Raw genomic sequence first — 57,671 nt, forward strand, 5'->3', positions numbered from 1 at the left:
CTCTCTCACCGTCGCGGTCGGCGCCACGGCAGGCGCAGCCGTGCTGCTCGTGGCCGTACCCGGCTCGGCCTTCGCCGCGAGCGGCCAGTTCCGCTACTCCTACACCACGACGGACGGATACGAGGCCGTCGGCTTCCTGAACAACCCCGCCAGTGGCCAGTGCGTCAACCTCGCCACCCCGGCCGCCGAGCCCGGCACCGTCTCGCGAGCCCCCAAAAACCTGACCGACGCAACCGCCATCGTCTTCCTCGGCACCGACTGCGTAGGCGACACCTACTACGTCCTGCCGCCCGGCAAGGGCGCATCCGACCGCCTGCTCGCACGCTCTGTCGTCTTCTCCTGAGAGGCCACCCCCCACGTAGCGGCTTGATCGCCTCCCCGCTCCCGGGTGCCGTGGCCTGCCGGGCATCGCACGCTGGAGAGATGCGGGCGCCCACAGTCATCCGCCGCCCCTCCCCCACCGATGGTCGCCAGCTCACGATCCGTAGCAAGATCGCCGGACTCGACCACGCGGACCAAGAGGTGGTGGAGTTCCTGCGCTGCCTGCACAACGCGGAACGGCGACCCGGGGGTGGGGAATGGCGGGGTAGGCGCACCCACGGACGCGGCGGCGTAGGAAGCGACGCGAAGACCGCGATCCAGGTTCGCTAGCGACACCACCCGTCACAGCCCGCCGCGCGGGCCGAGCCGCCTGGCGCGAGTCTGAGTTCCGCCGCCACAGCACCGCCGCGCTGGAGGTCGCAGGCCGAGCCGTTACCGGCCCCCTGTGCGGTCCTGAGCAGGATCAGGGCCTTGGACCGGCTGCATCGAGCGCGGAAGCAACCACTTCGGCGGAGCCCCGGGCATAGTGCAGAGGTGTACGAACGGCCTCACCCTTCGTTTCCGCATGGAGGTGCTGCTGGAGAGCCACGCCCCCCACTGGATCCGGTAGCCATGGCTAGGTCGCCATGAACGTGCGGTTCGGTCCCGGGAACTGCCGGCGGCAGAGGCATAGCGGAATTGCGGGTCGGTCACATGTTCCGGGCATGTTCCCGCTCAGACGCGGCGGCGCTGCTCGTGCACGGCGCTCATGAGGTCGCCCAGCGCACCCTGTACTTGCTTGGGGTCCCGGCCGTCATCGATCGCCTCGAGGGCGGCAGCTGCTCGCTCGGCGATGCGATGGGGCAGGCCCTCTGTGGCTGTGAGTTGATACGCGAGGTCACGGCGCTTCAGGCGCTCGGCGCGAGACACCCCGCCGGGGCCAGTCATCGGGAACACCGCGGCAGCGTAGGTGTGAAGCCCGACGACCACCATGTCTCCGATGCCGTCCGCGTACCCAAGCTCCATGGCCTTGCCGCGGGTCTCCTCGAGGGTGGCCAAGAACCGGCGGCGCACCACGAAGGCGCCGAGCGCCGTGCCGCCCCCGCCGGCCGCCGCCCACACAGTTGCCGTGAGCGACCCGTCCAGAAGGAAGCCCGAGACTGCGGCCAGGACAGCCACACAGGTGACAAGTGCTGTCGCGATGCGTCGATGCGCGCCCGTAGGGGTGTCCATGAAGGCAAGTCTGTCAAAGGAGCGCAGAGGCCACGAACGTGACCGCGTGGACGAAGGCGTCTCAACAGAATCCGACAATGTACGACCCGTCCCTGCCGAGAGGTCGCAGAACACGACGCGGACGAGCCCAACAAGGCAGAGCCGTACACCACCCGTTCAAGGGTGTGGCCAAAACGCGTTCATACCCGGGCCAGACCCCGGCTCAAGTGCTTACGGGCACCTTGTGGGCCGGGACTACGGGGAGGTCGGGGCGAGGGTCTCCCAGGCGGCCATCTGCTCCCGGAACTTGGTGCAGCCGACGATGTCCTGCTCGTTGCACTGCAGGGCGTGGACCAGGAGCTGGTGGCCGTGGTCGAGGTCGATCATCCGCTGCTGGACCTCGGCGATCTTGGCACGGATCATTGCCTGCCTGCGCGGTTGGTCCTCCTGGAGCTCGCCGATCTCCGCGAGAGTCAGCCCCGACTGCTGGCACTTGCGCAGCACCAGAATCCGCTGTGCTGCCTCCGGCGGGTAGCGCCGCTGCCCGCTCTGGCGCTCGGGCGCGGGCAGCAGGCCGTGGCGTTCCCAGAACCGGATGGCCGACGCCGGTACTCCGGTGATCTCCGCGAGCTGTCCGATGGTTATGCGCACGTAGCCGCTCCTGCCGTTTCCCGCCGTCCGGCCGTCGGACGCTTGACTTGCACCTGAGTTTAAGTTGAAGAGTGGGTCATGCGAGCACGGCGGCGATCGAGAGCCGCCGGCCGAGGACTTCGGAGGTGCCGGATGGCAACTACACAGGCGGCGAACGAGCTGGTCGCGGCGGCACAGGCCCTTTTCACGGCGGGGGTGATGTCCCACTCGGGGCATGCCAACCTCAGCGCCAGGCTGGACGCCGAAAGCTTCCTGCTGACCCCGGGATTCGTTCGCGACCTCGGCCCCGGCGACCTCGCGGTCGTCAGCCTCGACGGGCGGGTCCTGGACGGAGAGCTACGGTCGGTCAGCACCGAGATCATCGCCATGCACAGCGCCGTCTACCGCGCCCGCCCGCACGTGGGCGCCGTCATCCACACCCACTCCCCCTCCGCGACGGCCTTCGCCCTCGCGCACCGGCCGCTGCCGTGCCGCACCGAGCCGATGCTGCGCTTCGGACAGCCCGAGGAGGTTCCGGTAGTGCCGTGGGGGCCACGCGGGTCCGACGTGTCCGTCCGGGGCATCGTCGACGTCCTGGAGCAACGTCCCACGACCTCGGCGGCCCTGCTGGCCAACCACGGCCTGCTCGTGTTCGGTCCGGACTCGACGGCGACCGCTCACCTGGTGGTGGCCATCGAGGAGAGCGCCGGGGCGGAGATCGCGGCGGCGACGATCGGCGGGGCCGTGGATTTCCCCGAGGGCGCCCTGGCCGCCGTACGCTCCTCGATCGCCCGGGTCGCGTCATGACCGACGACGCGACGGCCGATGACGCCGTCGCCCGGCGCACCGAGGCCGTCCGTGCCCGCTACCACTCCACCCTCGGAGACGTTCCAGGTGGTGTGCAGGAAAGGCTGCGCCTGGCGCGGGACTTCGACCGGCTCCCCACCGAAGAAGCACTCGCCGCGCTGCGACACATCGTACTGACAGACAATCCGCTGGGCGCTCGCGTGCAGCAACTCGTCCACTACGGGCAGCTCCTGTCCCTCGGCCGGGAACACGCCGCCAGAATTCACGCCCGGGGCGCGCTCCACGCGGGCGCCACCGTCGCCGACCTCGTCGGCGTCGCCGAGACCGCCCTCATCACTTCGGGCGTCCCGGCGTACGCCCTGGGAACGGAGATCGTCATCGACCTCCTGGCGTCCACCACAGCCCCCTGACATCCCTCGTGTCGGCGTGGCTGCTCAGCGAGGGTCACAGATACCGAGGGAGGAGGGTCCAGTTGCCGCCGCGGCTCCCGCTCTTGATCGCGAGCTCGGTTCAGCCCGTGCAGGTGACGCGTTCCGATCGTCGTCCCCTGCCCGGGCCGGGGCGCGCGTCCGTCCGGGCCTGCTGGCGCGCGTACCCGCTGTCGGCTTTCTGGCAGCCTGGTGGCATGGACGACTTCACCGAGCAAAGGCTTCGCGACGCGATCGCCGCAGCGGAATCGCCGGCCTGGTCTGTAAGGGCTGCTGCGGGGCGGTAGCTGGCGGCAGCCCCGCAGATTGAGAGTGTCGCCAGTGTCCTGCACCGTCTGCTGCTGGACGCTCAGGACACCGGGGTGACCTCGGATACGGCGGTGGCTCTCTTGGCTCGAAGAGATCTGGCCGACCTGCGTGCAGTGCTCGCTGCCCGTGCAGTGGCCTCTGACCAGGGAACCGCCGATCAGCTCGCTGCGGAACTGGACGGTGACCCACGCTGGGCGACCAGACAGGACGGCGCCGAGATGGTCGCGCAACTGCGGACGCTGGCAGCAGACAGGGACCCCGATGTCCGCAACGAAGCTCGGTTGCGACTTGCGCGCCTGCGCTGATCGGAGGGCGGTGGCCGATCCTGGGTGAGATCAGCAGGCCTTCCGTGAGATAGGCCAGTAACGGGTTGCGATGACCCGCCGAAAGCGGGTCACCCTGTCGCGCCCGTCACGCGGAAACGGCTCTGGAGACTGCCGCGCGGAGGCACCTGCGGCGGCCTGAGCACCACGAGCCCGGCCGACCCTGAACTGCGAGCTCCGCTTGTACATGCGGTGTTATCGGCCGCTCGCTCCGGCGGACGCCGATCTTCCACCCCTCTGCGAGCGGCGAGCAGGGACCTGATCCGGTCGGACCACACACCCCCGGCCCCTCAATACATGCAGATGACAAGCATCTGCCCTCGCAGGTTGCACCGAATTTGCGCCGCGTTCAGCCCCCGGCCACCCGCTGACTGATATGCACCTGTCACATGCGCCAGTCCAGCACCTAGCGTCACGTCCTGTCCGAAACAGATGGCCGCAACAGGGCGGCCGAACACGGAACGGGGAACACGATGAGACGCAAGTTGTGGACCGCACTCGCCCTGCCCCTCCTGGCCGCCTCGGCCACCCTCGTCTCCGCTCCGACCGCGGGCGCCGCGGTCGCAGGTGCCGACGCGTGTACGCACCCGGCGTGGTCCAACAAGGACGCCGGCTCCGGCTACATCTCCGGCAGCTCCGCACCGCTGCGCACAGGTCCGAACGAGGGCTGCCCCACGACGGCCACGGTCTACGGCGCGAAGCTGTACTACCACTGCTACGTGGTCAACTCCGCGGGTAACACCTGGACCCACGCACGCATCGACGGTACGCAGATCAACGGCTGGATCTACGACGGCAACCTGAGCGACAACGGGGCGACCACGGCCTGCTGACCCCCGCCCGCGAACCACTCGGGGACGCCCGTGTGGGGACGCCGGACGCACCGTGGGCCCTCGGAATCCCGGGGGCCCACGGTGCGTGGTGTGTGGCAGGGGCACTCACGGCAGGTTGCGGGCCACGACGATGCGCTGGACCTGGTTCATGTCTTCGTAGAACTGGGTGATCTTGGCGTCGCGCATCATGCGCTCGACCGGGTAGTCACGGGTGCAGCCGTAGCCGCCGAGCAGCTGGACCGCGTCCGTGGTGACCTCCATCGCGACGTCGGAGGCGAAGCACTTCGCCGCGGCGCCGAAGAAGGTACGCACCAGCCGCGTTCCGTGCATCGCAGTGGTCGACAACGAAAGCTGGGCACTGCGTCACGTCGAACTGCAAGGCCCCGACCCTCAGCCCGTCGCCGCGGCTGCCCCGAGCAAGGTCCTGGGTATCCGCGACCAGCGTGAACAGCCCGCGATGGCCGTTTGCCAGCACACGTACGGCATCCTCATTGAAGGCGGTCTGGACGGCCGGCAGGACACCCAGTCCGCCACGGAAATCACAGCGGCCGAGTTCGAACGTATCTGGCACTCAGCCCGCGAGGCCCTCGCACCCGAGGGCGGATAGCGGCACCTGCGCACTTGGGCAGCGGGCGTAGGAAAAGCAGGTGCCGAATCACGTGCCGCGCGGGCAGCATGCAGGCATGTCTACCGAAGTCAGCGGGATGATCGAGTGCCGGCCAGGTGCCCGCCTCTGGGGCCCCGACGACGAGGACGCCGTGTGGCACACCGCCATCGACCTCTTCCTGCTCAACAACGGCAACGCCTACGACGCCCTCGCCTGCCTCTTCGGCATCCGGAACCACTTCGGCTTCCGCCCTCTGGCCGAAAGCCGCGGTTTCCCGAGCGATGCATCCGAGAGGCTCCAGACCGAGTACGCCGCGTACGGCGGATCTCCTGACACCTACGGCACGACATGGATCACGTGGGATGAACTCGCCTCGACCGATTGGCAGGAAACAGACAGCTCCGGCACGCGCGGCCGAGAATCGGTCGCCGGAAACGAAACCCACTGGGGGCCGGTCTGGAGCGTGATGCGGACACTCAGCGAACTCCATGGACCAGGGCATGTGCGACTCGTTACCTGGTTCCACTGACCCCGCCTCCGCAGCGAAGTGCTACTTGCCCGATGGGAGACCGGCGTGACCGAACGCAACGTCATACTCAACGAGCTTGCCCAGGGGCTCCGCCCGATGCCACAGGGCATCGCCTGGTTCGACGCACTCGCCCACGAGGAGCAGTCCGAGGTCCTGCGCTTTCTGCGCCACCACTGTGTCCAGGCACGTGCCGTCGCTGAGGACGGACCGGAGGGCATCCGCCCTGCCGGTCTGCGCCCCACGCACACGCCGGCGGTGCTGATCACGCGTGGTCGGATAAACGATCAACTTGGGAAGATCGCCTCCTGACTCCCCGCGACGAACGCCGGAAGGTCTTCCGTGCTGGTCGCCGTACTCACGATCGCCGACGGACGACGTCGGGAACGCTCCCGCTCGAACGGGTGCGGTCACTGGTGGCACAGACTCTCCGCCGCTGGCTGATCTCTCCCTCGGCATTCGCGCGTTCGTAGTCCGACGGACCGGCGGCAGCGTTGAGTCACTGCCCCTGCAGTTCGGCGAGTTCACGTGAGAGTCACGCACATCCCTCCCTCGGCCACGACTTCGAACACCAGGGCGACCGGGTCATATCACTCACCCTTGGCGCCAGGACGCGGGACAGGTACTCGCGTACAGTCGCAGCGTCCCGCCAGACCAAGGTTGCGGGGGCGGTGTACCCGAAGTGGTCGCACAGACAGTCCACGGGCGTCCAAGCAGCCGCCGAAGTAGCCGCCCGGCCCGTCAACAGCCTCGCCGAGTGCCAGGTAGAGGCCCCGTTCGACCGTGATGTGCCGGCCGTCCAGCTCGTAGCGTGTCCGGCCTGCCGGTCCAGATTGACCGGCGGGCAAGTGGCCAGGGAGGTCTGAGTGGGCTCTGGTCCACTTCGTGTGGCCGTGCCCGGCAGGGCTACGGACTACCCTGCCGGGCACCATTCCATGAGAAGGTTGCGCCCTTCCCGCGCCAGGGGGCGGAAGCCGGTTTTCTCCCATGCCCGCACAGCCCGGATGTTGGTCGCCACAGGGTCAACGGTCACGCGCCGCCATCCACGCTCCGAGCACAGATGCGTGACCAGTGCACGAGCCGCGTCAGGTCCCAGACCTCGTCCCTGCGCGTCAGGGGTGAGCACCATGTCGATGCCGCCTTCGGTCGCATCAGCGTGCCAGTACTGGGCGTAGCCCACCGCCGTGCCGTGTGCGAGCACCAGGTAGGACCCCACTCTCGGGCGGCGCCGCCCCACATATTTCTCGGCGACCTGCTGCCGAGACAGTGGTATCCCGCCCCAGTTCTCCACGAAGTCGGGACCGGCGAACCACGAGGCCAGCATCTCGAGGTCGTTCTCTGTGGTCGGGACGAGCCGAGTCAGCACACCGTCAAGAGCAACATCACCGGTCATCGGACAACCCCCGTCAAAGAACGCACCCCGCCCAGGAAGATCCATAATCACTCGGCGTACGCGGCCCCAGCAAGTGGACCAGATCCTCCGCGCGGGAGTCGTTTCGCGAGGAGCGTGGGAGTCACTGGTTGGCCCCCCGCGGTGATTGATCGCGAGGAATCTCGATCGCGCTTTCCCCACTCGTCGATTCCTGCGACCCGGCGGACCTTCCCCACCTGCCGCGGGTCCGCAAAGAACAACTGCGCATGCCCCCCGGTGAGCGTCACCCGGAAAGACGCAGTCTTCTCGCCCGAGAAGTAAGTGCGCTGGGAGATGCCGCGCAACCTGGATGCAGCTGCTGCACCCTGCGCGACGACGGAGCGACGTTGGGCGATCTCGCACAGCTCGACACCTTGGTCACTGTGGGCACCCGCGAGCAGGCCGAGCAGCGCTTGACGGAACTTCGGTCTCGAAGCTGACTGAGCGCATCAAGGTGGCGCGGACCGGGCCTTCGGCCACAAAGCGAACTGACGACAACTTACCCGGCGATCGAGGTGCTGGCCCCGCCATCCGCCCCTGGCCGGTGCGCCCGAGCCGCGGACGCCTCGTCCGCAGCCCCCCGGCCGGCCCGCCCATCGCACAACCGCGCGGCTACGTGCCACCGAGCGCTGCGCGCTCCTGACCGAATTGCCGACCATGTCCCCGACGAGTAGCCCTCTCCGCCTGTGAGACCCAGAACAAGGCGCTACCCGCGCCACCGACTTGCCGAACCCGCGCCGGACGGACCGGCCGTCGGACCGGCCCGGGGACGGGTGCGAACCGATGAACCGGTGGCGCGGAGCCGACGTACTAGCGGATGAACATCCCCCACCTCACGGAGATCACCATGTCCGAGACAGCCGGCGTCCGGGACGTGGGCTGCGGATGGGGCAGCATGGCGATGCACGCCGCCGCGACGTACGGCGTCCACGTCACCGGCGTGACCATCTCCGTGGAGCAGGCGGAGCTGGCCCGCAAACGGGTCGCCGAGGCCGGTCTCGCGGACATGGTCGAGATACGGGTGCAGGACTACCGGGACGTCACCGACGGCCCCTACGACGCGATCTCGTCGATCGGCATGGCCGAGCACGTCGGCGCGGAGGCGTACCGGACGTACGCGGGACGGCTGCACGCTCTGCTGCGGCCGGGCGGCCGGCTTCTGAACCACCAGATCGCGCGTCGCCCGCGTCGCGTGGAGGAGTCGTACCGGCTCAACGGGTTCATCGACCGCTACGTCTTCCCGGACGGGGAACTGTCACCGGTCGGTCCGACCGTGTCGCTGCTGGAGGAGGCCGGGTTCGAGGTCCGTGACGTGGAGGCGCTGCGGGAGCACTACGCGCTGACGCTGCGGGCCTGGGTGACCAATCTGGAGCAGAACTGGGCCGAGGCGGTGCGGCTGGCCGGCGCGGGGCGCGCTCGGGTATGGCGGCTGTACATGGCCGCCTCGGCCGTCGGCTTCGAGCGCAACAACCTGGGCGTCAACCAGGTGCTGGCTGTCCGCACGGCCCCGGACGGGGGTTCGGGGATGCCGCTGGTGGCCCGGGTCCCGACCGCCCCGGAGGCGTGACCCGGGGGTTTTGGCGACCGGGGGTTCCGGCTGGGCCTCCCGTCCCTACGGGCGGCGGCGCGCGGAGCCCGGGAAGGGCACCGACGGGAGGCGGGAGTTGTTGAAGAGGCGGCCGGGGTCATGGTGCGCCTTGAGGGCGATGAGATGGCAGCCCCAGGAGGCTTCCTCACCGGGCGCGCAGGGGCCGACGGCCGGGGCGGCGGCGATCCCCCGAGGCTGTAGTCCACTCCCCCCATCGTCTCGCCGGGTCTGTCAGTCGAACGGCGCTCCCACCGATTACGGCCGGTGCTGTAGAGCTCCTCGGGCGGACAACGGCCTCCAGGCGCGTCGGTCCACATCACCCAGGTTCCAGTCCCGGATGGCTGAACGGCGTCCGTATTCGCCTCTCCCCCGACCAGCGTCAGCGAGGCCCTGACCCCCTGACGCTGGTCGGGAGCCGCTACCAGTTGGTGATGTAGAAGCAGGACCACTGACCGAGGCCGCCGCTGTACTGGAAGGCCCACAGGATGTTCGTCCGCGTTTCTTCGCCGTACCCGCCGTCAGTGCCGATGCGTTCCTCCCTCTGAGCGTGGACAAGAGCGTTCTTGGTGTTGGTGCCGAAGATCCCGTCGGTGCTCAGACTGCGGCCGTAGCATTTGTTCAGCGTGATCTGCAGAGCCTTGACCTCGGGTCCACTGGCTCCCTGGTACATCTGGCAGTCCACGTTGTTGTTGTAGGCAGGAATGCTCGCGTGATAGCCGGAGTTGGAGATCGTCTTGCCGACGGTGTCGTTGCAGTAGCCGGCGTAGGCAGCTGCGGGTGTCGCGGTGACCATCCCGATGCCGGCAGCCGAGAGCGCGACTGCCGCAGCGGAGACGCCGGCCTGGGCGCGGAGTGCGCGGAGCTTCTTCATGCTTCCCCCTGGATTCCGTAGCGTGGACGCTTTTCCCTGAAGTCGTCCGTACGCAAGCTGTTGAAATGAAAGGTCGAGCGGACCCTGAAACCTTTCGGGTTCGTGAGCCCTTGTCGTACGCCTTGAAAGGTCCTTGCAGAGCCCCGCTCGGGGCGGGTGGAACGGCTGCTGCACAGGGACGCGGTTGAAGATCCGCTGCTCTTCCTTGTAGCCCCTACCTTGAACGCCGCCACGAGCTGCCGTCTCCCGTCGTCAAGATCCAAGCGTGGCGGCTTTCGCCTTCACCCTGGCTGCCCCCTGGTCGCCACCGACGTGGTCGACCAGACAGCCTCGTTCGGGGCTCTGCCGAGCGGGACTCGGAAGCCGTCGGAACGAAACATGGACCGTCCAGGCTCGCGACGTTCGCGTCGCGCCTGGTGAAGTCAACTGTTGCTCGTCCGGCCAGCGCCCGGCCACCCCCTTGCGGCTGAAGGCAAAAGCGCAGGCCGAGAGGGAGAACAAGCTGCTCCGCTTCTCTCTACTGCGGGTGCGAGGGGTGTTCTCGGCAGTGCTGCGTGCTATGGCGGCAATGCGCGGGCAAGGATTGCCTTCGCAGGGGAGGGACTTACCGGCCCTTCCCTTCGCCCGGGAAGCCTCCGCCCAATTTTCCCTGACGGGGAGGGGCGCTACGGAGCTCCTCGACGTCGCTGCGGGCCCAGACGCGGAGGCTGTAGACAGTCGTGCCTGGCAGGAGGCAGCCCTGGGTCGCGGAGGCACGGACGGTGCTCGGCGCGACACCGAGCAGGGCGGCGGTTTTCTCTCCGTCGAGGAGGTGGTCGGCCGGTCACGCCCGGGGCTGTGTCCGGTCTGCCACAGGCCGCGGATCCACGCGGTGTCCGGCCGGTGGGGGTGGGCTCAAACTACGCCTTGCTTGCCCGGGCAAACCCGTAACTGAGTGACAAGTCGTTGATGTCACCGTTGCGTCGTACGGAAGGGCCCGTCCCTTCGGCGTAGGTGACGGCGAGCATGGCGCGGCCGATGGCTCGGGTGGTGGTGACATAGCGGGGGGCGACGCGTCGCAGGAGCGGGTAGAGCCCTGCGGTGATGCGGTACACCGTGGGGTACAGCGGAGTGCGGGAGACGGCCCCGCCGACGGGTTGGACGTACCCGGGGCGGAACATGTGCGCGGTGATGCTCAGGACCCAACGGGTGCCTTGATCGGCACGGCGTCTTTGAAGTCGGTGAACGTGATCGTCCCTTCGATGTCGGGGGCGGAGGCAAAGTGGATCTTCTGGCGTACGCGCACGACCCGGCCCTCGTCGTCGATCCATGCCTCCGCGTCGATGGTGGTGGCAGGTCTCAGGTTGCGCCCTACCGCCCTGTCCACCGATTCGATGTCCTCCGGCGTGAGGCGGGCCGACACGCGCACGGGTTCACTGTCCTGGTGCACGGAGGCGCTGTGATCGAGCATGAGCCGCACATACGCCGGGAGCCGGTCCGTGGGTATACCGCCCTTTGCGGCCGACGCAGGGAACTCCTGCCATGGCCCGTGGGTACCGGTGGCGCGCCGGTACACCTTCTGCCGGGTGATCACAACGTCTTCGGTGTACTGCTCGGTCATGTCTGTCGTGCGCCCTGTGAAAGGCGCGTTGAGGTTGACCCGCCCTTCCATGAGCTGGAGCCGTTCGGTCCCTGACTGTGTGACGGCTTTGAGCGCGGCCGAGTACGGGATGTCGCCGGCTGCGGCCAGCCGGTCGCGGACGACCTGCGGGTCGCCATTCGGTGGTGCGGGCAGGCTCGAGGAGCATGCGGAGAGCATCAGCCCCAAGAGCACCAGAGCCAGGGGAGCTGTCCGGCGGTGAGACACAGGTGAATCCTCTGAGATACCGAGCCCGAACAGGAGACAGTCCGGGCCGCAAGTGGATGGTCGACGCATCCTGTCAACCTCGGAGATCAGGCGGGGCGCAGGGGGAGGTGACGTGATCAAGAGTGTGTCTGACGGTTACGGAATCGCTGTCTCGGCCCGCACAACCGGTGCTGGGGCCAGTTGCACGGCGCCGCCGGTGGACGCCCGAGCCTGTGCTGCACGCCGGGTCAGTTCAGCTGCCTTCACCGCGAGATCCGTATCGGTCAGAGCACCGTACGGTCGTGCCGCCCGGTCGTCCCACCTGGGAAACGTCAGGTCACCTGCGACCACAGTCGCAGGGTCTGCCGGGTCGGCACAGGCGCCGGGACTCAACTCTTCTGCTGTCGACGCACCATCTCGGTGATCCAGACGGGCGCGTACGGAGAGGTACAACCCGGCGAGGTCGGATAGTCCTTGAGCACTCCGAGACGCTCACCGATGGCGAGGGCGCGGGCCCGGTGGGCGGGGTGCTCGATCCCGATCTGGGCCAGGCAGTGGTTCATCGCCCACTGCAGGCGGTCCGGGGCGTCGCTCATCTCCGTTTCGATGACATCGAGCAGCCCCTCCAAGTCGAGGCCTTCGGACGTGGTCATCACACGCGCAGTGGTCAGCTCCCAGCCGGCGGCGGCGACGGTGGGGTCCGGATCTGCCGGCCACGTCTGCCGCAGCTCTTCGGCGTGCGGGCTCTTCCTGACGACATAGCTCACGAGCCAGCTGTGCACCTTGGGTGCGCGCGCCTGACGCACCATGGAGTCCAGCTCGTCGCGTGTGAAGGCCTTCGGACGGCAGATCAGGAGCGCGAGAAGCCGCGCCGCGGCGTCACCCGACTCCCAGAGCTGACAGGCGAGGTCCTGGTTCGTCTTGAGCCTCTTCGCGAGCGACCGCAGCGCGCTCAGGTTCACGCCGTGATCGTCGCCGTGCTTCTCGTTGACCGCACGGATCTTCGGGTCCTCGAGCTCGCCGAGCTCGGCCAGCACGCCGGCCACCGTTACCTCGGGCATCTCGCGCCCTCCCGTCCTGTGTAGGCGCACCCCACGGTGCAAGCAGGCCTCCGTCGAGGACACCCGGTTCATGCCCGACTGCTGACCCGTACGGATCGGTGCCCGTTCCCTGGTCATGGCGTGCCTGGTCAACTCCCATCATCGCGTCGAGCCTCGACGGCGGTAGCACAGCGGTTCTCGGTCTGAGGATCCGGCCAACCGGTCACTTTGCGTCATCATCCGGCAACTGCCAGGCGCGACGGTGCGGGTTGCGGATACATAAGGGGGTCGGAACGGGACCGAGGGTGATTCAGGGGCGGGCGGGATGCTGACCATCAACGTAGGAGTGCTGCTCGCCGTGATCGTCCTGCTGCGGCTGCGACGACGCACCGAGGCCCGCAGCCGGAACGACGAGAAGCTGACCGTGATCATCGTGCTCGCTCTCGGCGTCGTCATCGCCCCGACGCCCTTGGGCGAGGGCATCGGCGACTTCCTGGGCCAGCTCGCCTCCGGCATCACCGACTCCTCCCGCTGAAACCGGAGCGCGCCCGATGGCCAACCGCCGCCCCCCGTCCCGACGCCGGCCCGCGGCGCGTGGTCCCTCCCGCCGCAGCGCGCCCCCGCGCCGCCGTCGCTCGCGTCGGCAGCAGCGCCGCGACACCCAGCTGCTCCTGTTCGGGTCCGGTGCCGCCGCAGGACTCGCGCTGATCTATGCCGTGATCTCCTGGCTGCTGGTGAACTGGTGGGCGCTGATCGTGCTGGGGGCCCTCGCAACCGCCGGCGGGACGGCGTGGACCCACCGGTATCGCCGACAGCAGGCCTGGGAACGGGTACGGCGACAGGCACTGCGCTACGGGCTGCCGCAGCTGGACGCCCTGCACCACCGCGACTTCGAGTACGCCATCCGCGACCTGATGCGCCGCGACGGGTGCACCGACGCCCGGCAGATCGGCGGGGCCGGCGACAACGGCGCCGACGTCCTGGCCACCGACCCCCTCGGTCGCACCTGGGTCATCCAGGCCAAGCACCGCAAGGACGGCGACCGCGGCTCAGCCGTCGGCACCCCCGACCTCCAGCGCGTCAACGGCACCGCCCGTCAGCTGTACGGAGCCGACGTCGTCCTGGTCGTCACCAACGGCCGCTTCTCCACCCGATGCGCACCCCTGGCCGAACAGCTGCACATGCACCTCGCCGATCGGCGCACCCTCGCGGCCTGGGCAAGCGGCGCGCGTCCCTTGTGGGAGCTCCTTCCGAAGGTTCCACCACCTCGCAAAGGCCGGTAGCCCGCGTGCCGGAGGACGCAGTGGTGATGACCGTGGCGAAGGCGGTGGAGGCGCGGGCGACGGCGGCACGGTAGCCAGCACCCTTTATTCGGGCGAGCGCGTTGTCGCACATCGGCAGAGGACCGGGTGCTCTCCGATCGCCGTCTGCGGCGCTCTGGCCATGCGCTCTCCTCTCTTCCCCGGTCAGGGCCGGTGGTGGTCGGTGACCGATACGGCGTCGGAGTGTGCCGCGTGCCGCCCGGCACGGCGGGCGAGGAGAGGGCCGAGGTCCGTCGCGCGGGTGATCGCGGTCTCGACGGCGGTGATGCGGTCGGCCAGCAGGCCCAGAGCGGCTACCGCCCGGGCGAGAGGATCGTCCCCGGAGCCGCCGAGCGCCCGGGCGCGCGCATGGGCAGCGGTGATCTCGCTCCAGCGGACGGTCTGTGCCGGGGTGAGGACGCCGCGGAGCCCGGCGAGCTTGAGGAGGGCGGCCTCGGCACCGCCGCTGAGGGTCTGGGCCTCGGCGGTGTAGTGGTCGTCGATGGCAGCGGCGAGTTCGGTGTCGTTCATGGCGGCCGAGATCCGGGCCGTGATCTTGTTCATGGTGCGGTACGAACCCTGGAGCCGGAACGGCGGTTCGGTGCGGGCCTCGTCGGCGGTGGCGGCCGAGGCGATGTATGCCTCGTTGACGGCGAGGACCGTCTCGCGTGCGGTCAGGAGGTGGCGGAGAACGGCGAGGACCTGGTCGAGTTCGGCCGGGGCGTACGGGTGGACGAGCCGGTCGCGGCGGGCCGTCGGGTCGCCGGCCGCCAGCCGGGTCAGAAGCTGCAGGTCGCTGCGCTCGCGGCCGGCGAGCGGAGCGAGGAGGGGGTGGGAGGTGAGGGCGTTCTCGACGAAGCTGAACGCGAAGGTCTCCTCCTTGCCGCTCAGCACGTCGCCGAGATTCCAGATGTCGGCCCGGTTGGCGAGCATGTCCGGTACGCGGAACGCCTGCCCGGACTCGGTGTAGGGGTTCCCCGCCATGCAGACGGCGAAGCGCTTTCCCCGCAGGGTGTGCCCGTTCAGGGTCCGCGTGGCATCGCAGAGCGGGATGAACTTCTGCAGGAACTCCGGCGAGGTGTGCTGGATGTCGTCCACGTACAGCAGGACGTTGCTGCCCGCCGCCAGGGCGAAAGCGATCTTCTCCAGTTCCCGGCGGGCCGTCGCGTCGGGGGCTTCCAGGGGATCGAGAGAGGTCGTCCGGAAGCCGAGGGCGGGTCCGTCGACCTTGACGAGGAGGAGGCCGAGGCGTTCGGCGACGTACTCGATCAGCGTGGTCTTGCCGTAGCCGGGCGGAGAGAGGAGCAGCAGCAGGCCTTGGGAGTCGCTCCGCCTGGCGTCTCCGGCCGCGCCGAGCTGCTTGGCGAGATTGGCCCCGATCAAGGGGAGGTAGACCTCGTCGACCAGCTGGTTGCGGACGAAGGACGCCATGACCCGGGGCCGGTACTCGTCAAGGCGGAGACGAGCGCGCTCGGTGGCGACAAGCCGAGCCCTGTGTTCCTGGTACGCACGGAAGGCCGGCACGTCGGTGGCCGCGAAATCCCGTGTCCTGGTCAGGAACTCGTCGAGCCGCACTTCCAGCGCGCCCCCGTGCAGACGGGGGTGGCTGCCCAGGAGTCCGGCGACCGTCTCCGTGGCGCGGGCGCCGATCTCGTAGCGGTCGAGGTCCGGGCACAGCTCGACCGCGACGGCCTCGGCCACGACGCCCTTGTCGAGTTCCTCCCCGGACGCTGACGCGTAGGAGGTGAGCCATGCCTCGACGAGTTGGCGCCGCGCGCGCGGCCCGGTGAGGGAGGCGAGGGCGTCGTCGTACGCGGAGGTGCCGACGGCGCGGCGGAACGTGTCGAGCAGGGTCCGAGCCGCGTCCGAGGTGGCGAAGCCCGCTGGTTCGGTGGCGAGTTCGTCGACCAGGTACGCGGCGGCGGTCGGGTCGCCGATCTCCTCGGTCAGCTCGTCCCGCAGGCCGTCGACAGCCGACTCCGCGCCGAACAGGTCACGGGCCCGGCTCAGGGCGCCCGCCTGCCGGTGCCACTGGTCACGGGCCTCGGCGGTGGGAGTGTGGGCCCAGAAGATCTGGGCGGCAGCCCTTGCCGGAGCCGGGTACCTGAGCACTCCGATGCGTCGGTGCAGCCGGAGGACGGCCTCGAGGATCGCCGCCGCGTCGTGGTCGTGGACGCCTTGCTCGTACCCCTGGTCGTACGCCGCCTCGGCGGCCCGTCGTGCGAGCGCGGACAGGTCCTCGCCCGCCAGTCCGTCGGCGCCGTGCTCGGTGAGAAGGCGTGCGGCCAAGTATTCGGACCGGTAGACCTCCGGAGATTCGGAGGGCAGGGTCCGGTCCCAGAAGGGGCGGGTCCCGGTGAACGCCGGGTCGGTGACGGGCACACGGTAGTCGGTTCCGGTCAGCGCGAGGGCGAGGGTGCCCTCGTGCGGTACGAGGGTCAGCTCGGGGACCTGCCGGTTCACGGTGAAGCGGTGTCGGCCCAGGCGGATCGTGGCGCCGCCGTCGGCGAACAGCTCGGTTCGGTCCCGCAGCGCGCGGAAAGCTTCCTGACGGGCGGCGCCGAGCCGGCCCTCCAGCTCCTCCGCCCGTGCCTCGTCACCGAGCTCCCGCAGCTCGGCTCCGTTGCGCCGGGCCTTGGCGACCATGGGATCGGAGGCGAAGTACGTGTGCACCTCGTCCGCGTCGGACAGGGTCGCGGCTCGCCGGGCGATCGTCTCCAGGGCGCGGCCGGCCGAGCCCGCGAGGAGTTCCGCGCGGCGGGCGCGAGCGTCCTGGAGGGTCTGCCTGCGCGTGGTGAAGGCGTCGTACATCTCGGCGCGTTTGTCGGCGATCTCGTCGAGGAAGCCGTCGTGTTCGGCGAATCTGGACTCGAGGTTCTCCAGCTGGAGCAGCAGTCTGCCGAGCTGGTCGTCGCAGTGGTCCGGGGTGTCCGCGGCGGCCAAGGCTCCTGTGACGGCCTGGCCGAGCAGGGCGAACTCGGCGGCGAACTCCGCCCGGCCCTCCTGGTCGAGGAGCTCGGCGCGGCGGGCTGCGAGGAGGGCCCGGACGCGGTTCAGCGCGGCCAGGACACTGGCGATCCGTTCCAGGATCGAGGTGCGGACGGTGGCCTCGGCGATGTCGAGGCCGGCGATGATCTCACTGAGGGTCCGCAGGCCGGCGGCGTGCGTGTCGAGCCGGTCGGCGACCGGGCCCGTGCCCGCCACGGTGGTGACGGCTCCGGCCTCGGCCGCGAGCCGCTCCGCGTCGACGTGGTGGGTGGTGAAGGCGTCCTCACGCCGGAGGAAGGCGACGGCCCGCTGGGCCGCGGAGGTGATGTCGGCCTCGACGTCCCCGGCGAGGGCGTCGATGCCGCCCGTGTCGGCGTACCGCATGTCCTTCAGGGTCAGCAGGTGGCCCTGTGCCCGGCGGAGTTCGGTGATCCGGGAAATCCACTCCTCCGCCGTAGCGGGCGCCTCGCCCCGGACGCGCCGTACCAGCGTGCTGACTTGCCGGGTGGATTCAGCGAACGCTTCTGCCGCCTGTCGGGTGAGCGTGGCCACCGTCTCGAACTCGTCGAGGACGTGTGCGGCGGTGGTCTGGAGTTCGGTCAGCGGGGTGCGCAGGTCGCCGGTCTCCGCGTCTCCCAGCCAGTGGTGGACGTCTCCCGCGCGCACGCAGGAGGTGACGAGTGCCTCGTAGACCTCGCCGGCGGGAGTCAGTTCGGTGGCCTGGCGGGCGATCGCCAGGCAGTCCGCGATCCCCCGGACGAGATCCGCGTTGCCGATGCGGGCCAGGGGACCGTCCACCGCGGGTGTCACATGCGTGTCGGAGACGTACGGAGTCCGCCAGATCTGCACGGGGTGGACGCGGCCGGGCTCGCCCGTCTCGTCGCGCAGCACGATCATCGTCCCGTCGTCGAGCAGCGCGTATCCCCGGCAGGCAAGAGGGCGGGTGATCTCCTTGCGGATCAGGTTGTACGACAGGAGGAGGCCGCGCCGCTCGGGCCTGCTGTGGAAGGCGAAAAGGAGGTCCTCGCCGTTGGGTGAGCGGATCAGCCGGTCGAAGAGCAGTCCGGACGTGTCGGTGTCGAAGGTCCTCACCGCGCCGGAGGCGAGGCAGTAGCCACCGGGGAAGACCACCCCCTCGTCCTCGGGCAGCCGCAGACACGACTGACCGATACCGTCGAGCCTGACCACGCTCCCGGTCAAGGCGTTGAAGACGAGGTGGCGGTCGGCCTCCTCCTTGTACGGCCGGACGCGCACCAGGGTCAGCGCCCCCACCGCCGCGTACGCGACCTCGGCGTCCGCCAGTGCCTGGAGCGGCTCGTCGACCGGCTCCGCGTACACGCCCTCGGCCGTCTCGGCGTCGTTCTCCGCCTTGACCGTGAGCTTCCCGCCGGCCGTGGAGACGAAGAGGCGGCCGGCGAGCGAGATGTGCGGGTGCCGGCCCTGTACGTGGTCCTCGCGGGTCGTCTCCACCCACTCGACGTCGTGCGAGGGGGCCATGACGTGGTCGCGTTCTCCCAGGGCGTCGAGGAAGCGCGTCTCGCCGGAGGGGCCGACCGACCAGCGCAGGACGCGGATGTCGTCGGCCTTCTGTCCGATCTGGAAGACGGCGAGGAGCCGGCCCTCCACGCGCCTCAGCCGGAGCAGGCGCGCGTCTCGGAAGTACCGGTGCAGTGCCGAGAACTCCCGTACGAAGCCGGGGTCGTCGAGGAGGCCGGGCACCCCCTCCTCGGGCAGCGGGTTCAGGTCGCGGTCGTGAAGGGTGAAGACGTCGGCGACCGACGGCTCGGCGCTCCCCAGGGAGGCCGGGTGGCAGCCGAACAACAGGATGTCGTCCCCGACAACGGCGATGTCCAGCAGCGCCCCGGCGCCCTCGGTGCGGACGCCTGCGGTGCCGGTGAGAGACAGTCCGCCGGCACCGAAGGCGGCGGTACGGGCGGTGTTGAGCGCCGCGGCACGCCTGGCGAGCTCGGCCGCCTGCGCCGAAAGGCGGTCGCGCAGCACCGCGTACGTGTCCTGGTCGATTCCGGCGCTCATCTGCATCCGTTCCTTGTCCCGTGATGGATGCGGGTCCGGCGCCGGCAGCCCTCGTATGCCGGCACCGGACCCGCTGTGACCGCTGTTCCCGGGGCGGTCAGCTCGTGACCACGCCGTTCAGCGGGGCGGTCTCGGCCGGGGCAGCGGTCGCGTGACCGGGTGCGTGCGCGTCGAGTACGCCGGACTTCATGACCTTCGCGAGCAGTGCCGAGACGCTGAGGTTCTGCACGTCCGCACTGGAGAGCGAGCCGAGAACCCTGGTCAGGTCCTCGGTGAAGGAGCCCTCGCCGTTCAGCCAGGGGCCGGCCAGCGTCTGCGCGGTCCGGGAGTGGTCCATGAAGCCGTCGACGGACTTCCCGAAGGCGATCGACTGCACCAGACGGTCGAGGAAGACGGACTCCCCGCCGACGATGTTGATGTCGGCGTTCTCCAGCCCGGTGGCGAGAACCGTCGCCTGCGCCTCGGCGACCCGCCGCTGCACGTCGAGGCCGGTGAGCCGGATCTCCTTCTCCGCCTCCAGGCGCAGCCGGTACTCCTCGTGGTCACGTGAGGCCTCGTCGAGCGCGGCCATCGCCGCCGCCTTCTCGGTCAGACCTGCCGCTTCGGCCTTCAGCTTCTCGCCGATCGCCGTGGCCTCGGCCAGCGCCTTCTCCCGCGTCCCGACCGCCTCGGCGCGCAGCCGTGCCTCCGTGGCCTCCGCCTCGGCGCGGCCCGTCTTCTGGATCGCGTCCGCCTCTTTCTCCCGGATCTGAACGGCGGCGAGCCCTTCGGCGGCGGCTTCGGCCTGGACGCCTTCGGCGAGCCGGATCTTGGCGCGGGCGTCCATGTCGGCGGTCTTGTTGCGCGCCTCGGCCAGGGTGAGTTCCTCGGCGGCCCGGTGCACCGCCGCCTGCTCGGCCGCCTCGGCCGCCTTGATGTCCTTGACCAGCCGCTCCTGCGCCTCGGCCTCGGCCGCGATGACGACCGCCTGCCGGGTACGCTCGGCCTCCTCGACCATCCGCAACCGTTTGATGGACTCCTCCTGCTCGGCGACCGTACGGTCCACCGCCACCCGCTCCCGGATCACCTCGGCGATGTCCCGGCGCTCCGCCTCGACCTCCTTCTGGGCGGAGATCTGCGTCAGTTCGGTCTCCCGGTCCCGGGCGATGACTTCGAGGAGACGGTCCTTCTCGATCCGCTCGTTCTCGACGGCGATGACGCGCTCGCGGTTCTTCTGCGCGACCGCCACCTCCCGGGCCTGATTCTCCCGCTGGATCCCGAGCTGCTCCTCGGTCCTGAGGAACGCGCTCTGGGCCCGCAGCCGCTCCTCCTCCACCACCCGGGCCGTCTCCGCCTCCTCTCGTGCCCGTACGGTGTCGACCTCCCGCTTCTGCTTGATCTCCGCGTCCGCCTGCCGCCGCTCCAGCTCCAGGATGGCTTCGCGGGCGTCGACGTTCTGTCGGGTGATCTCCTTCTGCTCGTGCTGGCGGAACTCGTTCGTCCGGACGTTCTCCACCGCCGTCAGTTCGGTGATCTTGCGGATGCCCTGGGCGTCGAGGATGTTGCCGGGGTCGAGCTGGGACAGCGGCGTCTGCTCCAGGTAGTCGATGGCCGCGTCCTCCAGGCTGTAGCCGTTGAGGTCGATGCCGATGATCTCGATGATCCGGAACCGCAGCTCCTCGCGCTTGGTGTAGAGGTCGGTGAAGTCGAGCTGCTTGCCGACGGTCTTGAGCGCCTCGGAGAACTTGGCGTTGAACAGCTCCTGCAAGGTCTCCTTGTCGCTCGCCCGGGCCGTGCCGATCGCCTGGGCCACCTTGATGACGTCCTCGACCGTCTTGTTGACCCGGACGAAGAACGAGATCCGGATGTCCGCGCGGATGTTGTCCTGGCAGATCAGCCCGTCCCGGCCGGTCCGGGAGATCTCGATGGTCTTCACCGAGATGTCCATGACCTCGGCCTTGTGCAGGACGGGCAGGACGACCTGCCCGGTGAAGGTGACATCGACCTTCCGCATCTTCGAGACGATCAGGGCCTTGCCCTGCTCCACCTTGCGGAACAGCCGGCTGACCACGAACAGCAGCGTGAGAACGATGAGCAGGACAGCGGCGACGAGCACGCCGATGCCCACGGTGATGGCATCCATGAGAGAACCCCGTGTCGATGGAGAAGGCGGGAGCCACTGGCTCGGGCGGCGGACTGGAGGACGAGCAACGGACGGCAGATGCTGCCCGGGGAACGACTACTTGCGTCGGGCCGACGCAGGGGGGCGGCGGCGCCCGCCGGCGGCAGTCCGGTCTCGTTCGCGAGACTTCGCCGGGTTGGCGAAGTCCTGCCGCAGTGGGCCGGGTTCGTCCGGAGAGGACGTTGCCGGCGGCAGCACGCTGGGTCGGCTCGCGTCGATGTCCACACCGATGCCGAAGCGGTCACGCTCCCTGGCGCGGAACAGCAGCGAGGGGAAGCCGAAACCCGCGTTCAGGAACGGCCTCATCGATCTCCCCCTCTCGTGTCGCGGCTTCCGGCTTCCGGCAGCAGGCCGACCTTCATGCCCGTCCGACGGCCATCCTGAAGCAGGCTCGCGTTCCTTCACACTGCCGTAACCGTGCAGTCTTCGACCTCTTCTCGATGCCGGTGGCGAGCCCTGGCAGGGACCGCAACTCCTTCCGGGCCGGTCACTGTCAGTGGTCCCGCATACGGTTGTCCAATGAATCACGAGCGGTCGTCGCCTCACCAAGAGGACTTCGTCACCGGCAGGGTGCCCAGGCAACACCCTCTCAGCGCGCGCGAGAGAGGTGGGCATGCTCCGTGCGCGTGCGCATTCCGCGGGGTGGACGCACGTGAGTGAAACACCGACGTACGAGACAGGAGACGTACGAGAGGCGTGGGGTCGGGTGACTGCCTGGCTTGGACGCAACGACCCTGAGACTCTTGCTGCCCTCGGCGGGCCGGGAAGTGCTGCGGCCATCAGGGAAGCCGAACTACGCATGGGTCACCACCTGCCGGCGGAGATCAGACAGTGGCTGCTGGCGAATGACATCGATGCCAACAAACGAGCCGATGCCCGGTCGAGTCTGGTGGCGCTGGGGTGCGAGCTGGACATCCCCGGCGGCCATCTTCTTCTCGGGCTGAGGGACATTCAGCGGGTCTACCTCAGCCGGATGGGTCTGGAGGAGAGGGAGCCGTCCGCAGATCCCGACCATCCCTTCTGGCGTCGCGAATGGGTGCCCATCGCCGCGGAGCGCGACGGTCTCTACGGAACGTTCCTGGACACGCTCACCGGAACCATCGGAACCTGGGACGAGGCAAACGGTCCCGAGGAGGGGGCCTACACCTCGTTGTTCGCTTTCTTCCAGGAAACAGCGGACCGGCTGGAAGGGGTCTCCTCGGGCGACGGGAGAGGACCCGGCAAGTCCGCTGGACCCCGCAGACCAGCTCCCCGTCCGGCAGATGAGCCGATACGCCTCTGGGCGCGCGCCAACGGCCATTCAGTGAACGACCATGGGCGCATCCCTTCGTACATCCGCGAGGCATACGACGCATCACAGCGGTGAGGACCGGTTCCGGCTGCGCCGTGGTTTACCCAGGGCCCCATCCGTCGATCCAGCTAGCTTGCGCAACGCAAACGTCTTGCCCCCGGCAGCCGCAATGCCGGGGGGCCACGGCGTTTCGGCAGGGCTCAGGCGGCCCAGCCGATCGAGGAGACGTTGCTGTACGCGTCGTACTCGGAGCCGAGGTCTTGGATGATGTCGTCCCAGATGGCATCGAGTTCGTCCAGGTCGTCATCGATCCAGGCGTCGACGGCCCGGTCCCAGACGCCGCGCACGGTGATGCTGCGGCTGGACAGGTCCCGCTGGTGCCTGCCCTCCACGCGGGACTGGTCCACGGGGTTGATCTCGACACGTGTGCCGCGCCCGTGGTTGTTGAGCCGCTTCTTCAGATCGGCGGCCACGTTGCGGCGGCGCAGGTCCCAGTAGGCAGCATCCAGCCGGGACCGGTTGGCCTTGTTCGGGATGCGTTCCTCGGCGAGCCAGGCCATGAGGGTCCGCGGTGAGACGTGGATGCCGGCGCGGTCCATGGCCTCGTACCCGGCGTCGGTCTTGGTCAGGTAGTTCAGGCGGGCGGCGAGCCCGCGTTCGCTGTCGACGGGTGAGGCGATGCCGGTCACCATGCGCTCGATCGCGACTCCGAGGGCGTCCGCACCGGGCAGGCCGCGGGCGTTGAACGCGCCGAGGTCCATCCAGCGGCCGGCCATCAGCGGGCCACCGTGCCCACGGTGTACTCACCGGAGGCCTTGGCGTCGCCGTGCTTGATCTTCATCTGGGACACGCCCCGGCCCTCGGAGAACACCTGGCGCCAGTCGCCGGTGACGTGGAGTTCGTCGGTGCCCATCATCGCGATGACGTCCAGACCGGCCTGATGAGCCTTGAACGCCTTGCCCCACAGGTTCGCGTACGCCTGGGAGTGGATGATGTGCATCCAGTCCGGGCGGACCATCTCACGGTTGTGGATCGACTCTCCCATGGTGCTGATGAACTTGCTGTACATCGCCTTCACGTACTCCAGCGTCAGCGTGTCCCGGTTCTCGATCGCCTCGTCCCGTGCGGCGGACAGCAGCTTGCGCAGCGCGTCGAGGAAGTTCTCCGTCGCGCCGGACGTCCACGACTCGTGGATGACCGGGGCCTCGGTCAGGGCGTACTTGGGGCCGGAGAGCCGCTGGAGCAGACGCAGCGTGGCGTTGGTGACCCAGAGGGCACCGGGTTCGTCGCGGTCGCCGATCGGGTCGGGCAGATGCGGGTGAGCCCACTCGGCGGGGGTGATCAGGTGCACCCCGGAACGCTTCGGGTCGATGCCATCGGTGCCGGTGCTGTGCTCCAGTTTTCCGATCGGCAGCCAGCACTTGAGCGCCGACAGGTAGGCCGCGTTCACGTCCAGTGCCGTGACCTTGACCTCACCGGGGGCCCGCAGGGAGTAGCCGGGGTGGTGGAACTTGGGGCGGGCCTCCCAGATCTGGTCCGGATCCTTCTTGGACGGCTTCTTCAGGATGTCCGGGAGGGCGGGGTAGGCGGTGTAGTCGTAGCGGGCGGTGGCCCGGGTCTCGTTGAAGAGGTGCATCACATCGGGGATGGCCCTTTTGATCAGGGCTTTGAGTGCGGCCTCTTCGTCGCCTCCCGCCCGCTCGGCCTCCTCCTGGACGGCCCGGCTGATCAGCAGGGTGGTGTCGGCCTGCGCGCGGGCAGCGCTGCGCGCGCGGCGCTCGGGGCGGTTGTACATGGGCGCCGGGGTCGGTGAGACGGCCACCGGTGCCGCCGGGGCTGCGGTCGGTGCGGGTACCCGTCCGGCCGGAGCGGTGGGCACGCTCTGCGGGCCGGCGGGACGGCACATGGCGCCGGAGTGCAGAGGGCGGCCGTCAGTGGACTGGTAGGCCGTCTCGACGCCGCAGCGGATGCACGGGCCCGGGTCACCCTCGATGGCACGCCCGTCCGGGCCGCGCAGCGTCTCGGGAGCCGCGGTGAACGCGGGCGGCACGGGGGCGGGTTCCGGATCCGCGACGGGTTCCGGAACCGTGGTGGGTTCCGGAACCGTGGTGGGTTCCGGCGCGGGCTCCGTGGCGGGGGCCGGGTAGATCTCGGCGAGGCCCTTGAGCAGCTTCAGGTAGGGCAGGCGTCCGGGCGGGGTGGGCTCGGAGTGGCCGGTCTCCCAGTTGGCGACGGTGGTTCGTCCGACGCCGACGGCAGCGGCAACCTGCGCGCGGGACAGGCTCGCGGCCTCCCGCAGCCGTTGGCGCTCGGCCGGGGACGGCATCACGGCGTTCAGTCGCGCCTCTTCGAGGAGGGCTTCCACCCTGTTCTCCTGGCTCATGCCGCGACCCTAGCGCATTTGGACGATTTCCGGCGCCAGATTGGACGTTCGGTGGGCGAGTCTTGTTCGGGTGCGTTACGGTCGTCGTCGTCAGCACGACGGAGCGGCGATGCGGGAAGCAACTGTCACCGGTGTTCCGGGAATCCGTGGGCGTGAGGGAGTGGCGGGTATGCAGGGCGTGATCTCGCTGCGGCCTCACCAGGTCGAGGCCGTGGACTCGATCATCGAAGGTCTCTCCCTCTCCGTGGACGGCTCCGTCCCGGCCTCGGGGCAGCGCGGACAGGTCCACATGTCCACCGGCTCAGGCAAGACCGTCACCGCGGCCGTGGCCGCACTGCGGATGGCCCCCCGGGGCCTGGTCGGCGTTCTGGTCCCGACCCTCGATCTCCTCGCCCAGACCGTCGAATCCTGGCGGGCAATCGGGCACACCGCACCGGCCGTCGCGGTGTGCGGTCTCGGCGCCGATCCACTGCTGGAGGCACTGGACGTCCGGTGCACGACCAACCCCACCCAACTCGCCCTGTGGACCGGTGGCGCGGGTCCGATGCTCGTGTTCGCGACGTACGCCGGCCTGTCCCCACAGGGACTCGTCGACGAACAGGGCGACCAGGAGACCGGCGTGGCGCCGGGAGCACTGGAGCGCGCACTGCGCGGCTCGTACGGACAGAAGATGCGGCCCTTCGACCTGTTGGTGGTCGATGAGGCTCACAGAACTTCGGGTGATCTCGGCAAGGCGTGGGCGGCCGTCCACGACCAGGCACGGATCCCTGCGGAGCGACGGCTGTACATGACGGCCACCCCCCGCCTCTGGGAGGCGGCGCCGGGCAGTGCCGGCTCGGACGAGACGGGCGGGCGCCTGGTGGCGTCGATGGACGACGAGCAGCTGTACGGCCCGGTGCTCTTCGAGTTCGGGTTGATGGAAAGCGTCGAGCGCGGGGTCCTCGCACGCTTCGAAATCGACGTCCTGGAGATCCGCGACCCGCAGGCACCCGGATCGGAAGCGACGCCCGCGGAACGGAAGGGCAGGAGACTCGCCGCACTGCAGGAAGCGCTGCTCAAGCACGCCGACACGACCGGGGTGCGGTCGTTCATGACGTTCCACTCCCGGACCCTGGACGCGATGGCGTTCGCCCGTGCACTGCCGGAAACGGCAGCGGAACTCCACGCGGCTGACCCCGTCACGTATCCGGGGCGGGTCGGTGCGGAGTGGCTGTGCGGCGAACACCCCGTCGCGCACCGCCGGGTCGTGCTCGACCGGTTCGCGGACGGTCTCGACGCCGACGGATGGGTCACCGACCTCGCAGTCCTCTCCAGCTGCCGGGTCCTCGGTGAAGGGGTCGACATCCGGGGCAAGCGCGGAGTGGGCGCCGTCGTGTTCGCCGACACCCGCAGCTCGCCCGTGGAGATCGTCCAGATCATCGGGCGGGGGCTGCGACAGGAGCCGGGCGAGGGCAAGGTGTCCCGGATCATCGTGCCCGTCTTCCTGGAGCCCGGCGAGGACCCGTCCGACATGATGGCGTCCTCCAGCTACCGCAGCCTGGTCTCGGTCCTCCAGGGCCTGCGGGCGCATGACGATCGGGTCATCGAACGACTGGCCCTGCCCACCACCACGGCCCGGGGACAGGCGACCTCCGTCGTCGCGCTCGATCCCGACCACGAGGGTGCCGAGGAGGGCCAGGACCACGACGTGGACGAGGACCAGAAGCAGACCGCCACCGAGCCGGCCGGGACCACCGAGGACGACGCGGACGGGACCACGGAGGACGAGACCGGCACCGCGAACGGCGACGCGGCTGAGGAGGAACATCCGGGCGCCGGGATCCCGTTGCTCCGGTTCTCCCTCCCCCGCGATCCCGGAACCGTCGCCCTGTTCCTCCGGACCCGTGTCCTGCACCCCGACTCCGAGATCTGGCTCACCGGCTACAACGCCCTGCGCCACTGGGTGCGCGAGCACCGCGACGCCCAGGTCCCGCTGGACGCGTCGGTGGAACTCGGCGAAAACCGCATCACCTATGCGCTGGGCGCCTGGGTCAGCGAGCAGCGCCGCGCGTTCCGGCTCGGGACGCTCAAGGCGTGGCGGGCCGATCTCCTGAACGAACTGGGCATGGTGTGGTCGGTGGCGGACGCCGGATTCTGGCGCAACCTCACCGCGGCTCGTACGTACTTCTCGGTCCACGGCACCCTCGCCGCCCCGAAGGATGCCGTGGTCGACGGGGTGGCGATCGGTCAGTGGCTCGCCAACCTCCGCAAGGCCGGCGGGCTCGGCAAGGACCAGGAGCGGGCCGCCGAGCGGCGGGCCGCGCTGGAGGGCATCGACCCCGAGTGGAACCCCGGCTGGTCGGTGGAGTGGCAGCGGCACTACGCCACCGCCCGCACCCTGCTCGCCGAGGAGCACGGACTCACCGAGATCCTGCCTGGCGTGACCGTGCACGGCTGCGATGTCGGCGCATGGGTCCACCGGCAGCTCCAACACACGGTGTGGGAGAACCTGCTCCCCGAGCAGCGCAAGCGTCTGGAGGGCATGGGGCTGACGCCTCTGCCCGCAACACCGGCCAGGAAGACGGCGTCAGCGGCCGGGTCGTTCGAGCGAGGGGTCCTCGCCCTGGAGCAGTACAGGAACCGCACCGGGACCCTGACCGTGCCCCGAGCCCACATCGAAACGGTGGTCATCGACGGCCAGGAACACCTGGTGAAGCTCGGCGTGTTCCTGGCCAACTCCAAATCCCGACGGGCCAAGCTGGCAGCGGACAAGCTGGCCGTGCTCGCCGCCCTCGGTCTGGACTGGGCGGCCTGACAGCACAACGACGACGGCCCGCCCCGGAGACACATCCGGGGCGGGCGCGTTTCCGTGCAGCGAGGCGGCCGGGGTGGTGGCGAAGAACCTGCTCGGCACGAGCCGACGGGGCGGGAGAGGCCGAACGGGGCGCCGGGCAGGGCGCCAGGCCAGAGGGCGCCACCCGGCCATCTCGCCGGGCCATCAGCTCCGTGGCGGACGATGTTGAGCTGGCCGTGTGCCACGTCGTTGGCCCGGATTCGGCAGCCAAGCCGGCGGATTCGGTGCCAGATCGCGTAGTACCTGAGGGCCGCTGTCCATACCCTTGGCTCGGCCCGCTTCTCGTACGCCAACGGCCGATGGACCTGCAGCGCTGCGTCACGGGGCGCGGGTAAGAACCGCGTCACCGATCCTGCTGGCTTACTCCGTGCCCGGTGGGTCTAACGGCTCGTTCGTCAGGGCAGCCGCGGCCGTCTCGGCGTTCCGGTCGCGGGTGGGGTGTGGAAATGTCAATGCAGGCGAGGCCGTGGCCGAAGATGCCCGAGCTGACCGTGCAGGTGGCGCGGACGGTGGCAGCACGGGGCCCGTACCCGTTGGCGATGCGGGTTCGTGACGAGCTGGGCGAGTTGTTCACGGACGCCGAGTTCGCCGAGGCGTTCGGAGCCAGAGGGAGGCCCGGCTGGTCACCGCGCCAGCCGGCGCTGGTGACGGTGTTGCAGTTCGCCGAGAATCTCACCGACCGGGCGGCGGCGCATCGGGGGCGGTACGGCATGGACCTGAAGTACGCGCTGGGCATGGAGCTGGATGATCCCGGGTTCGACGCCCCAGTGCTGTCCGAGTTCCGCACGCGGTTGGTCGAGCACGGGATAGAGGAGAAGGTGCTCGACCTGCTGCTGACCGCGCTCAAGGACCGGGGCTTGGTGAAGGCGGGAGGAAAGCAGCGCACGGACTCAACCCGCGTGCTGGCGGCGGTACGTGATCTGAACAGGCTGGAGCTGGCCGGGAGGACGCTGCGGGCCGCACTGGAGGCGCTGGCCTGCGCGGCCCCGGCCTGGCTGACCCAGGCGGTGCCCGTTCGGGAATGCGCCGAGCGCTACAGCCCGCGGATTCACTCCTGGCATCCGCCGGCTTCCACAGCAAGCGCGAGGAGATGGCCCTGGTCTACGGCCGGGACGGGTTCGCGCTGCTGGAGGATGTGCACGCCCCTGATGCGCCGACCTGGCTGCGCGAACTTCCGGCGGTGCAGGTCCTGCGCACCGTGGGGGTGCAGAACTACCACCGCGCCCTGACCGAGGCCGGGGCGGAGGTGAAGCGGCGGGAGAGCGGCGACCTCCCGCCCGGCAGACTACGGCTGGCCCCGATGCCGGGGGCCTCGCCCGGATGCAGATGGCCGTCGGTGAACGTGTAGGCGTGCCGGAACACCTCGTCGGTAAGACGGGTGTGACCCGAGTACTCCTGGATACCGAAGTTGTGTACGGCGAGGTCGAGGTGGAGGGCAGCCGCCATTCCCACCGGGGAGGTGTCCTCCGGACCGTGCACCGCGCTCTTGATCTGGAACTGCGCGGCGAAGTCGAGGAGCTTGCGCAGCGGCGTGACACCGCCGAAACGGGTGACCGCGGAGCGCACGCAGTCGATCAACTGCTCGCTGATCAGCGTCTGATAGTCGTGGACGGTGTTGAAGACCTCTCCGACGGCCAGCGGCGGCGTCGTGGTGCTGCGGCGCACCAGGCGAAGGGCCTCCTGGTTCTCGGCCGGCGTGCAGTCCTCCAGCCAGAACGGGCGGTACGGTCAAGATCCTTTCCGAGCCGCGCCGCCCGGATCGGGGTGAGCCGGTGGTGGGCGTCGTGGAGTAGCGGGAGTTCGGCGCCGAACCGCGTAACGCCTCGAAGACGGCGGGTGGGTGGCGGAGGTAGGCGTCCCAGTCCTCGACCAGGGGACGGGCCTGCTGGTGCAGTACGGGTGCACCGCCGTCGTCGGTGCCGTGGACACCGTAGACGGCCCTCAGGCCGGGAATGCCCGACGGTTTGCGCGCTGCCTGGTAGCCCTCGCCGAGCCCGGCCCGTACGGAGTCGAGGAGTTCGGGGACGTCGCGGCCGTTCGCGTGCCCGTAGGCACGCACGCGCTCCCGGCTGGCGCCCCCGAGGAGCTGGTAGAGCGGCAGGCCCGCAGCCTTCGCCTCGATGTCCCACAGGGCCACGTCGACGGTGGCTGTCGCAGCCATGGTGACGGGCCCACGCCGCCAGTGGGCCCCTCGGTACAGGTACTGCCAGGTGTCCTCGATCCGGTGCGCGTCGCGGCCGATGAGCAGGGATACCACGTGGTCGGTCAGACAGCTGACGACGGCGAGTTCCCGGCCGTTGAGGGTGGCGTCGCCCAGGCCGGTGATGCCGTCGTCGGTCGTCAGCTTCAGGGTGACGAAGTTGCGGCCCGGGCTGGTGACGACGATGTTCGCGTCGACGATCTTCATACATGTGCTCTTTCCGCGTCTGTTTCCGGACTCGAGAGCTCGCGGTCAAAGGCCGTCTGAGGGGTTGAACGCGGCGTCGAGCAGACGATTGAGGTTCTGATCGAGGCTGCGGGTGAGCGAAGGGTAGGTGTGCTTTCCCAAGTGCCTGTATGCAAACACCCTGCGGAAGTCCTGGGCGAACGCGGGGGCAGCAGCCTGGAAGACACCCGCCTCTCTCTCACCCAGCGTCTGGAGCACGGGAACATCGATGGGCCGGGTCTTCTCGAATATCCCGGCCCGCTCGTGGGCGGGTGAGCGCCACGCGGACATCGCGATGAAGAACCGTACATCACCCAGCCCCACGTCCCGCCCGCGAGCCTGGCAGTGGAGAGCCGCAGAGGCGATCGCAGCGCCTTCACCGAACCCGGCAACGCCCGCAATCGGTCCATGGCTCTCTGCCACCGACTTGAGGTACTGCAGCGACTGGTTCAGAGACGTCTCAGGATCAGCGGTCTCCACGCCGGCCGACGAGCCGTGGTGCTGGTGCCACAGCTCCGGGAAACCCGCTCTCCACTCGCGGTAGGTACCCGCCACGTCGTAGAGGCCTTCCTCGACCAGGGAGTCCAGGCCGCGGATCTCGAGTTGGTCCGCACCGTTGAACGCCGGCATCGGGTAAGGCGCATCGGGAATGACGAACTCGAGGTCTTCGCGCCTGGTCCAACCAGTCTTCTTCAGCATGGCTCGCGCCAGGCGCCCATCAGTCCCCTGCCCCGGCAGGAACAGCACCCGGTGCCGTCGCGGCACGAAGATGCTCACGGAGCCGAAGTCGGCATGCCTGACACGCCGCTCGACGGGGAAGGAGGGATTCCGTCGGTGAAGCAGCGACAGGGTCGGGGACATCACACCCCAGAGCCCTTCGTCCTCCGTTGCCGATGCCCCCATCAGCTCGGCGTACATCTGCCACTCCGCCTCCCGCTCCTTCTGGAAGCGGTCGAACGAGCAGAGCTCCGCGGTCCGTGATGCCACGTTCTTCTTCGCCCGCTCGATGAAGTCCCACAACTCCACCAGCAAACGCTCGGAGGAAGACTTCTCCGTGCTTTCGACAGAGATCCTCTCGAACAACGCCTTCAGCTCGACGGGGTTGTCCCGGAAATGCAGATACGCTTCAGCGAATGCCTGCAGGAAGAAGACATAGCTCGAACAGAGCAGGGATTTCGCCCTCCGGGGGATCTGCGCCCCGTCGTTGTAGGTGAACAGATTGGGGTCCCCGTCGACCCAGAGCCCTTCCACTGTGCTGTCCTTGCCGAAGATCTTCGACAGGATGCTCGGGTCCGTGTGCGATCCCAGGCATTTGAGCAGCACATCGGCCTCCACCTCCTTCCCGTCCTGCGTGACGACCGAGTGAGCCGACACACGGTCGATCTCGCTCTCCAGGACCGTCACCATCCCGAGCGCCTGCGCCAGGAAATACACGTCCGAGGCCGCCGGGACCGTGGACTGGTCCAGCACGAAACTTCCGTCCGCTTCTCGGGAGAGCGAAGGCAGAGCCTCGATGTCCACACCGCAGAGGTCGTAGAACGGCCGCATGATGCCGACCACGTCGTTGAGCGGCGTCGGTCCCTCGCTGGAGTTGATCATCCAGTTGCAGGGGGTCGACACGACCAGGTTCCGTCGCCGACAGATGATCGTCACATGGCGGGCACCGTTCTCCAGGGCGGTCCGCATGTTCTCCAGGGCGAATGCGCCGTGCCCGACGATCACCACGGATGCGTCCTTGAACGTCTCCGGTGGTGTGTCGTCGGCGACCCCGAGCCCGACATGCCCGGCGAAGAGGTGCTCTTCACGGAAGTGATGCCGCACGGGCCGGTGCAGCCCGCCCGTGAGCGCCGCGACACCCGAGACGCGGACGGACTTGGCAACGCCCCCCTGAAGGTATTCGGCCTCGTACTCCTGCTCTCGGACCTTCCTGACGGACACCACTTCGCAGTTGAAGTGCACGGGTTCCTTCAGCTCGGACGACACGGAACTCGACTGCTCGAGGACCTCGTCCCTGCCGGGAAACACTGCTCGCCATCGGTGGTCACCACGCGTCGTGGGCGACGCGCTGTCGAAGCTGTACGCCGGAGAATCGATTTGCACTCGGGAATCCGCGTTGGCGAGCGAGCTCCACACACCGCCGACACAGTCCCGTTTCTCCAGAACGATTGCTGCCACGCCCAGTTTTTCCAGTCGGCGAGCGAAGCTGATACCGCCCAGGCCTGCCCCTACGACGAGGACCGGCAGACGCGAAGAAGCCGGTGTCTGCGAAGCAGCGGGCACCCGGGAGGCCGGCTCCTTCCGCGCGGGGACATCGCCCGGGCCCGCTACCGGTGCCGCGGCTGTCTGCCGGGCGGTGGCAGCGGGGGTGGCGGTGGCGGTGGCGGTGGCGGTGGCGGTGGCGGTGGCGGTGGCGGTGAAATGTGACACGAAACGGTTGGCCGGCGACACTCTGTCCCACTCCACGGGGGAAACGCAGACTGTTCCCCGCTCGGGCCCGCCGAGCAGCCGGTTCAGAGCCGTGGTGCCCAGCGCCTTGCCGAGCACTCCGAAACCCGAGGTCCTCGCGCGCTCGGCGGCCTCGGGACGCGCCGTGGTGCCGGTGTCGGACCACGCGCCCCACTGGATCGAGAGCACGGGTTCACCCCGCAGCGACCACGACTCGGCCAGGGCGTCCAACGTCGCGTTCGCCGCGGCATACGGTGCCCGGCCGACGGCCCCGAAGATCGAAGCAGTCGAGGAGAACAACACCAGGAAGTCCGGCGGGCCGAAGACACTCCGCAGATTCTTCGCGCCGTCGACCTTGGCCCTGTAGGCCTGATTCAGCTGTGACTCCGACTGGTGCGCCCGCCCGCCATCGGTCAGGACGCCCGCAGCATGCACCACTCCGGCCACCGGCGGCATACCGGCCCGTGTCATGGCGTCCTGCGCCCCCCGCACACTGCGCAGATCACTCACATCACACGTCAGGCACTCCACCCGCGCAGACCGACGCATCTCCGCGACCTCAGGCGGCACCGGGGATTCGGCGGGGGGCGACGGAGACAGCAGCGCCAGATGCCGCGCCCCCCGGTCCACCAGGAACTCCGCCGCCACCAGACCCGGATCGCCTGTCCCTCCGCTCACCACGTACGTCGCATCCGGACGAGCGGCGAACCCCGCGTCGCCGAGGGCATGTCGTCGCAGTCTCGGGACTTCGAGGACGCCAGTTCCGGTGAACCGGTACTCCTCCTCCAGTCGGCCGCTCCGGCTCAGCGTCAGCGCTCGGGACAGCTGCTCCGCCGATGCTTCGATGCAGTGGACCGCCAGGCCGGGCCGCTCCAGCCGGGCGGTCCGGCACAGCCCCCACAATCCCGCATCGTCGACCGCGCCCGACACGGGCAGGAAGACGACTCTTCCCGGAGACGAAGGGGCCGCCTCCGAACAGGCCTGAAGAACTCGAAGCCCCCGCAGGACATCGGCCTCCCGCCCGTCGCTCAGCACCGCGACACAGCCCCACGCCCGCTCGCCGAGCACGTCGTCCAGCGCATCCGAGGTGCGCACCACGCGGTTGACCCACCCGCCCGGCAGGTCGGCACCGGCCGCTGTACCGGACAGCAGCAGATGCGGACCGGGCAGCGCAACCCCCGAGGGCCCGTCCGCCTCGACCCATACCGTCGAGTAGAAGCAGTCAGTGGCCGAAGGAGGGGGCACGGCAGCCGTGGAGGCACTCGCTGACCCGCCCTGGGCTCGCGGGACCGGCCTGGGCTGGGGGTTGGTCGCCCCATCGGTCATATCGGTACTCCCTGTTCGCATACGGTCGGCCGAGGTCTCTTGGTGCGCTCTCCGGTACTCTCCGAGGTCAATTCCTGGAGGCCGCGTGGCTGCCGAGATCCCGGAACTTCTTGGTCGCGATGTTCAGGCAGAGAGTCGGCGACAACCTGAAAAGCCACCAGAACAGCTTCCAGACCGCGGGAACCACGATGATTCCCTTGTTCTTGGCAACCGCGTCGAGTGACTTCTTGACGAATTCCTCCGCGGAGATCGGTTTCTGCTCCTCCCACATCTTCCGCGTCATCTCACTGGTCACTCCCTCCACGCTGCGGCCGTACACTCCTCCCTCGATCAGCGGGGTCCGGATGACGCCCGGGCACAGCACGCTCACGCGTATCCCGAGCTGGGCCGCCTCGATGCGCAAGTTGTGCGAGAGTCCGACGACCGCGTGCTTCGTGGTGACGTACGAGGTCGTCCCCGCGCTCGGGACCAGGCCCGCCAGCGAGGCGGTGTTCACGATGTGGCCGAACCCCTGGGCGATCATCAGGTTGTAGGCGGCCTGGACGCCGTTGACGACACCGAGGACATTGACGTCGATCATGCGCCGCCAGTCCTCGATCTGATAATGCCGGGCGCCCGCCCCCATGCCGTGGCTGATTCCGGCGTTGTTGAAGAGGTAGTCGAGGCGCCCGGTGCGCGCGACGGTGTCCTTGACCAGCTGTTCGAAGGTCGCGTGGTCGGTGACGTCCAGCCGGACGGCGGTCGCCTTTCCGCCGGTCCCCCGCAGCGCGGTGGCCAGTTCTTCTGCTTGTTCGAGCTGCAGATCGGCCAGGACGACCTCGCAGCCTCGGGCCACGAGCTCCTCTGCCAGCGCACGGCCGATGCCCGACGCCGCACCGGTGATGATGGCGGTGGCGTCCCGATAGGTCCTGATGGCACTCAAATCCGACATGAACGGATGTCCCTCCTGGAATGCGACGTGCGTCCTCAGCCGCGGGTTGCGGCTGTCTGCGCCTGGAACTCGCGGAGCGAGCTCAGGTCCTGTCCGAATCGATTGATCGTGTGCACCTGCGTGGAGCCGCTGCCCGGCGGCAGGATGTACTTCACGAACGTCGCGAGTGTCGCGCTGGGCCCGAGATCGACGAAGGTCGCGTCACCGTCAGCGGTGATCCTGTCGATGGTCTGTGAGAAGTCCACCGGACGTCTCATCGCTGCCCAGACGCCGTCGGCCGTCAGCTCCACGACCCGGTCCGTCGACGCACACGAGACCATCGGGATCTTCGGCGGGGCGAAGCTCGCGGTGCCGAGGAGCGCGCGCACCTGATCCTCGACGGGGCTGATGAGGGGGGTGTGCACCCCGAAGTTGACCGGGAGGCGCTGGCAGACGACGGACTCCCGCCCCAGGGCTGCTTCGAGTTGCGCCACCGCCTCGACCCGGCCGCTGACCACGAAGTTGCCGTCGAAATTGCGCCCCGTGACCCAGCAGTCGGCGAACAGCCCGGCGTGGCTGGCGAGGATGTCCTCCGAACACAGGACCGCCAGCATGCCGGCCGGCGGGGTCCGCTCGGCCAGCATCCGGGCGAAGTCCACGGCGAAGGAGAGCGCGTCCTCCAGCGGGAGCGCCTCCGCGACCACAGCCGCGGTGATCTCGCCCAGGCTGTAGCCCACCAGGAGGTCGGGCTGGTACCCCATTTCCTGTACGACCCGGGTGAGGCTGTACTCGACGCACAGCAGTGCCGCGTTGGAGTCCGCCAGCGAATCGAACGGATCGCTCTTGCTGCGGTCCGGGTCGAAGAGCGTGTCCACCACCGACGTGCCGAGCACCGGGAAGGCGATGTCGTCGCAGAGATCCAGCCACAGCCGGTAGCGCGGGTGCCGCTCGTAGAGCTCGCGGGACATGTGGAAGTACTGAGAGCCCTGCCCCGAGTACATGAACACGGTCGGTCGCGTCGTCTCCACTGCCTTCGCGGGATCCGCTTCGTGGCTCCGCCCCGCGCTCGCCGTCACCATTGTTCGAGGCAGATCGCCGAGCTGATGCCGCCGAAGCCCATGCTCAGGCTGACAGCCGTGCGGATCGCGTGGTCCTCCGCCTTGTCCCGCACCCAGGGGAAGGCGGCGTCCAGCGGATCGTCCAGATTGCGGGTCGGATGCAGCTTCTGCTCCCGCATCTGGAGGAGTGTGGCCACCACCTCCACGGCACCGGCCGCGGCGAGCCCGTGCCCGGTGATCGACTTGGTCGCGTTGATACGGGCGTGGGTGAGCCCGCAGCGCGCCAGCGCCTGCAGTTCGACCGCGTCCCCGGTGGGCGATCCGGTGCCGTGCGGGTTCACGTAGTCGACGGCGGACGCAGGCATGCCGGCTTCCCGCAGTGCGCCCTCGACGACAGCCACCTCTCCCTCCAGTGACGGGTGCGGATTACGGGTGCCGTCCATCGCCGTGGCTCCGCCGCGGAACTGTGCGTACGGCGTCGGATGCCGGCGCCCGTCCAGCCGCTCCACCACGATCGCGGCGCATGCCTCGCCGAAGACGAAGCCGTCGTGGTTCCGGTCGAAGGGGCGACAGGCCGCGGCCGGATCATCGGCCCAGCGGTGGGATCCCATGGCGCCCATGGCCCGGAACGCCAGACATTCCCAGTACGACAGGTCCATGAGCGCGCCCAGGGCGATGCAGACGTCGACCTGGCCGGACTGCACCGCCCGCACGGCTTGGAGCACCGCGAGCAGACCGCTGGCCGAAGCGCCGCCGAGGGTGTGGGCGAAGCCCCGGATCGGGAACTGCTCGGTGCAGAACCCGCACAGGTCCGAATCCATGAAGCCCATGCCGTACGTCGGGCGCAGGAACTCGGGCCGGTCCGCGTGGCGGGCGTGCAGCAGGGTCAACTCGCGCTGCTGCACGTTGGATCCGCCGACCACCAGGCCGATGCGGGACGGATCGGCAGCGTCCAGCCCGGCCTCGTGCCACGCCTCGTGCAGGGTGGTCAGTGCTGCCTTGGCGGAGAGCGACGCGGTACGCAGGGTGCGCGTCGTCATGCTCCCGGGCAGGACCGGCTCCCCCATCTCGGCGCCCAGGAAGGCCGCGGTGTCGTCGGCTGAACCGGCCGGCACCTGTCGCCCCGGGCGCTGCATGACGCCGAAGGCATGGCGGCCGTCGAGAAGCGCTGCGATGAAGTCGTCCTTGCCCTGCCCCACCGCGGTGGTGACGCCGAGGCCCGTGACGACGACATCGCGGTTGTCAGACCGCGGACTTGTCATGGATGAGATCCGCCAGTTCGCCTATGTTCTTGGCATCCGCCAGCTCGACCAGGGGGATGCGTACCGACAGCGCTTCCAGGGTCATGATGATGATCTCGGCCCGGTCGATGGAATTGGCCCCCAGGTCGCGCAGTGAGTCGGAGGGCTGGAAACGGTGGTCCTCGAGTTCGGGGACCACCTCGCGGACGTGCTCCACGATCAAGTCGAAGACGCGGGATTCCGGCATGTGGTCAGCCTCCTGTGTAGTGGGACGTGATGAGGGCCCGGACCTCGGGCTGGTGGAAGGTCTTCGCATGCATGGCCACCTCGCGCTCGATGTAGTGCGGGAGTTCGGCGCGGAGTTCGGACACGAGATGGCTCTTGAGGGTGACCAGGGAGATCCTGGGTTTCTCGGCGAGGCTCTCGGCCAGTTCGAGGGCGTGGGGCAGAACCTCGGCGCGTGGCAGGACCGGGAAGGGGACGCCCCGCTGCTTCAGTTCGTGCCCGTAGTAGGTCTTCGCCGAGAGCAGCATCTCTCCTGCCAGGCTGGAGCCCAGCTTCCTGGGCAGGACCAGGGTCGCCCCCATGCCGGGGGTGAACCCGTACTTCATGAAGTTCGTGGTGTAGATGCTCTCCTGGCTGAGGATCACGAAGTCGGCGAACATCCCCATGGCGAAGCCCCCGCCGATGCCGTGGCCCTGCATCGCGGCGATGACGGGGACGGGGCAGTCCAGGGCCAGGCCGTAGATGTCGGCATCGGTGAAACTGATGCGCCGCTCCTGGATCAGCAGCAGGCTCTCCTTGGTACCGCCACTGGCGAAGTAGTTGCCGTAGCCGGTCAGCACGACGGCTTTGCACCGGTCGTTCGCCCCCACCTGCGCGAAAGCGTCCTGGAGGCCGGTGATGAGCTGATCGGAGAAGGTGTTCTTGTGGACCGTGTCCTGCATCGTGATCTGGACGACGGAGGGGGTGATCTCCCGGTATTCCACGGGTGGATTCTGCATGTCTACTCTCCCTCCCAGGGGAACTGCCCGGTGGTCACATAGCGCTCGATCTTGCGCAGGTTCTCCTTGTCCGAGAACACCTCCTGGTTGGCCGCGACGGCCTTGTCCCGGGAGGGGATCAGGACGTCGTCGAGCTCGCGCAGGTAATTCTTGTAGCGGGCCACTCCTGTCTTGGGGAGATAGCGCAGCCGCAGGAGATGCCGGCGCAGCAGGTTGTCGCTGTTGTCCGCGCTGGCGTCGACGAGGTGCCAGGCCACGGCCTGTCCGGCGGTGAACGGCTGGGTCATCAGCGTGATGAAGTTCGCCTTGGTCAGGCCGACCTTCCGGATCAGGAAGGGCAGGACACAGGCCGGCATCAGGCCGAAGAGCAGCTCGGACAGGCTGAACGTCACGGTGTCCGCGCACAGCACGATGTCGCACGCGGCCACGAACCCCACGCCTCCGGCGTTGACCTTGCCGCGCACGTGGGCCACGGAGACGAAGGATCCGAAGGCCAGCCCGAGCCACAGGTCGTACAGGTCAGCCGCCGGTGATCGCCCGTCCCCGCCGATGCCGCCCCCGTCCCCTTGCCTGTGGCCGTCCTCTGCTGCGATCTCTCCGAAGTCGGCACCCCAGCAGAACACCTCGGGCAGGCCTTCCAGGACGAGGATCTTGGCGTGTTCCTCGGCGAAGCGCACCACCTCGGTGCACTCCTGGACCAGGCGGGTGCTGATGGTGTTGCCCGCTTCCGGCCGGTGCAGCTGCAGGTAGCAGATCTCGTTCTCGAAGCGGACGTTGACGGTGTCGTACCGCGCCGGGTTCAGGAAACCCACTGGTACTCCCGGTGGAACTCGTCGATCTTCTTCAGGAAGAGCAGTTCCCTGCCGAGCGCGGTGCGGGCGTGCGGGATGACGTCGGTGTTCAGGACGGTGTTGCGGGTACCGAACTTCACCGCGTGGTTGGCCCGCAGCAGCGCGTCGTACTCCGGCATCGTCAACTCGTAGCGGGAATCGAGGTGCTTCTCCATTCCGAGGCCGCGGGTGCGGTCCTGGCTCTCCTGGCGGGACACACCGCTGAAGAACTCGGAGCAGCATCCTGAGCCGTACGAGAAGACACCGATGCGCTGAGGGCTGGAGAAGTCCGCGTTGTCGATGGTGCTGGCCAGCGACAGCATCGTGGTCGCACCCATGACGTTGCCGACGCGCTGGCAGTAGGTCAGGCCGGGGTGCATGCGCCGCTGGAAGTCCTCCTCGATGGCCGCCGGACGCGCCTTGGCTATCTTGCGCATCAGGTTGCGGTGCGCCCCCTTGATCATTCCGCCGAAGGGCGTGTGGAAGGCGAGGTAGCCGAAGGTCGACACGAGGTCCACGTCCCCCACGCGCCGCTGGTACTCGCGGAAGGAGTTCTCGCAGCAGTCAAGATAGGACAGCAGGGACAGGTCCGCGTTACCCGCTTCACTGTCGGGCAGGGGGCGGCAGGTGTCCATCACCTCGTAGCCGTAGTAGCCGCTCGCGCCGACATCGATCTGGAAGACGTGCGGGGTGTCACTGATGATCATCGCCACGGCGCCGGCGCCGCCGCTCGGCTCGGCGAACGACCAGTCCTCGGAGAGCGCGTCGCCGCCGTCCGCGACCATGAAGCGCGTGATGTCGGTGGCGATCACCAGGGCTTTCGCCCCCGGCGAGGTCCCCGACAGGATGAAGTTGGCCGCCGTCTGCAGCGCCGCGACGCCCGAGTAGCACGCGTTCTTGATCTCGAAGAGGCGGCAGTTGCGGTTCAGCCCGAGCAGGTCGTGGAAGTACGTGCTCATCGACTTGCCGAAGTCGAACGCGGACTCGGTCGCGGTGATGACCAGCTCGATGGAATCCCGTTCCTCGGGCGACAGGGCGTCGATGAGGGGCTTGGCCGCGTTGACACCGAACGTCACCGGATCCTCGTAGGGCAGCGCGACGGTCTTCTCCTTCATGAGGAGGTTGGCGAACCTCGCGGTGTCGAGTCCGCGATGGTTCGCCAGCTTCTCCACGTCGAGATAGCAGGTGCCGGCGAAGATGTTGAGTGCTTCGATTCCCACGGTCGTCATCAGGTCTCCTAGGGGGCTTCTGGTCGGTTCGGTCCGGTTCACTGCGCGGCTGGGACCGGCTCCAGCTCTTGGAGGTCGAAATATCCCCGGTAGCCGTGCATGTAGACGGCGGCCCGGTGGCCGAAGAGGACACTTGCCGCAGTGGCGGTCTCCAGGTAGCCGTAATTGCCGGTGGTCGACCGGAAGCGCGAGCCGATCGCATACCGCTCATTCCACTTCCGGACCAGTTCCAGAGGATTCTCGCTCGACGTGCGCGCGGCAGTCGGCGGAGTCCTCTTCTCGGTCGCGAGTTCGCGGCGGATCTTGCTCAGCAATTTCGTGAGCACATTACCGTGACCGATTTCTTCGAATTCCATACCAGAATGCTCGAGCAGGTGCTCCACGGTGTCGGACCACCGCACGGCATTGACCATCTGCTGCGCCAGGGACTCCTTGGCGAGATGGTCCTCGTACACCCTCGCGGTGACATTGGAGACCACCGGTATGCGCGGTTCAGAGAATTTTATTCCGTCCAGGAACGCGGCGAACTCGGCGCGGGCCGGCTCCATGTACCGGGAGTGGAAAGCCCCGCTCGTCCTGAGCGGTACGTACAGGTGGTTTCCGGTCTGGAACAGCGGCCTCGCGGCCACGATGTCCTCGGCTCGGCCGGACAGCACGATCTGCGACGGCGTGTTGAAATTGGCCAGGTCGACGGATCCGAGCCCGTTCTCCGCGAGGATGGTCCGGATCTCGGCCTCCGAGGCGTTCAGCACGGCGGCCATCCCGCCGCCCGACGCGCGGCCCATCAGCTCCCCGCGCTTGCGCACCAGCAGCAGGCCCGTCTCGAAGTCGAAGACCTCGGCCGCCAGCAGCGCGTTGTACTCGCCCAGGCTGTGACCTGCGGCGAAGTCCGGGACCCGTCCGGTCTCACGCAGCTTCTGGTAATAGGAGAGGGCGTTGACGACGTACATCGCGGGCTGGGTGTACTGCGTCTGGTCGAGCAGTTTGTCCGGATCCTCCAGGCAGAGCTCCTTGATGGAGTAGCCCAGGACCGAGTCGGCCGAGCGGGTGAGCTCCTTGAATTCGTCGAACAGGGAGGAACCCATTCCCTTCCGCTGCGCCCCCTGCCCGGGGAAGACGTAGGTCAGCATGGGAAATCCTTTCTCGTCGTCTTACACAGATCTTCGCGACGAACACGACCGTGTCGCCTACACCCTGCCAGAGAACCTACGCCGAAGTCCCTCCGCATTCCAAGAGAATCGAGGAAGCCTCGCGCATCAGCTCCATCGCCATCCGGTCCGGATGCCGATTTCTCCAGCTTTCCAGCGGAGTTCCTCGCGCCCATTGGTTGAAGGCCCCCAGCGCAGGCCCCGTGTGAATCTGCACATTTGCCCGGTCCAGGTCGGTCTCCAGGAACGAGAGGCGGCTCGTGTAGCCGTAGTACCAGCGGAATATAAGCGCCATGTGGCGTTTCGGACTGCGCTCGGCCCGCTCGATCTCCGACTCGCGGCCCGTCTTCCGCAGGTGCTCACAGGTTTCGCGCCAGACCTCGTCGACACTCCTCTTGAAGTAGGTGTCCTGGATCTGCCGGCGCGTGCCCTGCGGGATCTCCTCCCACGAGTCGTAGGTCTTGTACAGCGCGTGCAGCCGGTTCGCGCGGGCGGGGAACAGCACGCCCTTCTTCAGCACCTGGACCAGGGCACCGATCTCGAACATGTCGCCTGCGGGGCAGTAGTCGGTGTCCTGGACGTCGATGGTCTGAAGCCGGTCCTTCACCGCGTCGCTGATGCCCGCCTCGACCGTGCACTGGTTGATGGAACCGGTCATGACGAAGTCGGCACCCATGGCGAAGGCGCCGGCGACCGCGTGCGGCGTCCCGATGCCCCCGGCGAGCCCCATACGGATCTCGTCGGTGTACTCGAACTCCCGGGTCATGCGCTTCCGCAGGCTCTGCAGGGAGGGCAGCAGCACGGTGGAGACCCCGCGGTCGGTGTGGCCCCCGGAATCCGCTTCTACGGTGAGGTCCTGTGCCACCGGGACCCCCCGGGCCAGCTCGGCCTGCTCGCGCGTGACCCGTCCCTCCGCCACCAGTCGCGCGACCATCTCCTGCGGCGCGGGCTGCATGAAGGCGCGGGCCACCTCGGGCCGCGAGACCTTGGCGACGATCCGCGTGTCACGGGCGGTCCCGCCGTCCGGCCGGGACCGCAGCCCCGACAGATGGAACAGGACCAGGGCCGGGGTGACCTTGATGAAGGCCGAGGCCTCGACGACGCGCACTCCGTGGGCGAGGAGCATCTCGACGATGGCCGTCTCCCGTTCCGGGTGCTGGAGGTCGCACAGCAGGTTGACGCCGAAGGGCCGACGGGGCTCCAGGCGGCGGCGGATGTGGGCGATGTCGTCCGTCACCCGGGCGGGGTTCAGGCCGGCGGCGCCCAGAAATCCAAGGCAGCCTGCCCGCCCCATGGCGACCACCAGCTCCTTCGAGGCGATACCGCGGTACATCGAGCCCGACAGATAGGCGTAGTCGACGCCGAAGTCGCGGCGGAAGGACGCACTGCCCAACCGCCCCGCGTCGGTCTCCCCGTGTTCCGCCACCGCGCTCACTTGGCGGCCTGCGCCTTCTGGTGGCGGGTGGCCCACGCCTTCGCCACCGGCAGCCGCCTGTCGCGCCGGGCGGTATAGAACAGCTTGCAGAAGGAACGCACCGTGGTGAGGGCCGCCGGGTCGCCGAGCATCACGAAGTGGTTCGCGGCTTCCACGTCGACCTGGTGGAAGTGGGGCAGGTGCCGCTGCCACTGTTCCCAGTAGACGGTGTGGTCCAGCGCCGCGCCGTCCTCCTGTGTGGAGAACAGCGGCTCCATCTCCCCGTAGAACAGGCCGCTCCGGTTGCGGAAGTAGAAGCAGGTGACCGACTCCGGCCGGGGAAGCGGGACGATGTCGTAGTCCAGCAGGCCGTAGCCCTCCTGGACACGCAGGTTGCGCAGCACCCGGTCGCGCAGCAGTTCCGGATCCCCCTTGAGACCGCGCTGCTCGGCCAGCGTGAGCATCTGGTCGAGCAGACCGTCCTCGTCCTGGTCCCAGTCGACCGCACGGCCGGGTATCAAGGTGGTGGCGAAGTCCTCCGGAGCCGGCTTGGACGCCGCGAAGAGCAGGGCGTTGACCTGCTGCAGCAGCATGTCCGTGCGGGACATGGTCACATCTCCCACGCTGTCGTCGTAGGTGTCCACCATGACGATGCTCTCGACCGTCTCCCCCTGCTCCTGGAGCAGCCGCGTGACCTCGTAGGCCAGTAGGCCGCCGAACGAGTAGCCGCCGAGGTCGTAGGGCCCTTCGGGCTGGACCCTGCGGATGATCTGCGCGTAGTGCGCCGCCAGCGCCGGGATCCCGTGCAGCGGATCGCTGTGCGTCATCCAGCCGCGGGCCTGGACCCCGTAGAAGGGCCGCTCGATGCTGTCGGTGATCGCCGTGTACACCTCCACGCCGCCCAGTCCGCCGTGGAACCAGAAGACCGGGCGCCCCATGTGGACGGCGTTGAGGTGCACGATCTCCGGGATGTGCACCGCGCCGGCCGACGTGGGGCCGGTGGCGCCCGGCAGGGCGGCCCGGGACCCGAAGCGGCGCAGCAGGTCCCGTGTCGACCGGCACTCGGTGAGCGCGCCGAGGTCGGCCGTGGGGTCGACCTCGGCCTGCAGCACCTGGAGCAGCTGAGTGGCGTGGATCGAGCTGAAGCCCAGATCCTCCAGCGGTGTCGTGAGGTCGAGGTCGTCCGTCCGCATGCCCAGCAACTCGGCGACGACGGCCGTGATCCGGGCCGCGGCTGCGGGGGCCGGAGCCTCAGCCACAGCCGGCACGGCGGTGGCCGCCGCCGGAGCGGTGCGGGCGGTCGTGGTCTCCGGTGCCGGGGGCCGGGGTGTCCCTTCCGGGGGCAGGGGCACCCAGTGCCGCTGCCTGTCGAAGGGGTAGGGCGGCAGCGTCCGCAGCATCCGCCGGGGGTGGCCGCCGCGCGGCACCGACCCCCAGGGCACCCTTCCGCCCCGCGCCCACAGCAGGGCCAGCTTCTCGAGGTGGTTCTCGGCCAGCAGCTCGCGGACCAGCGTGTCACCGGCCGGACCGCTGAGCAGCAGGTCGAGGTCCGAGTCGTCGCGTCCGGCCGTGCCGGTGAACAGCGGTACGGGGGCGGTCTCCGCTGAGCCGTCGAGGTAGTGGGCGAGGGCCGCTTCGAGCTCCTTGAGGTCGCCCGCCACGAGTGCCAGCCGGCGGTCCATGGCCTCACGCCCGCACTGCAGGGTGTGGGCGAGGTCCGCCAGGGACAGGTCCGTGTGGGCGGGCAGGAACTCCAGCAGCCGGCCGGCGACCGCCCGCAACCGGTCCTCGGTGGGGGCGGACAAAACCACGACCTGGGGGCCGGCGTCCGGGGACGACAGGGCGGCGGCGTCCCCGGCCACGGGTTCGGCCACGTACTCCTCCACGACGAGATGGGCGTTCGAACCGCCTGCTCCGAAGGAGTGGATGGTCGCGCGCAGCGGGTACTCCCGCTCCTGGCCGTCGAGGTTCACCACGGGGCGGAGCCAAGGCTCCGCCTCCTGCGGCAGATAGAACGCGGTGCCTTCCAGCTCCACACCCGGATTGAGCCGGCCCGCCCCGACGAACGGGACCAGTCGGCGGTGGCCGAGTTGCAGGACGACCTTGCTCAGCTGGGCGATGCCCGAGGCCGCTTCGAGGTTGCCCAGGGTGGACTTGACCGTTCCGACCGCGCAGAACCGCTCGTCCCGGGTGTGCTCGGCGAAGGCGTCCCGCAGTGCCGCGAACTCGATGGCGTCGCCGATCTGCGAGCCGTTGGCCGACGCCTCGACGTAGCTGACGGTGCGCGGGTGGATGCCCGCCCGCTCCAGGTTCTGCTGGATCAACTGCTCCTGGCGGCCCGGGCTGGGCACCATGGGGCCGCTGGTGCGGCCCTTGTGGTTGGTCGCGCTCGACCGGATGACGGCGAGGATCTCGTCCCCGTCGCGGACGGCGCGGGACAACGGCTTCAGCAGTACGGCGCCGACGCCCTCCGCGGGGATGAAGCCGTCCCCGTCCAGCAGTGCGCGGCTGTCGGGTTGGCTGCCCGTGAGGCCGGTCAGGCTCAGCCCCAGGTACTTCTTGGGGTGCAGGGAGAGATTGACGCCACCGGCGATCATCATCTCGCTGCCGCCCCGGCGCAGTTCCTCGCACGCCATGTGGATCGCGACCAGCGACGAGGAGCAGGTGGTGTCGATCGCGAGGCTCGGCCCCTGCAGGTCGAAGAAGTGCGAGACCCGGTTGGCGATGGCGCTGTGGCTCATCACCGAGGTGACGGACTCGTGGACGCTGTCGGACGCCAGCAGCTGGTAGTGCTGGTACATCGCGCCGACGTAGACGCCGACCTGGCTGCCGTGCCCGTCGCGCAGCCGGGCGCGGGGGTAGCCGGAGCTCTCCAGCAAGGTCCAGACGCACTCCAGGAACAGCCGCGTCTGCGGATCCATGATCGCGGCTTCGCGCGGTGAGACGTTGAAGAAGCGGGCGTCGAAGTCGGCCACCCCTTCGAGGAACCCTCCCCAGTTGGTGGGGGTCCTGCCCACCGTGTTCCGGTCGGCGTCGTAGTAGAGGCCGTGCTCCCAGCGGTCCTGGGGCACCTCCGTCACGCCGTCCCGTCCTGCGACCAGGTTCTCCCAGAACCCGTCCAGGTCCGGGGCGCCGGGGTAGCGGCCGGCGAGTCCGATCACGGCGATCGCGTCCTCGCGCTGCGCGGGGGGCTGGTGCGCGGCCGGATTCGGCACCGCGAGCGGCGCCGCGGACGGGGTGACGGTGACCGGGCCGGCCTCCTCGGGTGCGGGCGGCCCGGCGGGCTCGCCGTGGATGCCGACCACCTCCCGGACCGTGTCCGCGTGGGCGCGCAGGAAGTAGCCGCTCAGCTCCTCCAGGTTCTGGTGCTCGAAGAAGAGCGTCTTCGACAACGAGCCGAAATCGGCCTCCAGCCGGTTGGTCACCGACAGGGCCAGCACCGAGTCGATACCGAAGCGCTCGAAGGGCGCCGCCGCGTCGATCCGGTGACCGGGCACCTGGATCACCTCGCTCAGTGCCCTCCGCAGGTGGGCGACCAGGGCGTCACGCACCCTTTCGGTGCCGGGGCCCGCCACTGGGGAGGTTCGGGCGGCGGCCGGGCGGCCGGGGTCGTCGGCCGAGCGCGGCAGTGCGGGCCGGGACGCCTGCGGCGCCGCCGGCCGGCCCAGCACGGTGCGCCTGATCCGGTCGGCGTCGCCCGCGACGACCAGGACCTGGCTGTGCGGTGCCTCCAGAGCGGCGTACAGCGCGCCCATGCCCGCGGTGGTCGGCAGGGGCACCATCCCCAGCCGGTCCTTCATCATCGCCGCGGTGGCGGGGTCCACCCGCATTCCGCCCTCGGCCCACAGCGGCCAGTCGACGGACACCGAGGCTCCCGCGCGCTCACCGCGGTCGACCAGCTGACGCCGGTGGTACGTGTAGGCGTCCAGGAAGGCGTTGGCAGCCGCGTAGTCGCTCTGCCCGGCGTTGCCGAACACCCCGGCCGCGCCGGAGAACGACAGCAGGAAGTCCAGCGGCACGTCCTTGCTGGCCTCGTCCAGGTTGACCAGACCGGCGACCTTCGGCGCGAGCACCGCGCGGCACTCCTCGGCGGTCTTGCCGCGGACGAAGCCGTCGCGCAGCACTCCGGCCGCGTGGAGGATGCCGTGCAAGGTGCCGTGCTCCCGCACGATGCCGTCCACCAGGGACCGCACGGCCGCGGCGTCGGCGACGTCGACCCGCGCGTAGCGGGCGTCGGCTCCCAGGCCGCGCAGGGCGTCGAGGACCGCCTCCTGCCCGGGTCCCAGGGGGGAGCGGCCCGCCAGGACGATCGTGACGTCGCGCACCCCGGTGGCCATGTCGCGTGCGACGAGCGTGCCGATGCCGCCCAGCCCGCCCGTGACGAGGTAGGTCCCGCCGCTGCGCCAGGGCACCCGGGCCCCTGCGGGCGCCTCGGCCTCGCGCCAGGCGAGGGCCTCGACGCGGCCGGCCCGGAACCGCAGGCAGGACTCGTCGGGATACCGGCGGGCGTCGACGACCCGGGACATCATCTGCTCGGCGGTCCCGGCCGCGTCGACGAGCACGACCTGCGGCAGCATGCCGGGCTCCTCGGCCTGCGCCGACTTCAGCAGCCCGACCAGGCCACGCGTGGTGGCGAGTGCCTTCTCGTCGGGCACGACGAGCTGGACGCGGACCCCCTGCGGTGGTCCTGCGGCGAACAAGTGGCGCAGGTGGTCGAGGGTTTGGACGGTGTAATCGGTGTACCGCTCCGCGATCCCGGGTGCGGCGGACGTCAGCGGCAGCAGCCGTGTCCGGGGATCGTGCCGGCGGAGGAGCTCGCCGAGGGCCGGCAGGTCGGGCAGCAGCACGACCGTCTCCTGCGGCTCGGTGTCCGGGCCGCCGGGGACGGCTTCGCGCCACACCTGCAGGAAGCTGACGCAGGACGCCGCGTCCGGTCCGGTCCCCCCCACCTCGCCCCCCAGGACGCGGTAGGACATGCCGCGGATCCGGACGCACACCCGTCCCTGGTCGTCGCACAGGTCGATGTCGAGCTTCACGACCGCACCGTCCGCCGGTGAGCCCGCGCTGGACCGGATCCAGGCCCACAGCGACTCCGGGCAGCTGCCCAGCACTTCCAGCTCGTCCAGGGCGAACGGCAGGGAGGGCTTCATGCCACTCACGTCGAGTGCCGCAGCCGTCCCGGTCGCGAGCCCGATGCCCAGGGACGCCTGCAAGGTGGCGTCGAGCAGGCTCGGGTGCAGGACGAACGTGTCGCGGGCGGCGCGCACCGACGGGGGCAGCACCAGGCGGGCCAGGACCTCCCCATGGCCGACGTGCAGGCGCTCCAGGCCGCGGTGGGAGGGGCCGTAGCTGAATCCGATGGCCGCGTAGGCCTCGTACAGCTGGGTCGCGGTCAGCTCCCCCTGGCGGCAGGCGGCCCGGAGGGCAGGCACGTCGAGCTGGGCCGGCTCCAGGGTCCTCCGCACCACCTGCCCCTGGCTGTGCACCACCGGGAAGGCGCCGGGCGCCGGGGACGGGGTGCTGCTGATCTCGTACTCGGCCTCGTCGGGGCCCCCCGGCACCAGGGACGTCACGAGGGTGACGGGGTCGGCGTCCACCGCAACGGGCCGGGCCCACACCACGTTGCGCAGCACGATTCCTTCGGCGCCGCCACCGGTCTCGGGCGTGCCCAGGGTCAGGGCGGCGGCGGCCCGGGCCATCTCCAGGCAGGCGACGCCCGGCAGCACCTTGCGTCCCTTGACCACGTGGTCGGTGAGGAAGTGCTCCTGGCCGGTGAACCGCGTGCGGTAGCGCCGGACGCCGAAGTCGGAGACGTCCTCGTGCACCAGCGGGTGCGGCGCGGCAGGGCCGGGGCGCACCGCGGCGGGCGCCGGCGGTTCGGACACCCAGTAGCGGTCGCGGGCGAACGGGTAGGTCGGCAGCGGTACGCGGGTGCGGCGGTCGTCGGCGAAGAGGGCGGCGTAGTCCAGGGCGTAGCCCTGCACGTAGAGGTCCGCGACGGTCGACAGCAGCTCGGGGCGGGCCGCCGGGTCGGTGGCGGCCTTCCGCAGGCAGTCGTTGCCCAGGTTCCGCAGGGCGGCACGCTCGTCGAGCCCTTGGGCGGGGACCTCGCCGGCGCACACGCGGGAGGTGGGCCCGTGGTCGAGCCAGGTGCGCAGGCTCCTGACCAGTTCCTCGCGGTCGCGGACGACGCAGGCCAGCCGGTGCGCGAGGTGCTTGCGGCCGAGCAGGAGGGTGAAGGCGATGTCGCCGGGGTCCAGTTCGGGCCGCTGCTCGCAGTGTGCGATCAGGCGCTCGGCCTGCTCGACGAGTTGCCCGGCGGTGACCGCGGACAGGGTGACGAGATGCGCGGTGGCTGCCGTGGAGGAGCGCACCGCGCCCGGGGCTTCCTCGAACACCAGGTGCGCGTTCGTCCCGCTGACCCCGAAGGAACTGACCGCCGCACGTCGGGTGCCGTCGCTCCCGGCGGGCCAGGGGCGGTTGACGGTGTTCACATAGAAAGGGCTGTCGGACATGTCGATGTGCGCGTTCGGCTGCTCGAAGTTGATCGTGGGCGGGATGCTGCGGTGCTCGAGCGAGAGCAGCACCTTGATGGCTCCGGCGACCCCGGCGGCGGTGACGGTGTGGCCGAGGTTGGACTTGATCGAGCCCAGGGCGCAGTAGTCCCGCTCGTCCGTGTACCGGCGGAAGGCCCGTCGCAGCGCCTGGTACTCGATCGGATCGCCGAGCTTGGTGCCCGTGCCGTGCGCCTCCATCATCTGGATGTCGGCGGGGCGGATACCGAAGGCGTCGTAGACCGAAGCCTCCAGGCGCTCCTGGGACGCGGCGCTCGGCGCGGTGATCCCGTTCGACGCGCCGTCCTGGTTGATTCCCGAGCCGCTGATGACGCCGCGGATGTGGTCGCCGTCGGCGAGCGCGTCGCTGAGCCGCTTGAGGAGGAGGACTCCGACGCCCTCGCCCGGCACGAAGCCGTCGGCCCGGTCGTCGAAGGTGTGGCAGCGACCGCTCGCGGAGAGCATGCCGGCGCGGCCGGCCAGCGCGTAGAACTGCGGCGTGCACTGCACGGAGACGCCGCCGGCCAGGGCCATCTCGGTCTCACCGCCCCACAGCCCCTGGCAGGCCAGGTGGATGGCGACGAGCGAGCTGGAGCAGGCCGTGTCGACCGCGATCGCGGGGCCCTGGAGGTCGAGGTGGTACGAGATGCGCGCCGGCATCGCCGACAGCGCGTTGCCCCACATGGACTGCGGGGGCGCTTCGGCACCGAACAACCGCGCGTACCCGCTCTCCTGGCAGCCGACGTACACGCCGACGCGACGGCCCTGGGTGTCGGAACCCGCGTGGCCGGCGTCCTCCAGCGCTTTCCACGACTCCTCGAGGAAGAGCCGCTGCTGCGGGTCCATATAGGTCGCCTCGACGCCGGAGATGTTGAAGAAGGCCGGGTCGAAGCGGTCGATCCCGTCGATGAAACTGCCGCGTTCGCAGTTCTGCGCATCGGCCGGGTAGAAGCGCGACAGGTCCCAGCGCGAGACCGGTTCGGTGAGGTCGTGACCCTGCGCGAGGTGGTCCCACAGCTGCCCGACGTCGGCCGAGCCGCCGAACCTGCCGCTCATGCCGACGACGGCGATGGGCTCGCGGGACCGGGCGCCGGCGGCGGTCCGCCCCGCGGCCGGCCGCGCGGTCGGGTGGGGCGCGGTCGGGTAGGGCGCGGGCGCGGGCGGTGTGCGCTCCTCGGGTACGCTCGCCGGTTCTGCCGGACGCGGGACGGCAAGCCCTTCCGGGTCGGCGTGGTCGACGATGTACCGGGTCAGCCGGCTGACGGAACCGTGGTCGAAGAGGTCGGTGGTGGACAGGTCGGTGCCGAGCGCACGGTTGATCTCCTGGATCAGCCGCACACCGATGATCGAGTCGACGCCGTAGTCCATGAAGGCGTCGTCCGCGGCTATCTGCGTCCGGTCGATCTTCAACGACAGTCGCAGCTGGTCGAAAACGGTGTCCCGGACGTGCCGTTCCGCCGCCTCGCCGGAGGTGGCGGGCGCAGGGTCCTGGTGCCGGGCGGGGCCGGCGCCGACCGCGCGCGCGGCCGGAGCCCCGGCCTGCCGGGCAACCTGCCGGACGAGACCGTCGCTTTCCGCGGCGATCACCTGGTAGCCCAGCCCGTGCAGCCGCCGGGCCGGGAAGGACACGGAGTCGAAACCCTCGTCCTCGAGCGCCTCTTCCCAGGATTCCGGGGCGAGCCCAGGACCGCCCGGCATGCGCAGCTCCTCGTCCTCGTAGCGCCACCAGCCATCGAGGAGCCCGAACGTCAGATGGGTGAAGAGCGAGTGGGTGGAGAGCTCGTTGGCGAGCAGGACACCGTGCTGCTTGAGCGCCGCCTTGGCGTTGCGCAGCGTCCGGCGGATGTCCTTCGTGGCGTGCAGGACGTTGGTGGCCAGGACGAGGTCGTAGGAGCCGGGCACGATGCCCTGCGCGGCCAGCGGTTCCTCGACGTCGAACAACCGGTAGTCCAGGTAGGGGTAGCGCGGCCCGTACTCCTCCTGCGCGTACATCAGGAAGGACCGCGACAGGTCCGTGTAGGCGTAGGTCTCGACGTGCGCCGCGAAGGGCTCCAGCCGCTCGAGGACGGCGACGCTCCCGCCGCCGGTGCCCGCGCCGATCTCCAGGACGCGGAGGCGGGCGGCGGGGTCGGCGCGCACGATCTCCCGCACCACGGCGACCGCGGTGTCCGCCAGGATCCCGTTGAAGCAGTCGGAGACCGGGTTGTCCCGGTAGATGCCCTCGACCAGCTCCATCGACGAGCCGGGGAACATCACGTCGGTGGCGAGCACCTCACCGCGCAGGATCGCAGGCAGCGCCCTCACGGTGGCATCGAGCAGCGTGAACTGTGCTCGCAGCGACGCGTCGCCCCGCGAGCGGGCGCCTGTGTCGTCCCATTGCGCCCACGTGGCCGGGCCCGACTGGGCGGGGGAGCCGGCCAGGAGCCCGTGCGCGCGCAGCCGGCGCACGGACTCCTCCAGCCAGCGCCGCAGTCCGCCGCCGGGCAGCGGGGTGTCCGGGGTGCCGGACACCCCGGACAGCTGTCCGGCACTCTGCAACTGCACCAGCAGCAGGCGGTGCAGCAGGTCCTCGTCCACACCCGCGGCGGGGCCGGCTGCCGGACCCGCCGCCGGGCCCGTCGGCTCGGCCGGCTCCTGACACAGGTGGCGCAGGGGAACTCGCGTGCCCGCGGGCATCATCGTGATGGCTTCGCGCTGAATGTCGTTGAGCATGTCAGGAATTACCCCCGTGGGCCTTGATCAGCCCGAGTTGGTCGAACGTGCCCGAAAGGAGGACGTCGAGGGCGGCCATGCCGTCCGCCGGCTCGATCGAGCCGGCACCGGCCTGGTGCATGCGCTGCCGGTACTCCGGTGCGGCGACGATGCCGACGGTGCCCCAGTAGCCCCAGTTCATGGTCTTGACCGGAAGGCCCAGCCGGCTTGCGAGGTGGTGGGCGAACGCGTCTTCGAACACGGAGCCCGCCACGTAGTTGCACTGCCCGGAGGCCTTCAGGAACGAGTTCATCGAGGAGAAGAAGAGGAGGAAGTCGAGCGGCTCGTCCCGGAAGACCTGGGCGAGTCGGACGCTCACGTCGACCTTGGCCGTGACCGCGGCACGGAAGCGCTCCTCCCCCATGCGCTCCAGGCTCTGGTCGAGCAGCACGATCGCCGAGTGGATCACGCCGTGGACGACCGGATGGGTCGTTCTGATGTCCTGGTAGGCCCGCTCCAGCGCCGCCCGGTCGGTGGCATCGGCCTGGACGTAGCGCGGTCGGGGTCCGAGCTCCCCGAGCCTGCGCAGCTTCGCCCGGATCGACTCGTCCTCCTCCCGTCGGCCGATCCACACGACCTGCGCCCCGTGATCGCGGATCATGTGCTCGGTCCATGCCTCGCCGATGCCTCCCGCACCGCCGATCACGACGTAGACGCCGCCCTGCCGGTACGCAGCCCCGCGCGGGTGCTCCCCGACGGTGTCCCGCACGGGCACCAGGCTCTGGCGGAACCAGCGGGAACGGCGGTACGCCCATACACTGCCGCTGTCCTCGCGGGGGATCGCGAACAGCTGCGCCACCGGCCAGGCGCGGTCCGGGTCGAGATCGGCCAGGCGCACCGTCCAGCCCGGGTACTCCTTGGCCACCGAGCCGAGCAGTCCGTGCAGTCCGGCGTGGGTCGGCTCCACGGTGTCCGTGCGCCGGACCCGCAGCGTCCGCTCGGTCACGACCGTGAGGTCGAGCGCGCGGCGGCCGTACCCCAGGATCAGCAGTGCCTTGAGCGTGCGGAAACAGGCGTACAGACCGGCCTCCTGCGCCTCGACCATCGCGTCGTCCACGACGTCGGCGGTTGTCTCCCCTGGAGCCAGCCAGACCAGGTGCCCGAGGGCCGCACCGGGGACGTCGAGCTTCGCCGCGATGGTCTCCGCCGTGTCCGCGGGGTCCAGCGGCAGGCGTTCGGCCTGCGGATGAACGGCCCGGACCTGCGCCCAGTGCTCCGCCGTGCCGCCGATCACGACGACTCGGCCGGACGGCAGGGCGGCGTCCTGCGGGACGGGCGGGACGACCGCGTCCCAGACCGGTGCCAGCAGGACGGTCGTACCGTCCGGGTCCTCGCCCTCGGGCGTGGCCGGTGTGTACGCCTCCTCGGTGGCGACGGGGTTCGCTGCCGGGAGGGACGCCACGGGCCGCCGGGGCGCCGGGGCGTCGTCGAACCAGTAGCGCTCACGGGCGAAGGGGTACGTGGGCAGCGGGACCCTGCGAGCGCCGGTCCCCGCGGCCAGCGGTGCCCAGTCGACGGGCGCGCCGCCGCTCCACGCCGCGGCCAGCCGCTCGGCCTCCGTCGTCGACACCGTGCCGTCCGGGGCGACCTGCGGCACCAGCGCGGTGCGGCCGGCCCGAGTCTTGGCGGTCCGGCCGGTGGCCACGCCGTCCGCCCGGCCGTCCTCGGCGTACCGCGTCAGCTTCTCCAGCAACTCTCCCGGGGTGCAGGCCACGACGGCCAGCCGCTCTGCCATGGCCTCCCTGCCCTGCTGCAGGGTGCGGGCGACGTCCGCCAGGACCAGCGACGGGTGCAGGCGCAGGTGCGCCGCGAGACGGGCAGCCGCCGTCCTGAGCTGCTCCTCGCTCCGGGCGGACAGCACGAAGACCTGCGGGCCCCCGGCCGGCCGCTCCGCCGCGTCCGGCGGGAACTCCTCCACGACCAGGTGGGCGTTGGTGCCGCTGAAACCGAACCCGCTGACGGCCGCGCGTCGCGCGGCGCCCGGTTCGGTCTTCCACGGGGTGAGCTCGGTATTCACCCGGAACGGCGAGCCCTCGAAGTCGAAGTGCTCGTTGGGCCGGTCGAAGTGAAGGGTCGGCACCAGTTGCTCGTGCCGCATGCACAGCAGCACCTTCTGGATCGAGGCGATGCCCGCGGCGGCCGAGGTGTGGCCGACGTTGCTCTTCACCGAACCGATGGCGCAGTACCCGGTCCTGTCGGTCCGCTCGCGGTAGACCGTCGCCAGGGCCTCCAGCTCGATAGGGTCGCCCAGTTTGGTGCCCGTGCCGTGCATCTCGGCGTACCCGATGCCGGCGGGGTCGATGCCGTACCGCTCGTAGACGTCGCGCTCCAGCTCCATCTGGCTCGCGACGCTCGGCGCGGTGATGCCGTTGGTCCTGCCGTCCTGGTTGATGCCGGAGCCGACGACCACGCCGTGGATGTGGTCGCGGTCGCGCACCGCGTCGTCGAGACGCTTGAGGACGAGCGCGCCCACCCCCTCGCCCGGCACGAACCCGTTCGCCCCGTTGTCGAAGGCCTTGCAACGGCCGTCCGGGGACAGCATGCCCGCGCTGGACATGCTGAGGTAGGAGTCAAGGCTCAGGTAGAGCGTGACGCCGCCGACGAGCGCCATGTCGATCTCACCGCTGCGCAGTGCCTGCGTCGCCAGGTGAGTGGCGACGAGAGAGGACGAGCAGGCGGTGTCCAGCGCGATCGCGGGACCCTTGAGGTTGAGGAAGTAGGCGATGCGTGCCGCGGTGATGGCGTTGCTGCCGTTCGTGGCCGCCGCACCCGGCCCACCGCTCTGCCGCTGCATGAGCATGCCGTACTCACTGCTCATGATCCCGAGATAGACGCCGCACTTGTGGCCGCTCAGCGAGCTGGGATCGTATCCCGCGTCCTCGAACGCGTGGTACGCCTCCTGAAGGAAGAGCCGCTGCTGCGGATCCATCGACTCCGCTTCCGCGGGCGGGATGCCGAAGAACAACGGGTCGAAGAGGTCGATGTCGTCGAGGTGTCCCATCCACTTGCAGGTGACCTTGCCCTCCTGGTGCGGGCGCGGGTCGTAGTGGCGGGCGACGTCCCACCGGGAGGCGGGGACCTCGTCCACGCAATCGCGGCCCTGCGCCAGGTTGTCCCAGTACTCGTGCAGGGTCCCGGACCTCGGGTACCGGCCGGACATGCCCACCACGGCGATCGCGCCGGCCGGGTGGGAGTCCGCTCGCACCGGCTCGGGGAACGACTGGGTTCTGCTCGTCCGCGCGGCTGCGGGAACCGGCGCGGCCACCGCGACCTGCGCGGGGGTGGCGACCGGTTCGGGGGCGGCGACCGGTTCGGGCGCGGGCTCCACGACCGGCGCGGGCGCGAGAACCGGCGCGAGCTCGACGACCGTCTCGGGCGTGGCCACCGTCTCGGGCTCGGTCACCGTCTTGGGCTCGGTCACCTCACGAAAGGGTCGCCCTTGAGGGGCGCCTCCTCGGGCCAGCTCCCGGACGATGTGGGCCGACAGCTCCACGAGGGTGGGATGGTCGTAGAGCCGGGTGACCGTGAGATCCAGTCCGTAGCGTTTGTTGACGGCATTCATCCACTCGACGCCCACGATGGAGTCCAGGCCGACATCGGTGAACTTGGTGTCCGGATCGATCTCTTCCTCGACCATGTACAGGGCGTCGGCGAGGCTCGCCGCCAGCTCGGCGACGAGACTGTCCGGGTCCGGAGCAGCGGGCGACGGAGAGGCCGGCGCGCCGGCCCCGGGGCGGGGCGGATCCGCCTGGGCCGGGTGCGGGAGGCTTCCGGGAGCGGTCACCGCTGCGGCGGCGGCCTCCTCGGCCGGCTCCTCCGGCACCACGACGACGTCCGGCGGGGCGGGGCGTGCGGACCCCGGCCCGCCGCGGTGCCCGAACCCGGCGTCCAGGGGGGTCAGGCCGATCCCGCGGGGCTTCTCGACGGTCCGGGGGGCGGGGCCCGGGTTGGTGGTCGGCAGCGCGGTCAGGACCGGCGCGGCCTGGCGTACCGGGAGCGCGGTGGGCTCAGCGGGTCCGGCTGCCGTGACCGCGTCGCGGTCGGCCGTCCCGGTGGCGGACGGTGCACCGTCCGCCATCCAGAACCGCTGACGGGCGAAGGGGTAGGTGGGCAGTGAGATCCGGCGCGGCAGCGCGTTCGGGTAGTAGCTGCGCCACGGCAGGTCCAGCCCGTTGGTCCACAGTTCGAGCAGTTTGCCGAACTTCCGCTTGCCCACCCAGGCCGCGATCATGTGTTCCATGTCCTCGTCCTCGACGAGGACGGAGACGACGTCCTTGGAGCGCCTGCCGCGGCGGCGGTGCAGCGCGGCGTCGTCCTTGCCCTCCACGTAGTCACCCAGGTGGGCGGTGAGCTCGGCCGCCGTGCCCGCCAGGAACGCCACCCGCTCGGCCATGTGCTCGCGCGCCACCTGGAGCGTGGCCGCGACCAGTGGCACGTCGGCGTCCTCGATCCGCTCCTCGCGCACCCAGTCCAGCAGACGCCGGGCCTGCTCGCGCAGTTGGTCCTCGGTTCTGGCCGAGAGCAGGATGACCGACCCCAGGGGCCACAGGGCCGGGTCGTCGGCCGGCGCGGGACCGGCCGGCACGTACTCCTGCACGATGACGTGAGCGTTCGAGCCACCGGCTCCGAACGACGAGACACCGGCGACGCGCGGGTACTCCCGGGGTCCGTCGGGTGTGTCGATCACCGGCCGCCGCCACTCCCCCAGCTCCTGCTGCACGCGGAAGGGGGTCTCGCTGAAGTCGATGTACGGATTGAGCGTCTCCGAGTGGAGCGAGGGCGCCAACCGGCCGTGCGCGAGCTGGAGCAGCACCTTGGTGAAGGCGGAGATGCCCGCGGCGCTCTCGGCGTGTCCGATGTTGCTCTTGACCGAGCCGATCGCGCAGAACTGCCGATCACCGGTGTGCCGGGCGAACGCCTTGGCGAGGCCTGCGATCTCGATGGGGTCGCCCAGGGAGGTGCCCGTACCGTGTGCCTCGACGTAACTGACGGTGCGCGCGTCGACTCCCGCGCGGTCCAGGGCGCGGGCGACCACATCGGCCTGGGCGTTCGGGTTGGGGACGGTGTAGCCGTTCGTCCGCCCGCCGTGGTTGACCGCCGTCGCCTTGATGACGCCGTAGACGCGGTCGTTGTCGGCGATGGCCCGGTCCAGCCGCTTGAGCATCACCGCGCCCACCCCCTCGGCGGGCACATAGCCGTCGCCGCCCTGGCCGAAGCTCTCGCAGCGGCCCTTGCTGGACGCGAAGCCGGCCTGCCCGAGCAGGTGGTACTTGGCAGGGTGCAGGGACAGGTTGACCCCGCCGGCGATGGCGATCTCGCAGTCGTCCGACTGCAGGCTCTGGCAGGCGAGGTGGAGCGCGGTCAGCGAGGAGGAGCACATCGTCTTGACCGTGAGGCTCGGCCCCTGCCAGTCGCAGAAGTAGGAGACCCGGTTGGCGATGTTCGCGGCGTTGCCCGGCACCGCCCTGCCGTCGGCCATGGCCTGGTCAGTCGCGCCGTAGAGCTGGTATTCGTCGTACATCGAGCCGACGAACACCCCGACGTTGCCGCCGGCGCCCTTCGGGGAGGGCGCCGTCAGGTCCTCTCGCGTGTATCCGGCGTCCTGGAGCGTTTCGTAGACGCACTCCAGGAACAG

Annotated in this window: 35 protein-coding genes and 5 pseudogenes (2 of these 40 running past the window's edge); 13 read left to right on the forward strand and 27 right to left on the reverse strand. The window is 69.7% G+C overall.

The window, feature by feature from the left end; all coding sequences use genetic code 11:
- Positions 1-343, forward strand: the 3' portion of a protein-coding gene (locus tag ACFY8O_RS30280) for a hypothetical protein (protein ID WP_387907987.1). It extends 11 nt beyond the left edge of the window; the window shows 343 of its 354 coding nt (coding positions 12-354); its start codon lies off the left edge, out of view; its stop codon occupies positions 341-343.
- Between the two features lie 692 nt (positions 344-1,035).
- Here ACFY8O_RS30280 and ACFY8O_RS30285 read toward each other — a convergent pair.
- Positions 1,036-1,533 (reverse strand): hypothetical protein, encoded by a 498-nt coding sequence (locus tag ACFY8O_RS30285; protein WP_387907989.1) that lies wholly within the window; start codon positions 1,531-1,533, stop codon positions 1,036-1,038.
- A 234-nt stretch (positions 1,534-1,767) separates the two neighbouring features.
- Entirely contained in the window at positions 1,768-2,163 is a 396-nt protein-coding gene (locus ACFY8O_RS30290) for a MerR family transcriptional regulator (protein WP_387907992.1), read from the reverse strand.
- Positions 2,164-2,295: 132 nt separating this feature from the next.
- On the opposite strand from ACFY8O_RS30290, the gene ACFY8O_RS30295 reads away from it, so the two are divergent.
- From ACFY8O_RS30295 to ACFY8O_RS30305, 3 genes are all read left to right on the forward strand, one after another.
- Positions 2,296-2,949 (forward strand): class II aldolase/adducin family protein, encoded by a 654-nt coding sequence (locus ACFY8O_RS30295; RefSeq protein WP_387907995.1) that lies wholly within the window; start codon positions 2,296-2,298, stop codon positions 2,947-2,949.
- Complete coding sequence (locus ACFY8O_RS30300) at positions 2,946-3,359, forward strand: carboxymuconolactone decarboxylase family protein (protein ID WP_387907997.1); 414 nt, start codon at positions 2,946-2,948, stop codon at positions 3,357-3,359. The genes ACFY8O_RS30295 and ACFY8O_RS30300 overlap by 4 nt, the downstream gene beginning before the upstream one ends.
- A gap of 1,123 nt (positions 3,360-4,482) precedes the next feature.
- Positions 4,483-4,842 (forward strand): SH3 domain-containing protein, encoded by a 360-nt coding sequence (locus ACFY8O_RS30305; protein ID WP_145811059.1) that lies wholly within the window; start codon positions 4,483-4,485, stop codon positions 4,840-4,842.
- Between the two features lie 105 nt (positions 4,843-4,947).
- Here ACFY8O_RS30305 and ACFY8O_RS30310 read toward each other — a convergent pair.
- Positions 4,948-5,148: pseudogene (locus ACFY8O_RS30310) on the reverse strand (acyl-CoA dehydrogenase family protein); the annotation flags it as partial.
- Positions 5,149-5,176: 28 nt separating this feature from the next.
- Between ACFY8O_RS30310 and ACFY8O_RS30315 the strand changes: the two are divergent.
- The 3 genes and pseudogenes from ACFY8O_RS30315 (at position 5,177) to ACFY8O_RS30325 (ending at position 6,419) form a co-directional block, all read left to right on the forward strand.
- Positions 5,177-5,449 carry a hypothetical protein gene (locus ACFY8O_RS30315; RefSeq protein WP_387908000.1) on the forward strand — a complete coding sequence of 91 codons (273 nt, stop codon included), beginning with the start codon at positions 5,177-5,179 and terminating at the stop codon, positions 5,447-5,449.
- Positions 5,450-5,489: 40 nt separating this feature from the next.
- Positions 5,490-5,978 (forward strand): hypothetical protein, encoded by a 489-nt coding sequence (locus ACFY8O_RS30320; RefSeq protein ID WP_387908003.1) that lies wholly within the window; start codon positions 5,490-5,492, stop codon positions 5,976-5,978.
- 45 nt (positions 5,979-6,023) lie between these two features.
- Positions 6,024-6,419, forward strand: a pseudogene (locus ACFY8O_RS30325) (DUF5958 family protein).
- 80 nt (positions 6,420-6,499) lie between these two features.
- Here ACFY8O_RS30325 and ACFY8O_RS30330 read toward each other — a convergent pair.
- Together ACFY8O_RS30330 and ACFY8O_RS30335 are read right to left on the reverse strand one after the other, a co-directional pair.
- Positions 6,500-6,802 (reverse strand): annotated as a pseudogene (locus tag ACFY8O_RS30330) (barstar family protein); the annotation flags it as partial.
- Between the two features lie 86 nt (positions 6,803-6,888).
- Positions 6,889-7,368 carry a GNAT family N-acetyltransferase gene (locus ACFY8O_RS30335; protein ID WP_387908006.1) on the reverse strand — a complete coding sequence of 160 codons (480 nt, stop codon included), beginning with the start codon at positions 7,366-7,368 and terminating at the stop codon, positions 6,889-6,891.
- Between the two features lie 865 nt (positions 7,369-8,233).
- On the opposite strand from ACFY8O_RS30335, the pseudogene ACFY8O_RS30340 reads away from it, so the two are divergent.
- Positions 8,234-8,953: pseudogene (locus ACFY8O_RS30340) on the forward strand (class I SAM-dependent methyltransferase); the annotation flags it as partial.
- A gap of 439 nt (positions 8,954-9,392) precedes the next feature.
- Here the strand turns inward: ACFY8O_RS30340 and ACFY8O_RS30345 are convergent.
- The 4 genes from ACFY8O_RS30345 to ACFY8O_RS30360 form a co-directional block, all read right to left on the reverse strand.
- A complete protein-coding gene (locus ACFY8O_RS30345) occupies positions 9,393-9,845 on the reverse strand; it encodes a peptidoglycan-binding domain-containing protein (RefSeq protein ID WP_387908008.1) in 453 nt (150 codons plus the stop codon).
- An 899-nt stretch (positions 9,846-10,744) separates the two neighbouring features.
- Complete coding sequence (locus tag ACFY8O_RS30350; protein WP_387908011.1) at positions 10,745-11,005, reverse strand: hypothetical protein; 261 nt, start codon at positions 11,003-11,005, stop codon at positions 10,745-10,747.
- Positions 11,006-11,019: 14 nt separating this feature from the next.
- The gene (locus tag ACFY8O_RS30355; protein ID WP_387908157.1) at positions 11,020-11,643 is read right to left on the reverse strand and encodes a hypothetical protein; all 624 of its coding nucleotides are present in this window, start codon (positions 11,641-11,643) and stop codon (positions 11,020-11,022) included.
- Positions 11,644-12,059: 416 nt separating this feature from the next.
- Entirely contained in the window at positions 12,060-12,731 is a 672-nt protein-coding gene (locus ACFY8O_RS30360; RefSeq protein WP_387908012.1) for a DNA alkylation repair protein, read from the reverse strand.
- 304 nt (positions 12,732-13,035) lie between these two features.
- Between ACFY8O_RS30360 and ACFY8O_RS30365 the strand changes: the two genes are divergently transcribed.
- Positions 13,036-13,245 (forward strand): hypothetical protein, encoded by a 210-nt coding sequence (locus tag ACFY8O_RS30365; RefSeq protein WP_145811241.1) that lies wholly within the window; start codon positions 13,036-13,038, stop codon positions 13,243-13,245.
- Positions 13,246-13,261: 16 nt separating this feature from the next.
- Positions 13,262-13,993 (forward strand): restriction endonuclease, encoded by a 732-nt coding sequence (locus ACFY8O_RS30370; protein WP_387908013.1) that lies wholly within the window; start codon positions 13,262-13,264, stop codon positions 13,991-13,993.
- Positions 13,994-14,176: 183 nt separating this feature from the next.
- On the opposite strand, the gene ACFY8O_RS30375 is transcribed toward ACFY8O_RS30370, so the two are convergent.
- From ACFY8O_RS30375 to ACFY8O_RS30385, 3 genes are all read right to left on the reverse strand, one after another.
- Positions 14,177-19,033 (reverse strand): DNA repair ATPase, encoded by a 4,857-nt coding sequence (locus ACFY8O_RS30375; protein WP_387908015.1) that lies wholly within the window; start codon positions 19,031-19,033, stop codon positions 14,177-14,179.
- A gap of 97 nt (positions 19,034-19,130) precedes the next feature.
- On the reverse strand, positions 19,131-21,155 hold the full coding sequence (locus ACFY8O_RS30380) for a flotillin family protein (RefSeq protein ID WP_387908018.1): 2,025 nt from the start codon (positions 21,153-21,155) through the stop codon (positions 19,131-19,133).
- A gap of 96 nt (positions 21,156-21,251) precedes the next feature.
- Positions 21,252-21,500, reverse strand: coding sequence for a hypothetical protein (locus ACFY8O_RS30385; RefSeq protein WP_387908021.1), 249 nt, complete (start codon positions 21,498-21,500; stop codon positions 21,252-21,254).
- 493 nt (positions 21,501-21,993) lie between these two features.
- Here ACFY8O_RS30385 and ACFY8O_RS30390 point away from each other — a divergent pair, with 493 nt between their 5' ends.
- Entirely contained in the window at positions 21,994-22,560 is a 567-nt protein-coding gene (locus ACFY8O_RS30390) for an Lsr2 family DNA-binding protein (protein ID WP_387908023.1), read from the forward strand.
- Between the two features lie 125 nt (positions 22,561-22,685).
- On the opposite strand, the gene ACFY8O_RS30395 is transcribed toward ACFY8O_RS30390, so the two are convergent.
- Both ACFY8O_RS30395 and ACFY8O_RS30400 read right to left on the reverse strand, forming a co-directional pair.
- Positions 22,686-23,261: a transcriptional regulator gene (locus ACFY8O_RS30395; protein ID WP_145811247.1), complete on the reverse strand. Its 576-nt coding sequence runs from the start codon at positions 23,259-23,261 to the stop codon at positions 22,686-22,688.
- Positions 23,261-24,868 (reverse strand): helix-turn-helix domain-containing protein, encoded by a 1,608-nt coding sequence (locus ACFY8O_RS30400; protein WP_387908026.1) that lies wholly within the window; start codon positions 24,866-24,868, stop codon positions 23,261-23,263. Before ACFY8O_RS30400 ends, ACFY8O_RS30395 begins: the two co-directional genes overlap by 1 nt.
- Before the next feature lie 169 nt (positions 24,869-25,037).
- Between ACFY8O_RS30400 and ACFY8O_RS30405 the strand changes: the two genes are divergently transcribed.
- Positions 25,038-27,662 (forward strand): DEAD/DEAH box helicase, encoded by a 2,625-nt coding sequence (locus ACFY8O_RS30405; RefSeq protein ID WP_387908028.1) that lies wholly within the window; start codon positions 25,038-25,040, stop codon positions 27,660-27,662.
- Positions 27,663-28,177: 515 nt separating this feature from the next.
- Positions 28,178-28,930 (forward strand): transposase, encoded by a 753-nt coding sequence (locus tag ACFY8O_RS30410; protein WP_387908031.1) that lies wholly within the window; start codon positions 28,178-28,180, stop codon positions 28,928-28,930.
- Here the strand turns inward: ACFY8O_RS30410 and manD are convergent.
- From manD to ACFY8O_RS30475, 13 genes and pseudogenes are all read right to left on the reverse strand, one after another.
- Positions 28,914-30,108, reverse strand: a pseudogene (gene manD, locus ACFY8O_RS30415) (D-mannonate dehydratase ManD). The gene ACFY8O_RS30410 and the pseudogene manD sit on opposite strands and share 17 nt — an antisense overlap.
- A 45-nt stretch (positions 30,109-30,153) precedes the next feature.
- Positions 30,154-33,897: a KR domain-containing protein gene (locus tag ACFY8O_RS30420; protein ID WP_387908033.1), complete on the reverse strand. Its 3,744-nt coding sequence runs from the start codon at positions 33,895-33,897 to the stop codon at positions 30,154-30,156.
- Between the two features lie 67 nt (positions 33,898-33,964).
- Positions 33,965-34,828, reverse strand: a complete 864-nt coding sequence (locus ACFY8O_RS30425; RefSeq protein WP_387908036.1) for an SDR family NAD(P)-dependent oxidoreductase — start codon at positions 34,826-34,828, stop codon at positions 33,965-33,967.
- 35 nt (positions 34,829-34,863) lie between these two features.
- The gene (locus ACFY8O_RS30430) at positions 34,864-35,835 is read right to left on the reverse strand and encodes an acyltransferase domain-containing protein (RefSeq protein WP_387908038.1); all 972 of its coding nucleotides are present in this window, start codon (positions 35,833-35,835) and stop codon (positions 34,864-34,866) included.
- A 44-nt stretch (positions 35,836-35,879) separates the two neighbouring features.
- Complete coding sequence (locus ACFY8O_RS30435) at positions 35,880-37,127, reverse strand: beta-ketoacyl synthase N-terminal-like domain-containing protein (RefSeq protein ID WP_387908040.1); 1,248 nt, start codon at positions 37,125-37,127, stop codon at positions 35,880-35,882.
- The gene (locus ACFY8O_RS30440) at positions 37,108-37,353 is read right to left on the reverse strand and encodes an acyl carrier protein (RefSeq protein ID WP_387908042.1); all 246 of its coding nucleotides are present in this window, start codon (positions 37,351-37,353) and stop codon (positions 37,108-37,110) included. Before ACFY8O_RS30440 ends, ACFY8O_RS30435 begins: the two co-directional genes overlap by 20 nt.
- Before the next feature lie 4 nt (positions 37,354-37,357).
- A complete protein-coding gene (locus ACFY8O_RS30445) occupies positions 37,358-38,110 on the reverse strand; it encodes a polyketide synthase (protein WP_387908044.1) in 753 nt (250 codons plus the stop codon).
- Between the two features lie 2 nt (positions 38,111-38,112).
- Positions 38,113-38,922 carry an enoyl-CoA hydratase/isomerase gene (locus ACFY8O_RS30450; RefSeq protein ID WP_387908047.1) on the reverse strand — a complete coding sequence of 270 codons (810 nt, stop codon included), beginning with the start codon at positions 38,920-38,922 and terminating at the stop codon, positions 38,113-38,115.
- Positions 38,910-40,169 carry a hydroxymethylglutaryl-CoA synthase family protein gene (locus ACFY8O_RS30455; protein ID WP_387908050.1) on the reverse strand — a complete coding sequence of 420 codons (1,260 nt, stop codon included), beginning with the start codon at positions 40,167-40,169 and terminating at the stop codon, positions 38,910-38,912. Before ACFY8O_RS30455 ends, ACFY8O_RS30450 begins: the two co-directional genes overlap by 13 nt.
- Positions 40,170-40,207: 38 nt before the next feature.
- Complete coding sequence (gene fabD, locus ACFY8O_RS30460; protein ID WP_387908052.1) at positions 40,208-41,299, reverse strand: ACP S-malonyltransferase; 1,092 nt, start codon at positions 41,297-41,299, stop codon at positions 40,208-40,210.
- Between the two features lie 76 nt (positions 41,300-41,375).
- Positions 41,376-42,752: a PfaD family polyunsaturated fatty acid/polyketide biosynthesis protein gene (locus tag ACFY8O_RS30465; protein WP_387908055.1), complete on the reverse strand. Its 1,377-nt coding sequence runs from the start codon at positions 42,750-42,752 to the stop codon at positions 41,376-41,378.
- On the reverse strand, positions 42,749-51,997 hold the full coding sequence (locus ACFY8O_RS30470; RefSeq protein WP_387908058.1) for an SDR family NAD(P)-dependent oxidoreductase: 9,249 nt from the start codon (positions 51,995-51,997) through the stop codon (positions 42,749-42,751). Before ACFY8O_RS30470 ends, ACFY8O_RS30465 begins: the two co-directional genes overlap by 4 nt.
- Position 51,998: 1 nt before the next feature.
- Positions 51,999-57,671, reverse strand: partial view of an SDR family NAD(P)-dependent oxidoreductase gene (locus ACFY8O_RS30475; RefSeq protein ID WP_387908060.1) — the 3' portion only. The gene runs 3,426 nt beyond the window's last position; 5,673 of the gene's 9,099 nt are visible here — the last part of the coding sequence; the start codon falls outside the window, past its right edge; its stop codon occupies positions 51,999-52,001.

Source organism: Streptomyces argenteolus, from assembly GCF_042902585.1.
In the GTDB taxonomy this organism is placed as follows: Bacteria; Actinomycetota; Actinomycetes; order Streptomycetales; family Streptomycetaceae; genus Streptomyces; species Streptomyces argenteolus.

Excerpts from the sequence above, each read along its gene's own strand:
- ACFY8O_RS30285 (WP_387907989.1), bottom strand. The coding sequence starts at position 1,533 with ATGGACACCCCTACGGGCGCGCATCGACGCATCGCGACAGCACTTGTC.
- ACFY8O_RS30295 (WP_387907995.1), top strand. The coding sequence starts at position 2,296 with ATGGCAACTACACAGGCGGCGAACGAGCTGGTCGCGGCGGCACAGGCC.
- ACFY8O_RS30300 (WP_387907997.1), top strand. The coding sequence starts at position 2,946 with ATGACCGACGACGCGACGGCCGATGACGCCGTCGCCCGGCGCACCGAG.
- ACFY8O_RS30305 (WP_145811059.1), top strand. The coding sequence starts at position 4,483 with ATGAGACGCAAGTTGTGGACCGCACTCGCCCTGCCCCTCCTGGCCGCC.
- ACFY8O_RS30335 (WP_387908006.1), bottom strand. The coding sequence starts at position 7,368 with ATGACCGGTGATGTTGCTCTTGACGGTGTGCTGACTCGGCTCGTCCCG.
- ACFY8O_RS30345 (WP_387908008.1), bottom strand. The coding sequence starts at position 9,845 with ATGAAGAAGCTCCGCGCACTCCGCGCCCAGGCCGGCGTCTCCGCTGCG.
- ACFY8O_RS30350 (WP_387908011.1), bottom strand. The coding sequence starts at position 11,005 with ATGTTCCGCCCCGGGTACGTCCAACCCGTCGGCGGGGCCGTCTCCCGC.
- ACFY8O_RS30355 (WP_387908157.1), bottom strand. The coding sequence starts at position 11,643 with ATGCTCTCCGCATGCTCCTCGAGCCTGCCCGCACCACCGAATGGCGAC.
- ACFY8O_RS30360 (WP_387908012.1), bottom strand. The coding sequence starts at position 12,731 with ATGCCCGAGGTAACGGTGGCCGGCGTGCTGGCCGAGCTCGGCGAGCTC.
- ACFY8O_RS30365 (WP_145811241.1), top strand. The coding sequence starts at position 13,036 with ATGCTGACCATCAACGTAGGAGTGCTGCTCGCCGTGATCGTCCTGCTG.
- ACFY8O_RS30370 (WP_387908013.1), top strand. The coding sequence starts at position 13,262 with ATGGCCAACCGCCGCCCCCCGTCCCGACGCCGGCCCGCGGCGCGTGGT.
- ACFY8O_RS30375 (WP_387908015.1), bottom strand. The coding sequence starts at position 19,033 with ATGAGCGCCGGAATCGACCAGGACACGTACGCGGTGCTGCGCGACCGC.
- ACFY8O_RS30380 (WP_387908018.1), bottom strand. The coding sequence starts at position 21,155 with ATGGATGCCATCACCGTGGGCATCGGCGTGCTCGTCGCCGCTGTCCTG.
- ACFY8O_RS30385 (WP_387908021.1), bottom strand. The coding sequence starts at position 21,500 with ATGAGGCCGTTCCTGAACGCGGGTTTCGGCTTCCCCTCGCTGCTGTTC.
- ACFY8O_RS30390 (WP_387908023.1), top strand. The coding sequence starts at position 21,994 with ATGGGTCACCACCTGCCGGCGGAGATCAGACAGTGGCTGCTGGCGAAT.
- ACFY8O_RS30395 (WP_145811247.1), bottom strand. The coding sequence starts at position 23,261 with ATGGCCGGCCGCTGGATGGACCTCGGCGCGTTCAACGCCCGCGGCCTG.
- ACFY8O_RS30400 (WP_387908026.1), bottom strand. The coding sequence starts at position 24,868 with ATGAGCCAGGAGAACAGGGTGGAAGCCCTCCTCGAAGAGGCGCGACTG.
- ACFY8O_RS30405 (WP_387908028.1), top strand. The coding sequence starts at position 25,038 with ATGCAGGGCGTGATCTCGCTGCGGCCTCACCAGGTCGAGGCCGTGGAC.
- ACFY8O_RS30410 (WP_387908031.1), top strand. The coding sequence starts at position 28,178 with ATGCCCGAGCTGACCGTGCAGGTGGCGCGGACGGTGGCAGCACGGGGC.
- ACFY8O_RS30420 (WP_387908033.1), bottom strand. The coding sequence starts at position 33,897 with ATGACCGATGGGGCGACCAACCCCCAGCCCAGGCCGGTCCCGCGAGCC.
- ACFY8O_RS30425 (WP_387908036.1), bottom strand. The coding sequence starts at position 34,828 with ATGTCGGATTTGAGTGCCATCAGGACCTATCGGGACGCCACCGCCATC.
- ACFY8O_RS30435 (WP_387908040.1), bottom strand. The coding sequence starts at position 37,127 with ATGACAAGTCCGCGGTCTGACAACCGCGATGTCGTCGTCACGGGCCTC.
- ACFY8O_RS30440 (WP_387908042.1), bottom strand. The coding sequence starts at position 37,353 with ATGCCGGAATCCCGCGTCTTCGACTTGATCGTGGAGCACGTCCGCGAG.
- ACFY8O_RS30445 (WP_387908044.1), bottom strand. The coding sequence starts at position 38,110 with ATGCAGAATCCACCCGTGGAATACCGGGAGATCACCCCCTCCGTCGTC.
- ACFY8O_RS30455 (WP_387908050.1), bottom strand. The coding sequence starts at position 40,169 with ATGACGACCGTGGGAATCGAAGCACTCAACATCTTCGCCGGCACCTGC.
- fabD (WP_387908052.1), bottom strand. The coding sequence starts at position 41,299 with ATGCTGACCTACGTCTTCCCCGGGCAGGGGGCGCAGCGGAAGGGAATG.
- ACFY8O_RS30470 (WP_387908058.1), bottom strand. The coding sequence starts at position 51,997 with ATGCTCAACGACATTCAGCGCGAAGCCATCACGATGATGCCCGCGGGC.